This is a genomic window from Microcoleus sp. D3_18_C2 (assembly GCF_036702395.1).
Taxonomy (GTDB): Bacteria; Cyanobacteriota; Cyanobacteriia; order Cyanobacteriales; family Microcoleaceae; genus Microcoleus.
In genome coordinates this window covers 3,405-61,075 of sequence record NZ_JAUBTG010000025.1, presented here as the reverse complement: position 1 = coordinate 61,075, position 57,671 = coordinate 3,405, and the positions used below count along the sequence as shown (strand labels likewise).

Here is a 57,671-nt window from a genome sequence, read left to right as displayed (position 1 = left end):
GTGCGTCAGGTCGATCGGCATTATTTACCCAAGATCCCGACGGCAATATCATCGAACTCAGCGAGTAACAGATGAAAATCATCGCTTATTCTTACACCGAACCGCTACTGGAAGCAGCACCCGCACCGGAAATTTGGGGTCAAGAAGTCGATCGCACCTATCAAGACTTAGGAGGGCGACAACAACTGCAGCAACTCCTCAAAGACTGCCAAACAGAACCAGTCAAATACTTATTAATTCAGCGGTTTGAAGAACTAGGCGACACATTGCAGCAAGTGTGTTCGCACCTCGCCCAACTCGAAAACCTCGGCGTCGAAATCATTGTCCAAGAAGAAACAGAACCAAGAAACCGCAAAAACTTGCTGCAAATCCTCGCAGAAATCCAGCGCAGCCAACACAGCCGGAGTATTCGCAAAGGACACGCGCGCAACCGCATCAAATCCCGGATGCCACCGGGTAAGGCTCCCTACGGCTACCGGCGCGGCAAAGATTGTTATACGATCGATAAAACCACCGCCCCCACCGTCAAAGACTTTTTTGAACACTTTTTAATTTACGGTTCATTGCGAGGTTCCGTGCGGTATTTAGCCAAGAAATACAACAAAAAAATTTCTGTAAGTACCGGCCGCCGCTGGCTGACAAATCCCGCCTACCGAGGCGATTTAGAATATCAAAACGGCCAAGTAATTTCTAACACCCACGTCCCGATTATTTCCAGAGAAGAAGCCGCCCAAATAGACAGGTTGCTGCGCCGCAACCGCTGCCTTTCTCCTCGCAGCGCTAGCGCCCCACGTTCCCTCGCAGGTTTAGCAATTTGTGCCGAATGCAAATCGCCCATGACAGTTGCCAAAGTCACCTCCTACCGCAAAGAAAAAGAATACCTTTATTTGCGACCGATTAACTGTCCAAAACAGCCTAAATGTAGTGGCCTTTCCTACGATGAAGTATTGCAATTAACCATCGCCGGTATTTGTCGGGATTTACCCGATGCTGTTGCTGGGTTGCAAATGCCGAATATGAATGGAATGAAAGCAGGAATTGTCAGGGCGATCGCATCGAAACAAGAAATCATAGAGCAACTTTGGGCCCTGATTGAAAGCGGCATATTAGACACGGAAACGGCAGAGTTTAGAGCCTACAAAATCCGCACCGAAATTGCCGAACTGCAAAGCAAATTAGCGCAACTACCCCCAGTAAATTTGCGAGAAATTGCCCAAACAGTTTCCCTGTCGCAATTTTGGCTCGATTTATCAGAATCAGAACGCAGGTTTTACTTTCGAGAATTTATCGATCGCATTGAAATCGTCCGGGAAAATACAAATTGGCAACTGCAAATTGTTTTCATTTTTTAAGGATTAGCTCGACGTTCATCCATAGCTCCTAGGTTAGATACCCGACTTCTTAAAGAAGTGGGGTATGTGGGTACTCTCTTAGTTCCGTAGGAGTGGACTGCGTTAGACAAGCATCGCTTTCAACCGCTGAATTATTTTTTTTAGCTTTTAACCAATAGGCGATCATCTCTCCTTTTCCTTTAACCGCGATCGCACCTCTTTCCTCAAATAAATACCGATCTTTTAACAGTTCGTAAATAGCTGTAGTAACTTGAATATATCCCGGTAATCCTTGACATTCCATCCGAGAAGCAACATTAACAGTATCTCCCCACAAGTCATAGCTAAATTTTTTAGTGCCAATTACGCCCGCAACTACTGGCCCTGTATGAATGCCAATCCGAATTTGAAATGGTTCGCCTCTGTCAGTTTGAAAATCAGCGATCGCTTCCTGCATATCCAAGGCCATATTCGCGATCGCTTCTACATGATCTGCCCTCGGCACCGGCAACCCCCCCGCTACCATATAAGCATCTCCAATTGTTTTAATTTTTTCCAAACCGTGTTTTTCAGTTAGTTGGTCAAACCTTGAAAAAATCTGGTTTAGTACATTTACCAATTCTAGAGGTAACATTCTAGCAGCAATAGACGTAAAATCGACAATATCGGCAAAAAGAACTGTTGCTGAATCAAACCTCTGGGCCGGAGAACCCTCGCCCTTTTTCAAATTTTCAACAATCGCTGCTGGTAAAATATTCAGCAATAAATGATCCGACTTTGTTTGAGCAAGCCGTAAAGCTAGCTCCACCCCCTGCCGCTCTTTAATTTCGTTTTGCAAACGTTCGACAAGTTCTTGGAATTGCTTCGTTTGCTCTTGAAGTAACTGTTGTTGACTTTGAATTGTTAACTGATTCGCCACTCGTGCCAATACTTCTTTACCTTGAAAAGGTTTAGTAATATAGTCAACGGCTCCCACATCAAAAGCTTTCACCTTATCTAAAACGTCATCTAAGGCGCTTAAGAAAATCACGGGAATGGAACTGGTTTTTGGTGAAGCTTTCAACTTTGCACATACCTCATATCCATTCATTTCTGGCATCATCACGTCCAGCAAAATTAGAGTCGGCGGAAACTCTTGCACTGTAGCGATCGCCCTTTGCCCGTTCAGCGCTTTACGAACCTGATACCCTTGTTCGGTCAATATTGTAGATAAAAGCCGCACATTATCGGGCTTATCATCAACTACTAAAATGTTGGCTTGAATTGTAGGATATTGATAGCTGTCCATGCACTCGCTCACGGTAGTTTTTCAAAATAAAAGATATTAACACTTAAGAATTTTACCTCAACAAAAACGAAACCATATAAAAGGATATTGTCTCGCATAAAATAAGATAGCAACGAGACGCTATATGGGCTTAAACTTAGATTTTTTAAAATATAAATTTTTCCTCCAATTACATTGATTGAAAAGAGGTATTTTTACCTCGATGCAACTGCTGATTGTGCTATCTCTATAATATCGTCAAATAGGAAATCCTGCACCAAAGTAGTTAAATATTGTGCGGAAAAAGCCAACTGGCTAGGCATTTCCTCAATCAACTTGACAATTTTCTCATCGCAGCATTCATGAGCGGCATGAGATATCTGTTCTACCCACTCAAGAGGCATTTGACTGAGTTGTAACTCGACGGATTGATTGCTAGTCACTCCGCTAATTTCGCTGTCATTGTCTAGTGGTGCATCAACAGATTCCTCGTAAATGTAACGCAATCCTAAAAGTTCTTCCATTTTTGCAAATAATATCTTTGCCTCGAAAGGTTTACGCATGAAATCATCGCAGCCTGCTCCTAAAATAGTTTGTCGTTCTTCTTCAAAAGCGCTAGCAGTAAGAGCAACTATTGCAGTTTGTTTTCCAAGAGGATGAGCTTTAATTTGTCTTGTGGCTTCATAGCCATCCATGACAGGCATCTGCATATCCATCCAGATCAGGTGCGGTTGCCAATCCTCCCATACAGCAATAGCTTCTTGACCATCTCTAGCCGATCGCACGAGGATGCCTAGTGGTGACAATAATCTCTCTATGACTAGGCAATTATCCGCGCGATCGTCAACAACCAAAATCCGGTATTCTGGTTGATTCGGTGCTAAAGCAATTACTTTTTTCTGCGGTTTAAGGATTTTAATCTCGCTGAGAGGGGCAAGGCTGATTTGAATATCAAATACAAACTTACTTCCCAACTCAGGTGTACTGATGACAGTAATATCTCCTCCCATCATTTGTACAAATTTGCGGCTAATTGGTAAACCTAATCCAGTCCCCTGTTGAGAATTTTGACCTGTTTTTGTTTGCTCAAAGGGTTCAAATAACTTATTTATCTCTTCAGGGTAAATGCCAAGGCCAGTATCTTCAATTTCAAACTGAAGGCGTAACAATTCCGGGTGAAGGTAATTAGCATCTACACAATTAAAGTCTGCCAAGCTTTCGGAGTGATTAAAACCAGTGCACCATCCGGGTTTTCTTTGTATAGCTGTGGTTTCAACCGCTAAGCTTTCGGAATGTTCAGAAGCCGCGTCGGCAAGTTTTGTTTGTGTGTCCGAAAACTCTGCGTTTTCAGCGCCCAAACTTTCTTCTACCTTCTTTTTAACTCGCAAAGTAACGCTACCCATCTCTGTAAACTTGATCGCATTTCCTACAAGATTAATCAAAATTTGCCGCAGTTTACCTTCATCTCCACTAACAAAGTGCGGTACACCGTCACCCACTTCCAAATTTAGCTGCAATTTCTTAGATTTAGCTTTTAATCGAAACATTTCTTCTAAGGTTTTCAGCAAGCGCATTAAATTAAAACTGCTTTCATTAAGCTGACTTCGGCCCGCTTCAATTTTGGACATTTCCAAAATGTCATTAATTAGCGAAAGCAAGTGTTCGCCGGCGCGATTAATAATTTCTAGGTGCTGTTGGTGTTGATTGTTGAGAGATGAATCGCGCACCATCACCTGACTAAATCCGAGAATGGCATTCAGGGGAGTCCGCAGTTCGTGGCTCATAGAAGAAAGGAATTCGCTCTTGGCGCGGTTAGCTGTATCAGCAGCTACAACAGCTTTTTGTAATGCTGTTTCTGCTAATTTGCGATCGGCAATTTCTGTTTTGGCTTGTTCAAAAAGGGTGGATTGCTGGATGGCAATTGCTAGCTGCACGGAAATTTGCTTGAGAGATTCTATCTCAGAAGAGCTCCAATGCCTTTGACTGTGGCAGTGATGAGCAATGAGTAGCCCCCATAGTTTTTTACCTTGCAAAATGGGAACCACGAGGTTAGCTTTAATTTCCAACTCGCTCAGTAAATTAATGTGGCACTCTGAAATACCTGCTGTATAAATATTGTCGATCGCGCGCAGGTGTCCCTGCTCGTAAACAGAGACGTAGTGTTCTCGAAAACAAGGGTCATTAATGTCAATTCCCAAAATCGGCATCGTACCGACGGATACCGATTCGACGGCTATAAATCCACTCCAATCTGGATTAAAGCGGTAAATAACTGTTCTATCAGTTGACAAAAAATGGCGAATTTCTTCCACAGCCATTGTCATTACTTCTTCTAGGTTAAGAGAGGAGCGAATCCGCTCTTGAATGGAATTAACTAGCCGCTCCCTTTTTACTTGCTGCTGCAAGGCTAGTTCCGCCTGTTTGCGAGCAGTAATATCTACTCCATAACCCACGCACTCCACAGGTAGACCAGCAGCATCTTTGACTAACTTAACCTCATCGTATATCCAGCGATAACCACCGTCTTTGTGCCGTTCGCGGTATTCGTAGGAAATCGATTCTTTTTCCAATATCTGAGCGAATGAAGTATCAACAATCTCTCGATCGTCTGGATGAACCAGGCTATGCCAATCAAGGGAACCATCAAGAAATTCTCTGGCTTCGTAACCAATCATTGAAACAATATTATCGCTGACAAACGTTACGTCATAATTTCCCCCTAATTTGCAGCTAAAAATCACCGCCGGGGTAGTCGCCAGCAAATATTGCAAACGTTCGGTGACAGAACGCAAGTTTAACTCGGCTTGCTTGCGATCGCGAGCTTCCATTGCTAAAGCTGCGATCTGCGCCACATAGCTAGCGAAGCTTTGTTCGTCCAGCGTCCAATTCCTGGTCGTTCCCAGATGTTCTAAACAAATTACACCCGCAATTTGCCCTTTATGGGTAATAGGAACATCTAGCATCGACGAGATGTTTAATGGCCTCAAATAAGATTCGCTAAATTCTAGGGTTCGCGGATCGGTTTGGGCATCAACCGCTGCGAGTACCTGTTCTGTATTCAAAGCTTGGAAATAGCTAGGATACTCAGCAACTTTCAGTTCTGCACCGGCGCTGTGTCGATCGGGCGTCAGTTCGTAAAGATCCGCACAGCACATTGCGGATTTATCTTCCTGATAAAACCAAATACTTGCCCGATCGACATTCAGGGTACGAGTTGCCATTTGCGTAATCTCTCTCAACGCCTCGCTGATATTTCCCTCGTAGATACTAGAATTTTTGGCTAATTCTAGCAAGCCTGTTTGTTGTTCGGTTAACCTAGTTTCTCGTTCGCGTAAAGCAGATTCAGCGACAATTTTTTCTTTAATTTCTGCTTCTAAATAACCGTTAATTTCTCTCAACTCTGCAGTGCGTTCTTGAACTTTAATTTCTAAGTCATCATAAGCGTAGCGCAACGCTAATTCTGCCTCTTCACGCACAGCAATCTCACTTTGCAACTTGCGATTTATTGCCTCTAATTCTTGGGGGGTTTTTAAAGACAAAAACTGGGGCAATAGTGTTACCATTGAGGCGGCAGTGAAGCAGGAAACCAGTGCAGTAATTGCTTTTTCAATCCCCGACAGCCAATAAGCGGAATGCCACAACGTCCAAATGTCGAGCAAGTGACCCGTGCCGCACAGAATAATAAATGCACCAAATAAACCAAATATTCCTAAAAAAGGAACATCGCGCCGCTTGAAAATAAAATAAATCAGCATCGCCGGAATTGAATAGTAGGCGATCGCGATTAAAAAGTCCCCAGTTACGTGCAGCCACACTAAAGGCGTTTGCCAAAGATAGCAATGACCGTGAGGCATATACTGAGTCGGGGAAAATATGTTTTTGAGTGCTTCCCACATAATACTTGTTATTGGCAGATAATAGGGATTTGATGATGCCTAAGTTAAGCAAAAAATAAAAGTCACCGAAAATGGTAGCTGGCTTCAGCATTATTTATTAACGCCTAAACCCACCTTGTTCATAACAGCTTGCTTTGGCAGTCGGTGGCGCTCGCCAAATTGCGATCGCAACGGAATTTCAATGATAAACTCCGTACCTCTCCCCACCTCGGAAGTGCAGCGCAAATAACCTTCATGGGCTTTAATAATCTGATAAGAAATCGCCAAACCCAGCCCGGTACCAGCACCAATAGGTTTCGTTGTATAAAATGGATCGTAAATTTTAGCGATCGCATCATAATCTATGCCACTGCCATTATCAGCAATGTGAATCTGCACCCACTTGCCATCAACTAAAAGGGTGCGGATGCGAATTTTTAGTAGTGGGCAATGGGTGTTTTGTAAGTTGTCAGAGAAATTATTTTCCCAATAGCCGTGGGTCAAATATCCCTGCTGTACAATCTGTTCTAAAGCATCAATAGCATTAGAGCAAATATTCATAAATACTTGGTTAAGCTGCCCAGCGTAGCATTCCAATTCTGGCAAATCTCCATACTCTTTAATCACTTGGATAGGCGGCCGGTTTGGTTGTTCTTTCAAGCGGTGCTGCAAAATCATTAAAGTGCTATCGAGACCTTCATGGATATTTACTTTTTTCATGTCGGCTTCGTCTAACCGCGAGAAAGTTCGTAAAGACTTAACAATCTCCTTAATTCGCTCTGCTCCAATTTTGATCGAACCAAAAAGTTTTTGCAAGTCTTTTAAAATAAAATCGAGTTCTATAGTGTGAATCTTATCTGCAATTTCCGGCGCCGGAGTGGGGTAATAAACTTGATAAGCCTTAATCAATGCCACAATATCTTTAATGTATTCCTCAGCCGGAATCAGATTGCCATAAATGAAGTTCACAGGGTTATTTATTTCGTGAGCAACCCCAGCTACCATTTGCCCCAAAGAGGACATTTTTTCAGTTTGTACGAGTTGAGCTTGAGCGCCTTTAAGTTGTTGCAGAGCGTTCTCTAATTGCTGAGTCTGCTCTCGCAGTTTAGCTTCCGAGTGCCGCAATGAATTTTCCGCCAAAGAGCGATCGCGATTTTCCTGTTGCAAACGTTCATTAGCAACTTCTAAAGCGATCGTCCTCTCGATAACCCGTTTTTCCAATTCTAGCATTAATTCCGAGAGTGCTTCCTGAGCTTGTTTGCGATCGCCAATCTCATTTTGTAAAGCCAAATTTGCCGCCGCCAATTGATCGGGACTGGGAATAGCCAAGATTTTTGGGATTAGTTCCACCAGCACGGCTGCGGTACATAGCGAAATCAGCGCCGTAATCCCTTTAAGAAAACCCGAGAACCAATAATTAGGATGCCACAGCGTCCATATTTCCATAATATGAGTAATCCCGCAGCAGATAATAAAAGAGCCGAACAGCATGAAAACCCAGTCAAAAGGTACGTCTTGCCGTTTTTTGACAATATAAATCAGCGTAATCGGTATCAAAAAATAAGCGACGGCTATCAAACCATCGGACAAAACGTGTAGCCCCACTAATCCAGGCTTCCACAAGTAGCAATGACCGTGAGGAATAAAATAATTTGGGAACATTTTATGAACCATTTGCATTAAATCAACTCGGTTATTTGCTAATATTTTTCAGAGGTGATTACTGGAAAAACTTAAAAAATGGGGGTACAAAAATAAGAATTAGACTTTGGGACTTAACACTTGCGATCGGTAAATGCAGCGATCTGAAACTACTGTTAATTAAATTAACATCAATAGACTCAGCTTTAGCAAAGTCAACTGTCACATTTTTAATTCTGCCTTCACTATCAACTGTGACACCGGGATGACATTTTGGGCAACGATCGAGAAAAACTGAGCGCAGATTCCTTTCCAGTAAGAGCGCCAGCGCCCATTAAAATTGGGTTATAGCACTCAGCGATCGGTCAGGCAACGCAGGGCTGTTTCATTCTCACCAAAAACATGAATTTTGACTCTTGTAGTGCTACCCCTACTCCCCGTGCCTACCCCGCCACAGACGACTGCACAGGCGTTTGGGACATGGGGGCAGCAAAGAGTGGCTCCCCCTACAAGAGAATGAAACAGCCCTGAGTCAGGCAACGGGGAAATCACCAGATTTAACGGATGTCACGGATTCAACTTAACGAAGAGAACCATTCTCAAAAACCTGTAGAGGTTGGTTCACTCTTTTACCCTTGAAGAGTGCAGACAGGTTAAATACACCGGGAGCATCTCATATTTGTAAAAACACTTCTTCTGGCTCCTTCCTTCTTCCTCTTCCCTCTTCCCTCCTGCCTCCTGCCTCCTGCCTCCTGCCTCAAAACTCCAATTTCTAGCGGAGGCCTGCTTTCATTGAGATGCTCCCAAATACACCCGCCACTACCCCGCGAGGGAATTCTTGATTATTGACAGTGATACTCTTCGGGGATATTTAACCGATTTGACCAATTACCCCCTCAAAAATATCGCGACAGGAGCGTGTGGGAATCCAATAGGCGATCGCTCTGAGCTTTACACTCAATCATAAGTGATAATATCAACGATACACTTATATGGTTATTGCCAGTTATGACGATAGATGAGGTACTACAGCTAACTCGTGTGCGATTACAAAAAGATTTATATCCCGTACAAGAAATCATACTTCGCCAAGTTTGGGAAGGAAAAACTTATACAAGTATTGCATCTGCCTCTCATTACGGAGAGCATTACCTGAGAAACATAGCCTCATCCTTGTGGAAATCTCTCTCTCAAATCTTGCAGACATCTATTAGCAAATCAAATTTTCGCTCTTGTTTAGAATCACGTTCCCTAACCGCAGAGGAACGAGAATTAATTGAAGAATTCACCCGCAGCCAATCCCTCGCAACACCTTTAGAATTTCCCGGATCTCCCGTGCCCCTCGGTTCGCCATTTTATATCCATCACCCGCTAATTGAAGAACTCGCCTATCGAGAGATTACCAAACCAGGAAGTGTGCTGCGGATTAAGGCTCCCAGGAAGATGGGAAAAAGTTCCCTTCTGCTACGGATTTTAGAGCGCGCGACTTCTCTTGACTATCGAACTGTAAGTTTAGATTTTCAGCAAGCCGAGGAAGCTGTTTTAGTCAATATCGATAAATTTTTACGCTGGTTTTGTGCCAACATCAGCCGTCACCTAGAATTACCACCCCTATTAGATGATTATTGGGATGAAGACATGGGTAGCAAAGTAAGCTGCACCATCTATTTGCAACAATATATATTAGCAGAAATCAGTAACCCTCTTGTGTTAGCTTTAAATGAAGTAAATATAATTTTTGAGTATCCAAAAATTGCCAGAGAATTTTTGCCGCTGCTGCGAAGCTGGCATGAAGAAGCAAAGCGGATTGAAACCTTGGGAAAACTGCGGTTAATCGTTCTTCACTCCACAGAAATTTATATTCCTTTAAAGCTCACTGAATCGCCTTTTAATATCGGTTTACCGCTGCAATTGCCCTATTTTACAGAAGAGCAGATACTTGCTTTAGCCCAGCGTCACGGAGTGGATTGGACAGATGGCTCCAATGCCGATCGACTGATGGCAATGGTGGGGGGACATCCTTATCTAGTGCGGCTAGCTCTTTACCACCTCTGTCAAAACAGTGTAACGCTAGATCGGCTACTACAAGAAGCTCCCACAATAGCGGGAATTTATAAAGATTACTTGCGGAGTTTTTGGGCCACATTCCAAGAGTATCCCGAACTTATGGTTGCACTGAAACAAGTGGTAAAATCGGAACACGGAGTGGAATTAGATCCGATAGTGGCTTCTAAATTATTTAGTATGGGGCTGATTCATATCGATAACAACCGCTGTACGCTAAGCTGCGAGTTGTACCGCCTCTATTTTGGTTCGTACAACTTTATTTAGAGTCGGCTTTACAGTTTCTTTTCGTAATCCAATATCCGCCTTGAAAACTCCACTTTTCCTGGCGATTGGAAATTGCTGCTATACAAATAAAGTCCGCCTACGCGGACTAAAAAAAAGGGTAATTAACCAAAATTGGGCATTATTTATATTATAATGAAGCTCCATCACCACATCCTCACCTCTAAATAAATTCCCTACATACTCAGCTTTAAACCTACCCATAAACCCCATGACCCAGGTAACATACCAAATTGGTGGCAGTCTCGCGAGTGATGCGCCTACATACGTAGTGCGGCAAGCAGATTCCGAACTTTATGAAGCCTTAAAAGCTGGCGAATTTTGTTACGTGCTTAACTCCCGGCAAATGGGCAAATCTTCTCTTTTAGTCCGTACCCTACACCGACTGCAAGCCGAAGGATTTCAATGCAGCACGATCGACATGACTCGCATCGGTAGCGAAAACATTACTCCTTTACAGTGGTATAAAGGAATTGTTGGGGATTTGTGGCGCAGTTTCCATCTTGTAGGAAAAGTCAATTTAAAAACCTGGTGGAAAGAACAAGAAGAAGTTTCTCTCCTCCAAAGATTGAGTCAATTTATTGAAGATATTTTATTAGAAAAATTCCCGAAGGAGCGAATTTTTATATTTGTTGATGAGATTGATAGTATTTTAAGCTTAGATTTTCCCGTTGATGACTTTTTCGCCTTGATTCGTTATTGTTACAACCAACGAGCCATTAATCCAGAATACAACCGAATTACCTTCGTAATTTTCGGAGTAGCTACACCCAGCGATTTAATCGCCGATAAAAATCGGACACCTTTTAATATCGGACAAGCAATCGATTTGTCAGGATTTAGCTTAGAAGAAGCGCAACCATTAGCGAAAGGGTTAGAAAATGTCATAGCAAATCCGCAAGCAGTTCTCAAACAAATCTTAGCTTGGACTGGAGGACAGCCATTTTTAACGCAAAAAATATGTGAATTAGTAGTAAAAAGGGCGCGGGAAGCCCACACGGGTGATTTAAAAATACCACCGGGAACCGAAGGATTTTTTGTGGACTCATTGGTGAGAGAAAACATCATCAATAAATGGGAATCGCAAGATGAGCCGGAGCATTTAAAGACAATTCGCGATCGCATTATTGGCAACGAACAACTCACTGCACGTAGTTTAGGTATTTATCAAAACCTCTTACAATTTGGTGAAGTTGAAGCGGATGACAGTCGAGAGCAGATCGAACTGCTGCTATCAGGTTTGGTAGTAAAACACCAAGGTTTTTTAAAGGTAAGCAACCCGATTTATCAAGCAGTTTTTCACCTACAATGGGTAGAAAAACAGTTAGAGCAACTACGTCCTTATTCCCAAGCTTTCAACGCTTGGATCGCTTCAAAACAAACCGATGAATCGCGACTGTTGCGCGGACAATCGCTAAAAGACGCTTCCTACTGGGCCCAGGGAAAAAGTTTGAGCGATTTGGATTATCACTTTTTAGCAGCTTCTGTTGAATTAGACAGGCTGGAAGTGCAGCAAGCACTGGAAGCAGCGAGGCTCAGAGAAGTTGAAGCCAGACTCACAGAAGAACGCAAGCGGTTAGTTTTAGAGCGAGAGACAGCGAAGCGGCAGCGAAAGTTTATTGGGGCGTTGAGCGGGGTATTAATTGTTGCGATCGCCTCCAGCATTTTCGCCCTCTGGCAATACCATCGCGCCGTCACCAGCGAAATTCAAGCCCTCACCTCCTCATCCTCCGGGCAATTCGCATCCCAACAGCGATTAGATGCCCTCGTGAGCGCCATCAAAGCCAGACGCAGGATCGACAACCTAGCTAATTCCAGCCCCCAGTTGCCATCTCAAGTTCAACAAGTGCTGCAACAAGCCATCTATGGAACGGCAGAATTCAATCGCCTGTTGGGGCATTCCAGCCCGGTTCTGGCAGTTGATGTCAGCCCAGACGGTCAACTCATCGCCACCGGAGGCGGCGACCAAACAGCCAAGGTGTGGCAACGGGATGGCACCTTGCTGCACACTCTCCAACACACGATCAGCAGCGTCTACGCCCTTCGTTTTAGTCCCGACAGCCTGCGCCTGGTAACATCCAGCGTGGACGGCAACATTTATCTGTGGAGTCGAGAAGGCAAACTGCTCAAAACCTTTCAGGGACACAAGGCTGCGATCTGGGCGATCGCCGTGAGTCCAGACGGTGAGCGCATCGCCTCCGCCAGTGAAGACAGCACCATTCGCCTGTGGAGCGTTGATGGCAAACCGCTCAAAACCCTAAGCGGACATCAAGGTGCCGTTTGGGGTGTTGCCTTTAGCCCGGATGGAAAGCTGCTAGCCTCTAGCAGCACAGATAATACGGTCAAGGTTTGGACTCTAGAGGGCGAACTGGTGAGAACTCTGGAAGGTCACAGCGCCGCAGTTTGGGACGTTGAGTTTGCTTTACTTGCAGACAATAGCGGCACAAAACGCCCCACCATTGTCTCTGCCAGCGCTGACAACACTGTCAAACTCTGGCAACCCGACGGAGGGGCAGCCACGGGGGCACTGCCAGGGGCAGCCACGGGGGCACTGCCAGGGGCAGCCACGGGGGCACTGCCAGGGGCAGCCACGGGGGCACTGCCCCTACTTACTCTTAGCGGTCACAGTTCGGAAGTGTTTGAAGTCGCTGTCAGTACAGCAGGCGATGTGATTGCTTCCGCCAGCGCCGACCAAACCATCAACCTCTGGAAGCCGGACGGGACGCTGTTGAAAGTCCTTAAAGGCCATCAATCTGGAATTCGCGGGCTTGCTTTTATTCCCAACAGTCAAATAGTTGTCTCTGCTAGCGACGACAATACCGTTCGACTCTGGAATCCGACAAACCCCTTCTCGAAAGTCCTTTACGGACATGGCGGCACGATTTGGGATGTGGATTTCTCCCCCGAAGGTCAGATGCTAGCTTCCGCCTCTTCCGATGGCAGTTTCAAACTGTGGGCGCGAGACGGCACGTTGCTGAAGTCTTTTGCCGGAAACGATACTGCCGTTCACTCGGTTGCTTTCCTCTCTGGTGCTAGCTTTGCCAATCCTGCTAATACACCTTTCCTTGCTACCGCTAGTGAAGATAAAACAATTAAATTCTGGCAGTTCGACGGGACGCTACTGAAAACCATAACAGGTCATGAAGCTGGAGTTTGGGATATCTCCGTCAGTCCAGATGGGCTACTGGCTTCTGCTAGCAACGATAAAACTGTGAAACTGTGGAACAAGGACGGCAGGGCGGGCACGGGGGCACCGCCCCTACGAACTTTCACAGGGCATCGGGCTAGGGTTTACGATGTGGATTTTACCCCTGACGGACAGAGGCTGCTTTCAGCCAGTAGCGACAGCACTGCTCGGTTGTGGAGTCTTGACGGTAGGTTTTCCAAGACCCTAAAGGGTCATCGCAGCCCTGTTTGGGAAGTTGCCATCAGTCCAGACGGTCGCACTTTGGCAACTGCTAGCAGGGATGACACGATTAAACTCTGGACGAGTGATGGCACGTTGCTCAAAACCCTCAAGGGAAATAGTAGAGGCATGATGGCGGTTGATTTCAGTCCAGACGGTCAAATGCTGGTGGGGGGAGGCTCAACTGGCGCACTCAAACTTTGGAAAACCGACGGGACAGAAATCACGACGCTAACGGGACATGAAGGGAACGTTTGGGGGGTGGCGTTTAGTCCCGATGGTAAACAAATTGCCTCCGCCGGGGACGATCGCACTGTGATTTTATGGGATCTAGAGCGTATTCTCAAACTCGATGAACTGGGTTATGCGTGCGATCGTGTGGGGGATTATTTGCTAACTAATGCTGAAGTCAAGGAGGAGGACAGACATTTGTGCGATGCCGTGGGCGATCGTTAAAGTCTCATAAACCATGAACTCAAAATCATGAATAATTACCAATACCAAATCGGCGGCAGCCTTGCTAATAATGCACCTACCTACGTAGTAAGACAAGCAGATTCCGAACTCTATGAAGCCTTAAAAGCAGGCGAATTTTGCTACATTCTCAATTCGCGGCAAATGGGCAAATCTTCCCTATTAGTCCGCACTCTGCACCGACTGCAAGCTGAAGGATTTCAATGCAGCACGATCGACATGACCCGCATCGGCAGTGAAAATATCACTCCTTTACAGTGGTATAAAGGTATGATTGGGGAACTGTGGCGCGGCTTCAATCTTTTAGGGCAAGTTAACTTAAAAACCTGGTGGCGTGATGAAGAAGATGTATCATTTTTGCAAAGATTGAGTCATTTTATTGAAGATATTTTGTTGGCCAAGTTTCCTGAAAACAAAATCATTATATTTATTGATGAAATTGACAGTGTTCTCAGTCTAGAGTTCCCGGTAGATGATTTTTTCGCCCTAATTCGCTTTTGCTATAATCAACGCTCAATTAATCCAGAATATAATCGTATTACTTTTGCAATTTTTGGAGTAGCAACACCTAGGGATTTAATTGTCGATAAAAAACGAACTCCTTTTAATATTGGTCGAGCGATAAATTTACGAGGTTTTGAACTAGAAGAAGCCCAGCCATTAGCGGCGGGATTGGCAAATGTAGTCAATAATTATCAAGTTATTCTCAAACAGATATTGGCTTGGACTTCTGGGCAGCCATTTCTGACGCAGAAACTGTGCTATTTAGCATACATGGCAACTCAAACAACACCGCAAAAAGTAGTAACAATTCCCCCAGGAACAGAAGAGTTTTGGGTAGATCGTTTAGTGCGAGAAAATATCATTAATAAATGGGAATCTCAGGATGAGCCGGAACATTTAAAAACCATAAAGGAGCGGATTATTCGCAACGAACAACGCGCGGGTAGATTACTCGGCATCTACCAGCAAATTTTACAATCTAACCCCCCCTTAACCAGCGGTTCTGTTTCATTCTCGGACTTTGAAGAGGACTCTCTGGGAAGTACCCCCGTGCCTGACCCAAATCTTTATAGGGCAACTACAGGACAATTGCCCCTACAAGGAAATGAAATATTTCTACCTGATAGCAAAAAAGTGGGACGGGTATCAACTGATGACTCACCAGAACAAATTGAACTATTATTATCGGGATTAGTTGTCAAAAATAATGGTTATTTACAGGTAAGAAACAGGGTTTATGCTGAAGTTTTTAATCTGGAATGGGTAGAGAAGCAATTAGGGCAACTGCGCCCCTACTCGCAAACCTTCGATGCTTGGGTTGCTTCACAACAAACAGATTTTTCCAGACTTTTGCGGGGACAAGCCTTAAAAGATGGTCAAATCTGGGCGCAGGAAAAAAGCTTGAGTAACCTAGACTATCAGTTCTTAGCTGCTAGTGCCGAACTAGATAGGCGAGAAGTTCAACAAGCTCTAGAAGCAGAACGCACTAAAGAAGTGGAAGCGCGACTGGCCCAGGAACAAATGCGCTTAATTCAAGAAAAAAAAGCAGGGAAACGACAGAGGGCCTTACTATTTTCGGTGAGTATGGCACTCCTGCTTGCCTGTGCTTTAGGAGTAACAAGTTATTTTCAGTATCGCCGAGCCGTTATTAGTGAGCGGGAAGCTCGGATAAGTGAAATTGAAGCGCTGGTTTCTTCCTCTGAGGGATTGTTTGCCTCTAATCGCAGATTGGATGCACTAATAGAAGCAATTAAAGCTAAGCGCCGATTACAAAACTTAGGCAAGACGGATAAAAATATTGAGAATCAAGTTATCAATGTATTGGGTCAAGCGGTTTATGAAGGCGATGAATATAACCGTTTATCGGGACATCAAGCGGCTGTTATCGGAGTTGATATTAGTCCAGACAGTAAGTTTATTGCTTCAACAAGTGTGGATAAAACTATTAAACTGTGGCGGCGGGACGGAACGGAAATAGCAACACTCAAAGGTCATCAGGCGATCGTTCGATCGGTCAAATTTAGCCCGGACGGTCAGTTTCTTGCTTCTGGAAGTGATGATGGGACTGTAAAACTTTGGAAACTGGATAGGGCAGGCACGGGGGCACTGCCCCTAGGAACTTTTCAGGGTCATACTGCTGGTATCTGGACAGTGGCGTTTAGTCCCGATGGTCAAACAATTGCTTCTGCCAGCATGGACAAAACGGTGAAACTCTGGAACAAAAACGGGGCAGGCACGGGGGCACTGCCCCTACGAACTCTCCAGGGTCATACTGCTGGGGTATCCTCAGTGGCTTTCAGTCCAGATGGTCAGACTATTGTTACGGCAAGTGGAGACAAAACGGTGAAACTCTGGAACAAAGGCGGGGCAGGCACGGGGGCACTGCCCCTACGAACTCTCCGAGGCCATACTTCTGTGATAGCAGCAATGGCATTTAGTCGAGATGGTCAAATGATTGCTACGGCAAGTGCAGATAAAACGGTGAAACTCTGGACAGTGAAGGGGGCAGGCACGGGGACACTGCCCCTACGAACGCTTGAAGGTCATTCTGCTGTAGTATCTGGAGTTGTTTTTAGTCCTGACGGTCAGACTGTTGCTTCTGCAAGTCGAGAGAAAACTATAAAACTATGGAATGTTGATGGCACAGAATTAATGACATTTAGAGGTCACAGTGCCTCGATTTGGGGGATAGCTTGGAGCCCGGATGGCAGTTTTATTGCTTCGGCGGGTGCAGAAAATACGGTGCGGCTGTGGCAGAGTCAAAACCCATTGCGGACGATGATTACTGCACATAAAGCGGGGATTTGGGCTTTAGATGTCAGTTCGGATAGTTCTACAATTGCTACGGGCAGCGAGGATGGCACGACTAAGCTGTGGAGTCGGCAAGGCAAATTGTTGAGGACTTTCACTGTAGAAAACGCTGCGATTTATGCTGTTGCCCTGAGTGGCGATGGCAAGTTAATTGCTTCTGGCCGAAATGATAATAAGGTGAATATCTGGACTCGAAATGGAAAAGCGATCGCAACTTTGGTAGGTCATAACGCTACGGTTTTTACATTAGCTTTCAGTCCAAACGGTCAAATTATTGCTTCTGGAAGTCAAGATAATACTATCAAGCTTTGGCGGCCCGATGGTACTTTATTGCATACTATGACAGGACATCATGCTCCTATTTGGCAGGTCGTATTTAGCCCTGACGGTCAGCTAATTGCCTCGGCAGGGGGGGATGGTACTGTGAAATTGTGGAAGCTTGATGGGGCAGGCACGGGGGCACTGCCCCTACGAACTTTTCAAGGTCATACTGCTGCGGTGTGGAGAGTGGCGTTTAGCCCTGACGGTAAATTTCTGGCTTCTGGCAGTGGGGACAATACGATTAAGCTTTGGACTGTGGATGGTAAGTTACTAAGAACTCTGGAAGGCCATCTGGCTGCGGTATGGGGGGTCGCGTTTAGCCCGGATGGTAATATTATTGCTTCTGGTGGTGTAGACAATACGCTGAAATTGTGGAAGCTTGACGGTACGGAATTAACAACGCTAAGAGGTAACTCTGCGGCGATTCGGGGGGTAGCGTATAGTGGGGATGGGTCATTTGTGGCTTCTGTGAGTGAGGATAATACGCTGATTTTGTGGGATGTGGATCGAGTTATGAAAGTGGATTTGTTGGCTGATGGTTGCGATCGCGTGCGGGATTATTTGCGAACAAATGCTGATGTGAAGGAGGAAGATAGACGTTTGTGCGAGGGTATTGGAAGGAAATAATCTCAAGTCCGCTTTATTATAGCAATCCTAAATGATTCGTAAATGTTTTACCTCACCCCAACCCTCCCCTTGCTAAGGCTCGCGAATTAAATAACTTACAATTTTAATTGTTATTGTGGGATGGGCGTCCCGCCCGTCCTTTTTGGATGGGCGGGACGCCCATCCCACAATCTTGTGGAAGTTATTTAATTCTCATTCCTAATGGGATGGAGTAAGAAATTCACAAAGGATTTAGGATTGCTATAAGAACTACAGAGTAATGAAATCGCTAGCGGTGAGAATACCGGGGGTAATATTGTTAAGCTTCGCCAACAATTGATTGGTGTCCGTCACAGTAATCAAAGTTTGATTGTTGCTGGAAGTAATACTGAGTTGATTAAAACTCAATTCAGAATTCAACCCAATTAAATCCTCTCCCTTGCGGAAATCATTAATGATGTCGCTACCCAAACTTTGATTGAGGAAAAACACATCATTTCCCGAACCTCCCGTCAATGTATCGTCCCCAACATCCCCGGAAAGGAAATCGGCACCGCTGCCACCGCTGAGAATATCATTACCTTTGCCTCCGTACAGGCTATCGTTACCGATGTCGCCACAGATCACATCGTTTTCATTGCCGCCCAACACCAAGTCGTTGCCCTCACCGCCATCGAGACTGTCGTTTTCTTTGCCGCCGTACAGGGTATCGTTACCGATGTCGCCAAAAATCAGGTCTGCACCTTCATTGCCAAAGGCAATATCGTTGTCGTTTCCGGCATTAATTGTGTCATTTCCTAAGTTGCCTAAAATGTAGTCGTCGCCATCTTCACCCAGCAAGATATCGTCATCTTTACCGCCGAAAATGCTGTCGTTGCCAAGGCCGCCGGCAACTGTATCATTGCCTAAATCTCCCCTCAACAAGTCCTCGCCCTCACCACCAACCACAGTGTCATTATCTTTGCCAGCGTAGATGGTATCGTTGCCAGCGCTGCCAGAGATGAAATCGCTGCCTTCATTGCCGAAGATTGAGTCGTTATCTGCGCCGCCGTCAATGTTGTCATTGCCGCCCATGCCGTAGAGAGTATCGTTGCCGACTTGTCCGTTAATTGAATCGTTGATGACACCGCCCATGATGAAATCGGTAGTGTCGCCGCCGTTGATTGTTTGTTGGACGGGGTTGGGGGTGATGGTAGCAGGATCTAGTTGCGGGGCGTTGAGGCTATCGAGTAGGCAATCATCCGAAGCTGGAGTTGGAGTGGGCGTGGGAGTCGGTTCCGGTGTGGGCGTGGGAGTCGGTTCCGGTGTGGGCGTGGGAGTCGGTTCCGGTGTCGGAGTGGGAGTCGGTTCCGGTGTGGGCGTGGGAGTCGGTTCCGGTGTCGGAGTGGGAGTCGGTTCCGGTGTCGGAGTCGGAGTCGGTTCCGGTGTGGGAGTCGGAGTCGGTTCCGGTGTGGGAGTCGGTTCCGGTGTGGGCGTGGGAGTCGGTTCCGGTGTCGGAGTCGGAGTCTCAGTTGGAGTGGGCGTCGGAGTTGGAGTCGGCGTGACTGTAGGGTTCAATTCATAAGCGCCAATATCAACGATCGCACTTCCGTTATTATCACCATCAGCCGGGCGACTCACACCGCGCTGATCTGTCGCTGGCGCGCCCACACCAGTACCAGTATCAATTGCCGGACTTCCTGTTAGCAGTGGTCGCACGAAAGCGCCGTTAATATTTTCCAAAGGGCCCAGTAAGGGGTCGGCGATCGTCACATTTGCCGTAACATTACTATCATTAGGATCTCCCACCGTCAGTTTAGCGGGAAATTGAATATTGTTTCCCCCATCGATTAGCTGCCGTCCAGTGTGCTGCCTCGTTTTAAAAGGATTACTTGCCGTATTCCTATCAAAAATAGAATTCTTGACAGTAATTGGCGATTTCACAGGGTCGTTGAAAGTAGCAATACCTCCCGAAAATTCAGCGGTATTTTGAGCAAAAGTCGAATTGACGATGTTAGTCGAAAAGGAATCTCTGTTAGCGACAAGCATTCCTCCGCCCTGCTTATCCGCGCTGTTGCCGGAAAATGTACTGTTGACAATGCTGATATTTCCATTCTCTCCTGACCACAAACCGCCCCCATTATCTTCAGCTTGGTTATTAGCAAAAGTGGAATTTGTTACCGTAAGTTCGGTATTTCCGTGACGAATTGCGCCTCCCGAACCTCCAACTCCTGCTAGATCCTTGACAGCTTTATTGTTAATAAAAGTGCTATTTTCCAAGACCACTTTATCTTGCAAATAACCAAACAAAAAGGCTGCGCCTCCTTCTCTCGCTCCGATATTGCCATCAAAAAGGCTGTTGCGGATAGCAATAGTTCCGGCAACTGGGCCGGGGGTTGCATTCGGTCCCGAAGCATTAGCGCCATCGACGTAAACTGCCCCGCCAACGCCTTTATCTGTGCGGTTCCCTGTGAATTTAGAGTTTTCGATCGTCATGCTGCCCAACAGGTTATTAACCGCACCGCCGTAGCTGCCTTTGTTGTTGGTAAATTCGCTATCTCTGATAGTCAGAACACCGCCGCTTTTAGTGGCGATCGCGCCGCCACCACGTTCGGTATTGTTAGCTAGTGAACCATCATTGTCGCTAAACTTGCTGTTAATGACAGTCGTCGTGCTGCGAAAACCCGTGTAAATGCCGCCACCAAAACCCGCCACATTATTATTGACTTGGCAATTTTCTAAAGTTAAAGTGCTGCTACCTCCTGTTTGAATGCCACCACCGGCGCTAGTTGTCTGATTATTTGGGTCAGTACCAGAAACTCGGCCGTTGGCAATAATCAGGTTTTTTAGAGTAACATTTGTTGCACCTTCTGTGAGAATGACCCGCGAAGCATTGTTGCCACTGATGGTTAAATTGGCTGCACCAACGGCGTCAATTGTCAAGTTTTTGTTGATAACAAGTTGACCATTCGTTAGGGTAATTGTTTGGCCCGCAAGAGTGGAGGCAAATTGAATGGTATCGCCGGCTGCTGCGGAGGCGATCGCATCTCTCAATGAACCCGGCCCGCTATCATTATTGTTGGTAACGGTAATAGTTGCTAAAGTCCCTTGATAATCCGCCATTGCCTCTGGAGTCAAGGCTAGCGGTGCTTCAATGTCACCCTTGGCAAACTCCAAATTCCAGTTACCACCGCGGCCAGTGCGATCGCTAGATGCAGCAATATCAGCCCCGGTTAACTCGCCCAGGCGATCGACAAAATCGCTTCCCGAACCCGCAGCAACATCGCAACCGTAAAGCACAATATCTGCTTTCTCGCTTAGCGCATTTCGCCACCCTTGCAACTGGCTTTCATATTGTGATAAATTATCCGAATTCAGCGTTGCAGAACCTAGCTGCAAGCTACCAGAATTGCCGTGAGAAATAATGTGAACTTGGTCTACAGTTTCCCCCGCAGCCGAAATTGTTTGCAGTTTCGCAGTAATTTGCTCGACTCCGTTACCATTTTTATCTAAAATGATAATCTCTGCACCGGGAAGCACGCCACCGGCAAGAGTTTGATAGTCATCTAAGTCGGAATCAATGAAGACAATAGATTTAGAACCAGCATTGTGGAGAACAGATTGTGAATCCATGTTGGTGGCAAAAGTTGAACTCATTTGGCATACCCATGAGAATGTTTACTATTTGCTGGTAGATTCACCTTGAAAGCAGAAGGCTAGAGATGCAGAAGGCAGTAGGCAGAATTAAAACCTCGGTAATCCATCGGGGATATTAAAATTCAGGGAAAAACTTGAATCTTATCCTTAAGTGAAACCCGATACTTTTCTACCTAATCAGCTTTTGCTGTGTAAAAATTGCGGTTTTTTTTAGCAATTAAATGCAGAGGATGTAATGTAAATAGTCCGGCACTGGAACCTCTATAGGTAGATTTGCTATGCACACCATTAGCCAGATACGTAGTGCATCAAACCATTGGGAAGCATTAGTCAGGTAAAACTCAGAAAATATTTTATGTGGTTCTGAGTTCCTGAGAATTGCTCTAGCTAGTACCTGATACATTCACATTAGATAAAACCAGGAAAATTCCCTAAAATTTTGATTAATTTAACTTTTTTCCTATCTGTAAAAAAGTTCCCACAAATCTAAAAATTATTGGTTGAGAAAGCAGGCTTTATTCGGCCGCTACTTATGGTTAGCCAGCTCAGGATTGCAATAGACGGGTGTGTCTCATTCTAGGTGTGGGCGATCGGCAATAAACAAGATTTATTACCGATCGCACTTGAAAAGAATCAGATCGATCGCTCCTCTTCGTTGGCGTAGCCCCCGTAGGGGCGCAGGGCTGTTTCATTCTCAAGAAAACGATGATTTTGACTCTTGTAGTGCTACCCCTACTCCCCGTGCCTACCCTCCCCATCCACGATTTGCTCATGTTTCAGAGATTGGGGCAGCCACGGGGGGCTGCCCCTACAAGAGAATGAAACAGCCCTGCGTAGGGGCGGGCTGCTGATGGCGCACCCTACCCCAGCCAGTTAGATTGTTACCTGAGTGAAATCGCTAGCGGTGAGAATACCGGGGGTAATATTGTTAAGCTTCGCCAACAATTGATTGGTGTCCGTCACAGTAATCAAAGTTTGATTGTTGCTGGAAGTAATACTGAGTTGATTAAAACTCAAACCAGAACTCAACCCAATTAAATCCTCTCCCTTGCGGAAATCAGTAATGATGTCGCTACCCAAACTTTGATTGAGGAAAAACACATCATTTCCCGAACCACCAGTCAATGTATCGTCCCCAACATCGCCGCTGAGGAAATCCTCCCCAGCACCGCCGCTGAGAATATCATTAGCTTTGCCGCCGTACAGGCTATCGTTACCGATGTCGCCGAACAGCACATCGTTTTCATTGCCGCCCAACAGCAAGTCGTTGCCCTCACCGCCATTGAGACTGTCGTTTTCTTTGCCGCCGTAAAGCGTGTCATTTCCCAATAAGCCAAAAATCAGGTCTGCACCTTCATTGCCAAAGGCAATATCGTTGCCATTTCCAGCATTAAGTGTGTCATTTCCCAAGTTGCCTAAAATGTAGTCGTCTCCATCTTCACCGAGTAAGATATCGTCATCTTTACCGCCGAAAATGCTGTCGTTGCCAAAGCCCCCGGCAACTGTATCATTGCCTAAATCTCCCCTCAACAAGTCGTCGCCCTCACCACCAACCACAGTGTCATTATCTTTGCCAGCGTAGATGGTATCGTTGCCAGCGTCGCCAGAGATGAAATCGCTGCCTCCATTGCCGAAGATTGAGTCGTTATCTGCACCGCCGTCAATGTTGTCATTGCCGCCCATACCGTAAAGAATATCGTTGCCGACTTGTCCGTTAATCGACTCGTTGATGCCACCGCCCATGATGAAATCGGCATCGTTACCGCCGTTGATTGTTTGTTGGACGGGGTTGGGGGTGATGGTGGCAGAGTCGAGTTGCGGGGCGTTGAGGCTATCGAGCAGGGAACCATCCGAGGCCGGAGTTGGTGTCGGTGCGGGAGTTGGTGTCGGCGGCGGAGTCGGCACAGGTGTGGGAGTTGGTGCCGGTTCCGGTGTGGGAGTTGGTGCCGGTTCCGGTGTGGGAGTCGGAGTCGGTTCCGGTGTGGGAGTTGGAGTCGGTTCGGGCGTCGGAGTAGGCGCCGGAGTCGGTGTGGGCGCCGGAGTCGGTGTGGGTGTCGGAGTCTCAGTCGGAGTCGGCGCGGGCGTCGGAGTTGGCGCCGGAGTCGGTGTGGGAGTTGGAGTCGGTTCCGGTGTGGGAGTTGGCGCCGGAGTCGGTGTGGGAGTTGGAGTCGGTTCCGGTGTGGGAGTTGGCGCCGGAGTCGGTGTGGGCACTGGGACGACACTACCTCCCAATTCAAAAGAGCCGCTGTCCACGATCGCACCTGGAATGCTGTCGCCATCTTGAGGGCGAGTCAGGCCTCGCTGATCTGTAGCGGGTGCGTCGGTGGCAATCCCTTTATCAATTGCCGGACTTCCTGTCAGCAGGGGCCTGACTAAAGCGCCGTTGATGTTTTGCAAAGGGCCAAGTAAGGGGTCTGCGATCGTCACACTTGCCGTCGCATTGACATCGCTTCCGTCATTGGGGTTTTTGGCCGGCCACTGAAAATTCCCTCCTCGATCGCTATATTGGGCGGTGACGTGTTGCTGAATGCCCCAAGGGTTTCCTCCGTTAGCCGCTGTATTGTTGGAAAGAATAGTGTTTTTGAGGGTGACATTATTGGCATTGGCGAAGATACCTCCACCAACCCAGCCTGCAGAATTATCGGCGATCGTCGTGTTGAGAATGGTTGTGGGTGCACCAAGAGTCATTGCACCGCCGAGTTTGTTGAAATCACCAGCAGCAAAGGCCGTGGAGTTGCCAGAAAACGTACTGTTAGTAATCGTAGTAGGGACATTTCGCATCCACAGCCCGCCACCTTGATTATTGGCTTTGTTGCCCGCAAAGGTGGTGTTGGCAATGGTCAATCCCTGGTTGGTGCTGTCGCTCAAAATCGTTACCCCACCACCGTTTCCATCATTTCCACCGTTGGGTAGCGCCAGAATTTCGTTATTTTGGAAGGTGCTGTCTGCAATACTTACGCTATCTTGGGTGCCGGTAAACAGATAAGCTGCTCCGCCTTCGCCTCGCCCTTTGTTGTCTTGGAATACGCTTTTGCTGATTTTAATTGTGCCGGAAGGCTCGTCAGTAGAACTGGCGCGGTCTGTGTAAATTGCCCCGCCGAAACCCCTTAAAAAAGAATTGCCGTTGGGATCGTTTGGGGCGAACTGGCCGGAGGTGGTATCGTTGCCGATGAATCGCGAGTTTTCAACTGTTAACTTGCCGTTTAGGCTGTTAATTGCCCCACCATTAATTCCTAAGTTGTTGGTGAAGTCGCTGTTAACAACGGTGAGGTTTTTATTACTTGCAAAAGCAATACCGCCAGCGCCACGTTCATCGTTGGTTGCAGTGGCTTTATTTCCGGTGAATTTACTGTCGGTAACGGTCAGGGTGTTGTTCCAGCCGCTGAAGATTGCACCGCCGCCTTTATCAGCCACGTTGTTGGTAAACTGAACGTTTTCTACGGTCATCGTTACTTCGTCTTGTGTACCGATCGCCCCACCATTATCCACCGTTTTACCGTTGATAATAGCGAGGTTTTTGACTGTAAAATTCGTAGCAGTCGCAACGTTGGCATTGACAAAAAAGGCGCGGGATGCGTTGTTGCCACTGATGGTTAAACCGGGTGCGGCGGCGCCGTCAATGGTGATGTTTTTGCCAACGGGAATATCGAGTTGACCGCTGGTGAGGGTAATGGTTTGGTTGGCTAAACCTGGAGCGAAGGTAATGATATCGCCGGCAACAGCGGTGGCGATCGCAGCCCTTAATGAACCCGGCCCGCTATCGCTATTGTTGGCTACTACGATCGTAGCTAAATCACCTTGGTAACTTGCCATAGCCTCTGGCCCCAAGGCTAAGGGAGATTCAATCTGACCCTTAGCAAATTCTAAATTCCAGTCGCCGTTGCTGCCAGTTATGTTGGTAGAGGCCGCAACGTCAGCTCCGGTTAATTGACTGAATCGATCGACGAAATTAACACCTGTACCGCCTGCTACATCGCAGCCGTACAGCATGATGTCTGCTTCTGGGGCTAGTGAAGTTTGCCACTTTTCCAACTGGCTTTTGTATTGCTCTATGTTATCTGAACCCAGAGCGGTATTGCCTAATTGTAGGCTGCCTGAACTGCCGTGAGAAATAATGTGAACCGAGTCTATCGCCCCCTTAGTAGAGGCGTATTTTTCCATCTCGGATGTGATTTGTTCGATGCCGTTTTTGGTGCGATCGAGTATTACTACCTGCTGTCCGGGCAGCACTCCTGCTGTAATTGACTCGTAATCTTTCACGCCGGCGTCAATGAAGACTAAGGAGCGCACTGGCCGTTCTTCAAAAGCAGATTGTGAGTTAACTTGAGCGAATGTAGAACTCATATTGGAGACTCCATTAAGGGCATTATTAGTAGATACACCCCGGAGTTATCTCATCAGGCTTATTTCATTATATCTTAACACCCAATTGATAGATGATGCCTTTTTAAAAATATTTTTGTTGATTTATTTTGCTCGGCATTTGCATTTTTACTTTTAACCAAAATGGAAATATGAGCCTCTATCTATGGGAATAGATCGCAATATTAATCGGGAATATTGAAATAAATCTAGGTTCTATTATCCAATTTTTTTTTGACCACGAATTTCAAAGGTGGTATCAAGCCCCCGAATTTATCCGTGGAATCAATCCAAAATCGAAAATCGAAAATCCTCAAGAAAGAGCATTTATCTCGCGCAAGTCAATCTAAAATCTAAAATCTAAAATCTAAAATCGATTGACCTTATTTTGCTAATAGTAGGCTGAGTTGAGGGATGCGGAAATAGTGGAGGTAATTCACCCCCGAATAACTCCTCTTATATTTAGTAGTTTTTATTTGAGTGTGAGATTTTACGTAGAGGCACAATGCACTAGAGTTTCCCTAGCTGTATTTCATCCAATGGAAAACTGAATTATGTAGATTTTGAACAATTCTATATGCTTTGACTTTGCTAGGTTTGCGGTACACCTAAATACTGATTCCCAGGACGTTTGGTCGCATTTACTAACAGTCAAAACAATCTAAGATTAAGTGGAACCCCTCACGGTAAATCAATTGGCTTATCGCGCCCACCGCCGTTGCTGAATGTATCACTATCTCGATCGGCATAACACGAACCAAGTCCGCTGTTTTGAGTCAGAGAATTATGCGATTTTGGCAATTGACTTTTGTATGGTTCGAGGTAATCTGAACTGAGGATAACAAAGCCTAATTGCAGTTGGTTCGAGGGACAGTCATAAGTCGAGCCAACTTTGTCAATCTCTCTAAGGATAGAGGCAGATTTTTGAAGTTTCCAGGTAAATTTATCGATGCAGTAAGATTCCCCAGCCAATATTCTGGCAACAAAATATCCACCTTCATTGATGCTGGACTCCTTGACTACAAAGCTTTTGGATGGGGGATTTGCGTCTTCCGAGGCGGGAGTCGTTTCCCTTAAAGAAGTCAACATATTCCGTCCTCCAAAAGTGAGTTTAGCGGTAGATACAGCCTTGGAGTCAGAGCTTCTGAAACTGCCAGCGACCTTGTTTATTTCGCCCATTCTTATGTAACCTATCTATCAGTTTGCCCTATTTCTGCTGCACTGCCATCCGCGATCGCACGGAATTTATATTCTGCGTGTTTTCCCTTAGTTCCGGCAAACGCGCCATTACCGATCGATCCGGTATCCTATCCGCGATCCCACTTTCACAAAAGAATCCAACTGTAATATCATCTCCGAGCAATTAACCATAATATCCTGGTCGGGGCGGGTTTTTGAGATTGTCAATTATTGGCAGGTATTGTTCGTGAACCCGCCCCTACAATCGCGGTCCCACGACCGGATATGATATAAGCCCGTGCTTCAAAGCTCGATAGTCTTCAGTCATTCGGCCATCTAAAATCTAAAATTTAAAAGGGTATGACACTTAGTAGATTGGCCTCGCAACAGCACCCCTCAAGATTCTGTGGAAGATGGCGGTTTTTTCCCTGCATTGCGAATATTAATAATCTTGTTGAGCGCCTCAAACCAAAAACCAGCCCCCATAGAAATAGCTACCCCACTCAATATCCAACCAAACAATTTTGTAATCAAAGCCGGCCACAATAAATTCTTCTGCTTATCACGTTCTAAACTGTTCTGTTCGCTCCATCCAAAAGGCAGAGCTACCTCATCCAAAGCTATATCTACATCCTTTTGAACTTTTCTCAGACTTGTTAAATTATCTAATTTAGTCTCAGCATTGTTTCCCACCAACTGCTCAGCGTACAAATTAACAGTCGATCGCAACATCGAATCCTTCGACAACCGATTAATAATATGAATGGTATCAGCATTAGCAGCAACCGCGATCGCAGTTCCGAGCAAAATCGCCACCCCTCTAGCATTCCGCTTGTAAACACCAGAAGCACGCTCCATCGATTGGTCAAACCAAATTTCAATTTCTTTCTGAAACCGCTGCAACTGCTCTTGAGTATTTCCGCCACTTTTTTCAGCGCGCTGCGCTAAAATATAAAGGCTGCGTTTCAAAGATTCTGGCATACTGTCCAAGGTTTCTTGAATTTGTTGATAAATCGGACTCTCCTCTTTTAGCTCCATAATTTCTGCTACCGACTCTTGACTTTTTTTAACACTATTTAACAGATTGCTGAAACTAGGTTGCAGTTGCCCCAGCAGCGCCACCCGCTCAATTCTGCTGTCAAAACGAGCCTTGACAAATGCCATCTGCCTCTGAAAGTCTCTCCCTCCCTGCTCGGTTTCTGGTAGATAAACCTGAGAATCCTTAATATAAAATCCTAGCTTTTCCGACATTCGATCTAAGCTGTTGTTCAAACTTGCTAAATTGTTTTGATAATCTTCAACAACTCGATTGAACTCCGCAGTCAGCCACCTAAATTCTTGCTCAATAATCGGTTTAGTAGCATCCGGCAAACTCAGATTTTCTCCAATCTGTTGAATTTGTGCCAACTGTAAATCTTTAAATCTTTCCAATCTGGTTTTAGAGATAGAGCTGAGCAAACTAGAAACCTTTAAAGTCTCCAAAAGGCTAGCCGAAAAACACTCGGCTGGAATATAAGAAGGCCCACTGGATTTATTGCCGAAAACATTTTTAGTACCCGTAATTCCGTGGTACAAATCCCCCAGGCGGTGCGTAACAGAGCGGAATCCCTCTGATAACAGCCCTTTCGCTCCCTGATTCAAATCTTTGATAATCGGATTGGCGTAAATCGCATGGGCTAACTGTCCGACTCGCTTAAATTGCAGGGGATCTTTCGCACCTTCGCTGCCGCCAGAAATCAGCACTTCGATCGACTTCTTTAAATGTTCCGCCCGCCACTGCCAAACAGTAGCAATCAGTTCCTGAATTTCCGAAGCTAGCAAGCTTAAAGTCAGGTAGATAAATACTAAGCCAATGATAATATCTATAATTACAGGCAAGTTCATGGTATTTTCCTAGTCGCAAATAACTGCTGTCTAAGTTTACCCTCAGTTTGGGACGCTCAAAACTCTCTTAACTTATGTCAGAAATCTTTCCATTCCTTGGCCGCAAACCGAAAAATCGCTGGAATGACAGCTTTACAGACAAAGTGTGGATGCTGGCTTTTCTGTTGGCTGCAGTGCTGATTTTCGGGCTGAATCTGGGCGGCGTGGCTTTGCGGGATTGGGATGAAGGCATTGCAGCGCAGGTAAGTCGCGAAATTTGGCGCGGCAACTTAAATTGGCTGTATCCGACGATCGACTCTATGCCTTATTTCAACAAACCGCCGCTGGTACACTGGCTAATCGGGCTCTGTTTTGCCGTCGGCGGTGTCAGCGAATTGACGGCGAGGTTGGTACCGGCGATGCTGACGGCGGCTTCAGTGCCCTTGCTTTACGCCATTGGCAGGGAGTTGTTTCCTAGACGCTCGATCGCCATTTTTTCTGCCCTCGTGTATCTGACGCTGTTACCGGTGGTGCGGCATGGACGTTTGGCGATGTTGGATGGAGCAGTTTTGTGTTTTTTGCTGGGGGCGATGTGGTGTTTGCTACGATCGCGCCGCGACTTGCGCTACGCTTTGGGCGCAGGGATTGGGTTCGGACTCATTTGCCTCACTAAAGGCGTGATGTTGGGGCTGCTGCTGGCTGGGATGGGCTGTATTTTTTTGGTTTGGGATACCCCGCGACTCCTCACTTCTGGGTATCTTTGGGGCGGATTTGCGATCGGAACATTGCCAGTAGCTGCTTGGTATTTTGCCCAATGGCTGCACTACGGCCAATATTTCATCCACGCTAATTTAGTTAACGAATCTTTCCGGCGCATTTCGGAACCTGTAAGCAGTCACAGAGGCCCGCCTTGGTATTATCTTTTAGAAATTTTAAAATTAGCTTGGCCCTGGCAGTTATTTTGGCTGCAAGGGCTGCGTCTGAGTTGGGAAAATCGCAGTTTTCCCGGGCCAAAATTAGTATTGGTTTGGACTGGAGTATATCTGCTGGCTATTTCTGTGATGACTACTAAATTGCCGTGGTATGTTTTGCCAATTTATCCAGCTTTTGCTCTTGCTGTTGGCAGTTATCTCGCTGAAGTTTGGGAGCAACTATGGCTGCCGCCTGAGCCGATCAAAGAGGAAGCAGAAGAACGTTTTGATGCTATTTCTTTGTTGCCTCATCCCGCGATTTTGGCAGTGCTGGCTATAGTTGCTGTCGTCGGTTGCGTGTACTTCAGTGGCTGGGTATGGATCGGGGGACAAATTGCGCCTCCAGAGCGAGATTTGCAGTTAATGCTGATGTTTGTAGCTTTGACAATGACAATGGCGGCCGTGTTGCTGCACCGCAAAGACCGACAGTTTATATTAGTTTTAATTTGGGGAACTTACCTGACGCTGTTGGTATTGGTGGCTTCAGATAACTGGGTTTGGGAATTGGCGGAGGATTATCCGGTTAAGCCGATCGCCGAAATTGTCCGCACAGGAACTCCGGCGGGTCAACAAGTGTTTACTTCTCACCGCTTGGGCCGTCCATCGCTGAATTTTTACAGTCAACGCCAAGTTATTGTTGCCGACGCACCTACGCTCAAACAGAAATGGCAAACTCTTCCTCAACCTTATTTTCTGTTAGAAAAACCTGTTTTAAAACATTTAGGTTTGCAGAATGCTGAGGTTGTCAAAACAGCGGACGATTGGGTTGTGGTAACTCGAAAGTAAGCGTGTTTCCCCAAATTACCGTAGGGGCGGGTTCACCAACCATAATCGCCTCAGACCAAAAATCTCGAAAACCCGCCCCCACTTGGGCGGCAAATCCAAATCTACATTAGACCTCTTGCAAAAATAATTAGGACGGGCTCTGGGGCCCATCCCACAAGAGTTATTTTTTCTTGTGGGATGAGCCCCAGAGCCCGTCCCATCAATTGATGAAAAGCATTTTTGCAAGAGGTCTATTTTTGGGATGCAATCGCATATCAGATCAATCTAGGCGATCGGCTGTGTGCGGACGAGTTTACCAACAATTCATACCACAAACCAACAATCTCAAAAACCCCTACACAAACTCAACCTTAAAAAGCTTACCCAAAAATGTTACACTAAACAAAAGCCTCAGTTAAATGCTCTCTAATAGAACTATGCAACTTACTGAACAACGATACTACTCGATCGAGGAATATCTAGCACTAGAAGAAGCTGCGGACTACAAAAGCGAATACATTGACGGTGAAATATTTCCTATGGCCGGTGGCTCTACAAATCACAATCAAATAGCGCTCAACTTCAGTACCGAACTAAATTTTGCATTCAAAAAACTAGACTATCGAGTTTTCATGAGCGATGTCCGCTTGTGGATACCCAAGAAGCGCATCTATACTTATCCCGATGTGATGGTAGTATGTGGGAAGCCGGAGTATTATAATAACCGCACCGATACGATTACCAATTCCAGAGTAATTATTGAGGTTTTGTCAGCTTCAACTAAAGGATACGATCGCAGCAAAAAGTTTGAGGGATACCGCACAATTCCCACTCTTGAAGAATACTTATTGCTCGACCAAAATCGGAGATATATCGAACATTTTTCTAAGACGGATGATAAGCGATGGTCGTTTGCTGAGTACAATGAATTGGATGAGACGATCGCGCTTGCTTCACTATCCTTTGAAATTGCTGTGGCAGATATCTATAATAAAGTGAATTTTGAACAAGTAGATCGAGAAATTGCACCTGAAAAATGATTGTAGGGGCGGGTTTCACCAACCATCTGTGCCACTAATTAAGAAAATAAATAAACCCGCCCTGCCCGACAAAAAATCTCGATCGCCCGCAATTATTGTAGGGGCGGGTTCGCCAACCATTTTTGCCACTAATTGAGAAAATAAATAAACCCGCCCTGCCCAACGACTAATCCGAATCAATATTCTTTGCATTCGATCGCACATCAGGTTAATCTAGGTTATTGGTTGGGTGGGGGCGGGTTTATCTAGATTGTCTGCTGCTATTAAATATTATTCGTAAAACCCGCCCCTACCGCCTGTGTTTTTGGGAAAAAGATTATGAAATACGATCGCAACAAACACCACCGCCACTCAATTCGCCTACCTGGATATGATTATACGACTCCCGGTGCGTATTTTATCACTATTTGCAGTTGGCAGCGTGAATGTTTATTCGGCGAAGTCATTGATAATACAATGCAATTGAGTCCCTATGGTAAAACAGTTTTATTCAATTGGAGCATTCTTCCCAAACGTTATCAAAATGTGGCATTAGATAATTTTATTGTGATGCCAAATCACGTCCACGGGATTATTTTTTTGAAAGACAGCCCAGAAATAAATTATACAGAATCGGATAAATTGGCGCTGAGAAAATCAAAAATCCATCCTTTATCGGAAATTGTGCGGGGTATGAAAACATCTTCAGCGCGGCGAATTAACCAAATGCGATATTTGACTGGCGTATCAGTTTGGCAACGAGGTTATTACGAACATATCATCCGCAATGAAGAATCATTAGTTGCTATTCGGGAATACATCATTAATAATCCTTTGTCGTGGGCAAAAGATGAATTATATCCTCATAATTCAGTCAAAATTAATGAATCTAGCCCGCTGTCGATCGAATGTAATGGCAAATCTTATCTACAGTCGATCGTACTGTAACATTGCGTCGATGGCCCTCCGGGGCGGGTTTTACCAATAATCTATGTGAAAAACTAACAATCTCAAAAACCCGCCTCCACCCAGCCACAAATCCGCATCTACATTTGTGAAATACGATCGCACATCAGGTTAATCTAGGTTATTGGTTGGGTGGGGGCGGGTTTATCTAGATTGTCTGCTGGTATTAAATATTATTCGTAAAACCCGCCCCTACGATAGCGTGTAGGGGCGGGTTTCACCAACAATCTATGTGAAAAACTAACAATCTCAAAAACCCGCCCCCACCCAACTTGAGGATGTCGAGCGTTTCCATTCAATTAGTTTCCCCAGCGAGTGGGGAGTTACTGTTAAACAGTTACGCAAACAGGAGATCACATCAGGTTTCCATTCAATTAGTTTCCCCAACGAGTGGGGAGGGAAAAGCTAGGAATAAAGGCAAAAAGGCAGAATGTAAAGGCATATTTAGAGTTTCCATTCAATTAGTTTCCCCAACGAGTGGGGAGGTTATTACGAACAATTCAAAGCCGATAATATCGTATAACACGCTATCGTGTTTCCATTCAATTAGTTTCCCCAACGAGTGGGGAGTTAGGGGAGCTAAACGTCTACATTGCATTGAAAAAGTTTCCATTCAATTAGTTTCCCCAACGAGTGGGGAGTTAACGTGCCCCGATTTTGTTACACAAGATCGGCCAAGGGGAAATAGGCAACAGAGTTTCCATTCAATTAGTTTCCCCAACGAGTGGGGAGATTCAATCAGGGCAAATGCGATGCGCTGTTTCTGATTGAGTTTCCATTCAATTAGTTTCCCCAGCGAGTGGGGATTACAAATACTTCCTTGAAGTATATTGCCACATAGCGGAGTTTCCATTCAATTAGTTTCCCCAACGAGTGGGGAGCAGTTGGTCTACTAATTACCGGGGCCCGATCGCAATTCAGTTTCCATTCAATTAGTTTCCCCAACGAGTGGGGAGAATCAGCCGTGGGATGTCAGCACCGAATATATTCAAGAAATTGAGTTTCCATTCAATTAGTTTCCCCAACGAGTGGGGAGCGGAACCAACCTTAGACATCTTGGATCGTCTCAAGAAGTGTTTCCATTCAATTAGTTTCCCCAACGAGTGGGGAGTAAGAGAAATGCTTGTCGAGGATTGTTACGAGTTCGATCAGCACATTAAGTTTCCATTCAATTAGTTTCCCCAACGAGTGGGGAGTGTAAACCGAGTATGGAGTATTTTTTCTACTTTTTCGGGTTTCCATTCAATTAGTTTCCCCAACGAGTGGGGAGATCACCAATCAAGGCGGTGTCGCAGCCGGACACAAGTTTCCATTCAATTAGTTTCCCCAACGAGTGGGGAGTCTTCTCTTTGACTTTTTATATATTCACCAGTTTCATCAAGTTTCCATTCAATTAGTTTCCCCAACGAGTGGTGAGTTGGCAAGATGTTTCTAATAACTGGTTAGGTAATCCCCAGTTTCCATTCAATTAGTTTCCCCAACGAGTGGGGAGAAAATTTAGACAGCTTACAAAGTTGGGTGCGAGTAGAACTCGGTTTCCATTCAATTAGTTTCCCCAACGAGTGGGGAGGCGATCGCAAATTCAACGATTTAGCCTATCTGTCCCAGTTGGAAATGTTTCCATTCAATTAGTTTCCCCAACGAGTGGGGAGTGAACGACTCCGAATTATCTGAACTCAAGAAAGAAATTCAGTTTCCATTCAATTAGTTTCCCCAACGAGTGGGGAGTCCTCTATGATACACCCAAGACAGCGCAAGGTGTCTAGAGGCCCTTTGCGAGGCTCAGATATTTTTTGTGGAACTCACACCTGTGTTCGCTCATAATAATCCTTGAAACCCTTGCCCAGTAAAGCTGCGAGGCTCACGACGGAAAAAGGTCGTTTGAGCTAATTTACCACCAGCCTCGCAACCTGAGCTAAATAATCACTGACCCAGGTGCTTTTGTCACCGGCGCTCCCACACCCAAAACCTCCACCTGTCCCAAAGTATGGCGCGACACCGGATAAAACCGGATGCTGCGTCTAGGTTGATTAACTTTCGCAGCCGTCGCTGGAGTCCTGTAAATCTGGCAGTTGGCAAAACATACTCAAAGGTAGAATATTGTACCCATTTGCCATAACCTTTCAGGAAGTCATGCACTTTTTGCCTGGGCTTGTCAACTCGGATATCGTAGACAACGATATAAAGCGGCATACTTTATCGAATTCTATTTTGTGTTGAATAGGGATGGTAAAGTTTAGCTTTAGATGCAAGTTCAAGAGAAAAATTTTAGTTAAGTTTGTTAGTCCGCCAGGGGTTGAAACCCCGGCGAATCGGTAAATTCGTCGCGGATTTATTGGCTTATGTTTGCAGTTCGTAATGGGCGAGCGCAGCTACCAATTCATCATGCACTTTCGCCATCAAACTTGCTGACTTTAACGAAACAAACTTTTGCTGTGAAACAAAATTTAAACAGCCTAAAACCCTAGCTTCCCATTGTTCTCGACTATCAGTATTCCAAGCCTTGAACACATCTTTTTCCTGCAAGCCACGCAAGGAATGAAAAATAATATTTCTCTCATCTATAGTATTAGCAGCAACTACTTTAATGTGAGAATCTTGATTCCATTTATTTTGATCAGAATTTTCAAGTAAAGTAAATAGTGATTTACCAAACAAACCCACACTATTGTACTGCTCATTTTTATTGGCATTAAACCAATGCCGTAAATTTTGAGGCAGATTTACGTCATGGATATATGCTGTACTTGGTTGATTGGGATTAGAGTATTTAATTTGTAGCTTATACTTGTCTAATGCCCATTCTTTTATCGTTCCTTCCACAGCGCGAAAACTGTGAAATAGAGCCTCAACCGTATTACCCTGTCTAAGACGGATAACTCCTAAATAAGCAGCCTCATAGCCAGTCCACCACCACTGATTCAAACGCTCCTTTGCAACATCTCCCCTAGCCTTGCCAAAATCTTCAAACTTAGCAAAATTCCACTGTACAGCCATTGCTAATAAATCACGGATTTCCAGCAATAGCGGATCGGAAGAATCTTTCCAGTAAGGTTTTAAAATCCGCTCTACCCCCAAATAGTCATAACGACTTAATAGCGCTTTTGCTTCTTGAACTTGCATCCCCTGTAAATAAGTAGAGCTTTCTATAAAATCACCCTTTTTGGCTAAATCTGGTTCATACTCATTGCTAACCAAAAACTGGACTTTTTTACCAAACTTTGCTAGAGTTTCAAATTGAACCGCCGAAGAAATTGCCGGAGTTCCAGCTTGATGACTGACATAAAAGTTTGCACTTTTATCTAAATCCAAACTAGACAAAGCTTGTTGAACCAGAAACAGTGCTTTATTCCAACTATCTAATCCCTCATCTTTGGATTGAGGTTTCAATTCTAAGTAATCAATGGATTCAATTTTAGGAAACTTTTTCTGAAAATATCGTTCAAATATTGGTTTGAGCGTGCAAGTATCCTGCCAATAAGGACTTTTCTCTACTCTCCTATCTTCCTCATCAAAAACCGCTTCCTGATCGGTCATAATCAAGATTATTTGGTCAGGATTTGTTCTCCCTTTCTCTAACAGCTTTGCCGAAAAAGCATCCAGAAGCGGAAAGTGCAAATCCTCATAATATTCATCTGTTAACTGGCTGCCATAGACCATCCCCATCGTTCTAGCTGGTACAATGAAAGGTTCCTCATCATCAGTATTCGGCGGTCGTGTAGGTACAAAACGGCGATCGTATAATTGACTTCTGACCTTTTTGAACAAACTACCCCAATTGTCATCAGTTTTGAGCTTGACATCGCTGCTGCCAGTTGTCACAATCCAGATATTCATAATTATTCCTCAGTTGGCCAAAGTTTGATAAAGTCGCTCTGATTCTGTAAAAACTCAAGAAAATCTTGAGTTTTCTCCGATTTATCTGGAAAAATAGTCAAAAGCTCTACATACTCTTGCCTTTTTTGTCTTAATTCTCCGTTTTTAGTTGTGAGATAGCGGGGACACATCCGGTGCCAAATGCGACCGATGTTATTTAGTTTTCCCGTTAAATCGCTTTGCTTATTAATAGACTGATTTTTTGAGTACGGTTCGTGAAACCATTTAATTGCTTCGCTGCTATGCTGATCCTCAGCGATTCTTCCCCAAACTTCCACTTTTTCGGGATGCCAGACTTCACGCCAAGCCATAACCTGATGACTAGGTTCTAAATGATTAACTGTTAACCATTCTATTGCTCTCTGCTGACCCTCTGCCAGAAATTTAGTAATATTGCTGAGATTAGGATTAGCAGCCGTGACGTACAAATTTTTTGAACTTTCATTAAACTTCCAGTGGCAGCCGATCGCAGGTTTGTCATTTCTCTTAAAATACTCAGGGAAAAACAGGCTGTGATCGACCCGCCGCCACGACTTGCCAAAACCGCCAAGCAAGAGAGAAAATTTAATTAAATAAGTGACAAACTTTTTTAATTCCTTCTGCGGATACCTATTATTTAGATTCACAATGTCCAGTTTTCCTGCCTGTAAATCGTAGGTAGGCATGACTACCGGATTCCTCGTCGGATAATATCTGTGTTCACCAAAATCGAGTTCCTCAGCAGTAAAGTTAATCCCCAACTGCCCGATAATGGCCCCTGTATCATCGCGTGTTTCAACAATTCCTCCCCAAAGTTTTTTGGTTAACAGTTGTGCTGTATTGGCATCTGTGACCCCTGCCAACAACCGCAAAGTATGACCCCGCAGCGCAGCTTTAAACATATTGGGTCGAAATTCTGGGGTTCTATTCAGTAGTTGCGACGTTAATCCGCAGCCACTCAAATTGACAGAAAGTAAGATGCGATCGGCGCTTTCTACCTCTGCCATGCGACCATAACCTGCACTTACCCTAGAACCAATTCCGTGTCCTAAAGCTTTTTCCCAAATTTGCCAAATTTCCTCCCATTCTTGTTTTCCAAGTTGCTTGTTGCTGGAAATGCCAAATTGTAATTTACACTGATAAAGCGAGATTTGTACGTTAGCACTGGTGACGGCATTTTCCATCACTTGGCGCTTTTGCTGAGAGTGAACGACATCGACTAAACGCTCTTTTTCTCCCCAAGACATATCAGCGGGGAAGCCGCCGTGAAAGCGCAAAATTCCTGGTTTTGCACTACGCTGTCCGTCCTCTACAACCTCTCCCCCGCAGTATCCTTCTCGTTTTTGAGGAGGACACGATCGCCAGAAAGCCCCTTTCATGCTAGAACCAGGATAAAATGGCAAGCCTTTCGCGCCAATTATGGGTCGAATGACGCCTTCATCTTGTCCACTGTTTGTAACTAAACGCCAGCTAATGGTGTATTGTTTTGTTTCCACTCCTTGCCCGAATTCAGGCATTTTTACGGGTGATTTAGTTCGACCTCGTTTGTAGAGGGGAACGCTTTTATCGGCGCTTTCGGGGACGGGAGGACAGCATTCTAACCATTGTTCCACCCACTCAGAAGCGGGACCAGCATCGCCGGCGTACTGAATTTTGCCCCTTCCTTCCAATTGAGAGCGAAACATCAAAGGAACGCGATCGCTATCACTCATCTTCTTCACCTCCATTATTGCCATTATTCTTAGTAGGCTTATAACGTTGAGTCCACCACACCATACTGTCACAAAGTTGAGTCAGCACAGCTATAGCTACTTTACGCTGTTCGATAGGAAAATCCCACAATTTATTGGCCATAATTTTAATGGCTGCTGTATCGTCCGAACTGACATTATCATTGGGAATTTTAACGCCAGCATTTCCCATGATTTTTACTAGCGCCTTCCAAGTATCCCGCCAATAATCAGCCTTATCTTGATCTTTGACTAACCGAAACTGTTCTCCCCAAAATCGCTCTAAACCATAAGCAACTGCAACGCGCATTTTGTAGGCTTGATTGAGAGCGTCTTTTTTGTCACGATATTTGACAACTAAATCGTGAGCCTCTTGGTCTAATTTGTAAGATTCCCAAGCCATAAATTATACCTCCTTTAAGGTTAGATAGCAGTGACCGAAACCAATTGACTCTAAACCGCCGAGATAAATGTCTGTGCCAGTAGACGCGCCAAAAGGTTGCCATGTCTCTTGGTTTTCTTTGAGGGCGACCGGAAATACTAAAATTGTGCCTTCTGGCAAAGCTTCAGTATTAAAAAAAGCTCCTTTCTTCGCCTTTTTTTCCTCTTTGTCTAAGGCAACTCGACTCTGACGATATAAGGCCATATCGTGAATCATGGCAATTTCATCGTCAGCCACAACAACGGCTGGCAATTCCTCTCCTAAAGGAAACCAAGCAGACAAATCCTGAGTTTTCTCAACAGTTAAAAAGCCAAAGTTAAAAAATAGCTTTGGTTTGCCATTTACGTCGAGAGGTTTTAAGGTTTGAGAACCTGTATAACTAGCTGGAGGTTTAGCGGATTTGAGAGATGTACCATCTTTTAGCTTGACATAATCTCCAGCAATTCGCTGATAGCGTTTCAGCAAACGAGGACAAGTTACCCACACAATTGGTTGACCGGGACAAAATACTGGCAACCACAGCAGCGAAGCATATTCAAACTTAACTACAGACTCAGTGGTACTGTCTGGTTTCCCGGATTCTGCTTCCTGACCGTACCATTTATTAGCTTCAGCTTCTCCCAGACTACGGCGGATTTCCGATCGCAATCTGCCCCGAATCGAACTACCGGGAATAATGCCAGTTTGAGTAAACTGGTCGCGGAAAATTAAGTTTAAGTTGCCGCTTTCTTCACCAGCCGTTGCTCCCACATGAACAGGAGCAAGCGTTTCAATAATACCGTAAGCTTTTTTGTACATTATTCAACTCCTTGAATTTCAATTGGCAAACACAAACCGCATCCAACTTGTTTCAGGCTAAAACCTTCTTTGGGAAACCAATTTTCGGGGAATTCCCACCAAGTTTTATCTAAAGGCTCTCTGAGAAGATAGACAGTTCCGGGAGGAACTGCATAGCGTCCCCGTCCCATTTGTCCTTTCACGCGGTAGCGATAGGAAATGGGTTTATCGGTGAGCATATCCGGTCGTTTTTGGGAGAAATCTTCATTTTTGGGATAGCGGTATGAAAACTTGTTAGAACCCCAGACTCCCGGTGTTATCAAAGCAAATGAGCGCTGAATTGGTTGGCGTAAAAGTTTGACAATGGGACTGTCATCATCGAGTAAAACACTCTTGATTTCTACTAAATGATTTTCGCCACCAAAGCGATACCAACCATCTGCTAAAGGATGAGTTGAGAGATAAACTAGACAACATTCATCATCCATCTGTACGGAATTTTCCAAAAACAAACCATCTTCTGCTAAAGTACAGCGTTCGTCATCTTTTGTTTTGGGGTGCAAGATAGGGACGTATTTCCAAGGAATATCGGCAACATAGCCATTTTTCTTAATAGCAGCCGTCTTATCTACCCAAGAATTAACGGTTTGCCAGCTATACTCAGGATCTAAATCTTCGGATTCGCGATGCCATTTTCCCGATTTCATTTTCCATTCATCCACGCCTTTTTTAGAAATAATTTTGTGCCAAGGAATGGGGACGTAAAAGTATTCAGGATCGTCTGATTTTGCCCAGAATGGGCCAGCGACAAACAAATTATCACTAAGTTCCTTTGGAGAAATATAGGACTTAACTTTGTTGCTGCTGAAAAATAGACCAGAGAGGGTAGCTGCTTCTGGAGGAAATTTTGCCCCAGAACGTCCGACTAGATTTTCTGGCGATAAAAATCCGCCAGAACTCCCGTACATAAATCCTAAAGGACTTATAGTGATGAGATATTTGAACATAGCTGCCATCCCACATTTATTAGGTCACTAATCCAGTAAATAATTTGTTTGGATTGTTCTGGATTTGGGTAATCGCCGACGATGTGCTTCCAGTTTTTTTCTAAGTTCTTCTCGTCTTGAAAGTAAAGTTTAAAAAGAGCTAAAGCTAATTCATCGTTTGGGCTGTTTTCCTGGGAATTAAAACTAATAGCATGACGATTTTTGAGATGAGCTAAATCTTTGTAAACATGACTCCAGTTCGGCTTTTGCTCCCAGCTTTTGCCGTCCCGGTCTTTGTATCGTTTGAGAATATGCAAATAATCCCAAGGACAAGTCCACTGCACGTATTGACCGCTGTTAAAAACTACTCGAATTGTAACGCGATCACGCCCCAAACTTTTCGCCCGTTTTTCGGCTTCTCGACAGTGTTGAAGAATATCTCGCTGCGGCACTCTATGACCAGCCCAAACAAAACCAACACTTAGGTTAATATCCTGTCCGTGCTTTTTCCATTCATCGGACAATCCCATTAACCATTCTAATGCCTCTATAGGTTCTGGGGGTTTTTCGCGTTGGCTGCTGTAAATTACACCAAGGAAGTCGTCACCGCCGGCATAAACAATGCGCCCTTGGTCTTTGGGGAAATTCTTGATAAAATTTCTCCCCCACTCCCGCATGGCTTCGCTGAACTTTTTTAAACCTTCATCTCCTTCTTTTTGAGCAATTTCCTGAAGTTTTTTTCCAACTTTATCGCCATCTCCCATAAACCAGCCAGTCCAGTGTTCTGGTTCACGAATAATGTCGCTAAATCCTGCTTCAAGCGGAGATATCCCAATGTTTCTGGCAATATCTTCGTCGCGAGTAACTAACCGCTTGACTAACTCAGGAATGCTCAATCTTTCATTAGGTGCAAGAAATTTTCCTTCGGGTTCGCCATCTGGGAGAAGATTTTCTAAGACACAGGAAAGACGTTGATAGAAATCCTTAAGTTCAGCTTTTTCTGTATCGGATAGCTGCCGCCCTGGTTCTCGATGTTCTAAACCTAAACGTGGCCAGGCGATCGCATCCGTGCCAGTCAAACTCGAACTGTCGCCAATCCAGTTAATTGCCGTCCAATCGCGACGCAATTTGCGAGTTTCTAAATTCTTCATCGCAGATTCTATCGAATCTCCGTGTCCCCAAAATATCTCCCAAGTGTACAAACCCCATCGCATCCACTCTAGCTGCCAAAAGTATTCTTCTTTAGGAGGTACTTCTCGTTCTATCCAAACTCGACATTCATTTAATATTTCTTGCCATGAACTCTGAAGGGTATTTGTCACGTCATTCCTGGAAAATTCCCCTTCCCCTTTCAGAAGTATCCGATTGGGCATTCCTTTCTGGATGTTAGGGGAACCGGGAGAAATGACGTTGAAACCTGATTCTTTGGCTTGCTGTACTAGCTTAAAACTCAAAAAAGACAGAATCAGTGAAGCCCCAAATAAATCTCGGAGTTTGCGGGATTTCTCGATAAAGCCTTGAACGGGCGCAAAGGCGATCGCAGTGTATGCAGGCATAAATTCAATTTTAAGGCGGGCAATGCCCACCTGAAGGCTGCTGGTAGTGTCCCAAGTCGCTAACTGCTTAAGTTCTACTCAACTCAATATATCAGCCGAGCCAGCTTCATGTCTTCAAATTCACAATATTTATCAAACTTTTTTCAAAACCTAAAGCTATCCCAATAAGGGCTTTCAGACATTTATATATTTTTATGTCAATATTGTCTTTTCCTTGACTTTTACCCACCTTACCCCCATCCACCCATCATGGCCAAAAAACCAACCCCTCACCCCTACGCCGACAAACTAACGTTCGATCGCATCATGCTCCTCATCGCCACATTAGTAAACCATCCGGGCATCGGACACTCCGACACAGAAACATCCGATAGTAAATATCATGATGCTTTGCTAGAAGTCCAATCTCAATTGCAGAAAATTGCCGCCGAATTCAACATCGAATTTCCCGAAAACTATCCCGCAACTCCCACAATCCGTAAAGACTTAGAAACTTTGCGCCACTACGGAATCCTCGACAAACGAATGTATCGCTTCGGATATTATCTCGGTACCGGCGCAATGAATCGCGAAGAACTACTATTCGCATTTCAAGCAATAGCATCTCAAGCCAAATATCAGGGAAATCCCCAAGCCCGCAAAATTTGTGAAAAACTCACTAAACTGTTGCGCGGACTAGATATCGAACTCAAAGGTAAATTGTTTTATCCCGTTCGCGAACACCTAAATCGTGCGATTATTTACACCGATCCTGTAGAAATGCTCGATCGCCAAGAATATCGGAATACCCTATTTCACAAACTAGACATCGTAGAAACAGCAATTGTTCGAGGTCAGGCGATCGAACTTTACCGTCAAGACGATTATTATGGTAAAGGCAATGTCGGTTTCCGGCGAATCTGGCCTCTGCAACTGATTTATCACGACATCGCCTGGTACATGATTTGCGAATCTTGCGACAACGGGCATTTGAGCGTAGAACGGGTGAATCGCTTTACTGACTACTGCGAAATTATCGATGTAGAAGGGCGCGGTTTAGCCGTACAGGAACAACGTTTGAAAATAGCTCAAAAGTTGTTAAAAAACGGCTGGGGGCTGTTCTTGGGCAAGCCAGAGCAACAGCAGGCTGAATTGGAAGGTACGCTGAAGTTGGAAAAAGTGAAGGTGCGGTTTTTTGAGAAAGTAGTGGGATTTATTTTAGAGGGCGATCGGCGGCATCCGCGACAAAAAAAGATTAAGGAAGGCCCAAGGGATAGTTTTGGCAATCTGCTTTATGTGGATTATCAGATCGATTTGCCCGATCGCTCTCTGAACGAATTCAGCCTCTGGGTGAACAAACATATGGATAGCGCCCAAGTGCTTTCCCCGCCGAGTTTGGTAGAAAAACACCGACAAGCAGCGAGAGATTTGGGCGCGAGATATAGCTTGTAATATCAATTGCGGTGGCACCGGAATGATTTAACCGCAGAGGACACAGAGAACGCAGAGGAAGAATAGTTAATTATCACTTGTCATTGTTTCGCTGTACTGCATTTCTATTTTCAACGCCGTTTCAACTCTTTGATACTCCGCTTCAACCTCTTCTAAAAGCGCGCAGGCCGGATCGGGTAAAGACTGGTTAGCATTTGTTCCCATGCGGCCCATGATTTCGAGTTCCTCGCACAGCTCAAACAAGCGAAAAGCACCGAGAGTACCGCTAATCGACTTTAAAGAGTGAGCCGATCGCCGCAAAGCCAGCGGATCGGCGTTGCACAGAGCCATAGAGATGCCTCGCAGCAGTTCGGGAGCTGTTTCGAGGTAAATCTCGATCGCCTCGTCTAAAGCTTCCACTTCTCGCAATCCCTCTATAATCTTGGCACTCAGGGACTCGTGCCCCTCTGACAAAGCCCGATCGAGATTTGATGCACCCCACTCGACGACTGCCGGCGAATTGGGAATTGTCTGTTGTGGATTTCCCGCAACAGCCACATTCGATCGCACTTCTAATTCACTCGTTCCTTCGATCTGTTCCGCCGGGGCATCCAAACAAACGATCGGCTGCAGACGATCGAATGCGGAGTTCGATCGAGATTTACACGCCATCAAAGCTCGCACCAACTGATCGATGGCGATCGGCTTGCTCAAATAGTCGTCCATCCCCGCAGCCATACACTCTTCGCGATCGCCCTGCATCGCATTTGCCGTCATCGCCACAATCCAAGGCCTTGTCGATTTTCGATTTTCGATTTTCGATTTTCGATTGTTAGATTCATCAGTCGATTTTCTATTTTCTATTTGCGATTTTCGATTGTTAGATTCATCAGTCGATTTTCTATTTTCTATTTGCGATTCTCGATTGTTAGATTCCTTAGTCGATTTTCTATTTTCTATTTGCGATTCTCGATTGTTAGATTCCTTAGTCGATTTTTGATTTTCTATTTGCGATTCTCGATTGTTAGATTCATCAGTCGATTTTCTATTTTCTATTTGCGATTCTCGATTGTTAGATTCATCAGTCGATTTTTGATTTTCGATTTGCGATTCTCGATTGTTAGATTCCTCGTCAGTCAATGGGGGATTTTCGATTTTCGATTTTCGATTATTAGATTGCTCATCAGTTGCGGAAAGTTCTGATTCTCCCGTGAGATTTTCTAAAGTTAAATCTGCTGAAAATTGCTCGCGGATGCGGCGGGTAGTTTCCAGTCCGTCCATTTCCGGCATTTGCACATCCATCAGCACCACATCATAAGGCTGGCGGCGCAAAGCTTCGAGCACTTCGATACCGTTTCCCGCCACATCCGCGCGATACCCCATCCGCTGTAAAATTTGCAAAGCCACCTTCTGATTCACCAAATGATCGTCAGCCAACAGAATCCGCAGCGGTAAGTTCTCGGCCAGCACGGGTATGGTTTGCAAGAAAGGCCCGCTAGTGCGCTGCCCTTTAAATTCCGGTGTCTGTTCTCCAAAAATATTGATTAAAACATTGTAAAGCTGAGATTGTTTGATGGGTTTATTTAAAAAAGCAGCAAAATCCATCTCCATAGAAGGGGAATTAATTTCTTGCCTGCCGATCGAAGTTAGCATCACTAACGGCAACTTTTCGCAATCAGGATACCGGCGAATTTGCGCCGCTAAAGCCAACCCGTCCATTTCCGGCATTTGCATATCCAAAACTGCCAAGTCAAACATTTCTTTAGCAGCCAGCCAATCTAAAGCCAAACGAGCCGAAGCTGAAGCCCTAGCCACCATTCCCCAAGACTGAGCTTGGAGAGTCAAAATTCTGCGGTTGGTAGCATTGTCATCGACAATTAAGACTCGCTTGCCAGCTAATTCAGGTTGAGAATTGCTCAAGTTAAGTGGTAAGGAATTCTTGCAGCCAGAAACGATCGTACTAAAATAAAAAGTAGAGCCAACAGATTTCGTATTTTGGGCGATCGGCTGGTTGCTGAGTACAGATTTGCCATAGCCATATTTTTCGGCAATTTCGCAAGATTCTGCCCATCCCAAATCAAAAACTGCCGACGATCTAAAATGAGCCGGAGGATTGCCCGCCACACTACCCATACTTTCCACCCACATCCTGCCGCCCATCATTTCGGCCAAACGCTTGCTAATTGCCAAACCCAATCCGGTACCGCCGTACTGCCGGCTCGTTGAAGAATCCACCTGGCTGAAAGATTTAAATAGCCGATCCATGCGATCGCTCGGAATGCCGATACCGGTATCTTTGACCGCAAAATGTATTTCGTATGCTGGGTTAATTGCTACCGGTTCGCCAGCAATTAATGGCGGTTCTTTAGCGTTAGCCGCCGGCACTGAAATCTTTTTGGCAGTCACCGAAACCACCACTTCTCCAGCGTCGGTAAATTTAACCGCATTACTGAGCAAGTTGATTAAAATTTGCCTCAAGCGGGTGCTATCGCCAATCGCCGTTACCGGTACTGTACGATCGATCAAGTAACCCACTTCCAGTTTTTTTTCTGCCGCCTTAGCAGCTACCAAGTCTAGAGATTCCTCAATGCAAGTGCGGAGGTCAAACGGATGTTCCTCCAAGTCCAATTTGCCCGACTCAATTTTCGAGAAATCTAGAATATCGTTGATCAGCGTCAGCAAGGCATCGCCGCTGCTGCGGATAGTTTCTACAAAATCGCGCTGTTCGCGAGTTAAGGGGGTATCCAGCAGCAAACCAGTCATGCCGATGACTCCATTCATCGGAGTGCGAATTTCGTGGCTCATGGTGGCTAAAAATTCGCTTTTGGCTCTAGTAGCCGCCAGTGCTTGATCGCGAGCTTTTGCCAAATCTACGTCGGTTTGCTGGCGTTCGAGTTCGCTTCCCACCCACTGAGCCATCAGTTTCATCAACTCTCTGTCTACAGCTCGAAACGGTTCTGTCACAGGAGTCGGAGAAAAGAAGCACAGAGTGCCGTAAACTTTGCCTCCCACCGTGACGGGAATGCCCATGTAAGCTTCAATGGGGAAGGCTCGATCGTGCGTGTTAAAGGAAAAACCCGAAAATCTCACCGACTCAAAGTAGATCGGTTCTTTTGCCATTGACGTAGCGACGCAGAAAGTTTTTTCCAGATCGTAGATTTGGTCTTTGACGATCGACCCGTCGGGACACTCAACAGCCATTATTTGATAGTTGTCGCCTTGAATGCAGGACAAAATTCCCACAGACAGGCCTAAATGCCGACATCCCATTGCCAGCAGTTCTTGGAGGCGCAAATCAAAGGTAGAGAGGTGGTTGAGCGGGTCTGTACGGGGAGCCGAAGTCACTTGGTACAAAGCTTTGATTGCAGCTTCGCTTTCTCGAAGTTCTTGTTCAGTTTGCTTCCGCACGCTGATGTCGCGGGAAATGCCGATAATTTCTTGGACTTCGCCTGTTTGGGGATCGCTGATCGTGCGGCCGGTGGTTTCAAACCAAATGTATTTGCCGTCTTTGCGGCGGATGCGGTAGCTGACGGTGTAAGTAACTGGGAGGGCCAGGACTTTCCAGTGGGCTTTGGCAATGGTTTCTAAATCGTCGGGGTGAAAATAATCCTTGGGGACGCGGCCGATGAGTTCCGAAGGTTCGTATCCCAGCAAAGCCCTGCTGGCGGGCGAGACGTAAACAAACACGCCTTTGGGGTCGTGTCTGGTGATCATGTCGGTTGAGTTTTCGGCCATCAACCGATAGCGGTCTTCGCTTTCATTACGTTCGACTTGAGAATTGCCCAATGCTTCTAGCATTCGGTTGATGGCGTCGGCCAAGCTTGCGAGTTCATCTTCTCCGGCAATATCAACGCGCAAGCTTGGGTCGCCGTTGGCTGCGATGTTGCTGACGCTGGTGCTCAAGGAAGCCAATCTCGCCAAAACTAATTTTTCTAGCAACAGCAGGGTGATGGCGCTAAATATTAAACCTACTGCCAGTATTGATAAGGTAAACAGCTCCAAGGTAGCCTGACCTTGGCCGTAGATGATGCGATCTGTCTCTACTCGCAGCAGCAGCGCTAGGTTGCCGTGGATGTCGCGAATCAGGGCGTATCCTGCGACTAAGGTGTCGCTGAGTGGCTCGACTAAAATTTCTGCTGATTTGAGGTTGGAAATTTTGAGTTTGACATTTTCCAACTCCTGCCTCGATCGAGCCATCGCCTTGGCGCTGTGCCCGGAGTAGTTCGCGGCTCCCACTTTAAAATCTAAACTCGGCAATCTAAAATCCACTGACAGGTGAGTCAGTTCTGAAAGCAAACCGATTTCGCTGCTGTCTAGGTAGCGTCCCAAGATCAGCGTCCCCCGCGACGGGCCTTGGGAGTTGCTGTTCAAGATGGGCTTGGCGGCAATCAGCAGTCTGGCTTCTGGCAGGGTGAGGACGCCTGTTTTGGCGACGGGGCGATCGCCCTCGACTGTCGATGAGTCTATTAGTGCCTCGGTCAAGTGCTGTTTGAAGCTTTCGGGAATCGGGATTTCGGTTTGGGATTTAAGGTCGAAACCTTTGCTGAAGATTGTCTTACCGTTGGAGTCAAGCAGCACCAATAAGTTTAGTCTCAAGTAAATAAATGTCGAATCGACGAAATTTGACTTGACAAAATTTTCGTTCCGTGTTTCGACGAAAGAGTAAGTATCGTCCCAATCGGCGTAATCTTGGGCGCTGGTGTCTAAATTCGACAAGTCATCATCTAATGCGTCCAAAGCCCGTGCGACATCCTGGCGGACGTACTGTGCCTCCAGGTTGTGAAAATCATGCAGCAAAATAGTTGATGCAGTGGCATAGAGAACCAGAATCAGGCTGATCAGCGCTGCACCGATGATTAATAGTGTTTTTTTTCGGAGTTGCATGGCGTCGCCCTCCTCACGGTGCTAATAGGCAACTAGCCAGGAGAGGTTTGAGACGTAGGTTGTTTAACATTGGCGATCGCAGGGCCTGCGTGTTTGGACTTTTCTGGGCTGACGAAAGCAAAGCCCTTGGTATTCCCAAGGTATCCGGTATGTTGCCCCCCACAGCCAGTGTAGTATTTTCAGAGCTTTAGTTCCATATTATTCACCAAAAAACGAGCGAGAAGCCCCTGGCTTTAGACATGGGGAGGAAAGCGGCTGCGACTTCAGTCGCCTCTCTTCAAAATCCATACGAATAACCATCTTTTTTGTGAATGGGTTTGCAATATTTATGGCTAATCCCTGCCACTCTTCCCATCGTGGTGGCGATATCAAACGAGCCGGATGCACGGCACAGAGCTCGTCCCACATAGGAGCCGACTTTCTTTCCTGCGGTGACTGTCGCGCTGATAATATCACCAGTTTGAAAACCGAAATGGATTTGCTTTCTTGATTTATGGCGAATTGGAAAGCCAAACTTATCCGTGCCACACATCTGTCTGCTGCCATGTCCCGTCGCCTTGATTAGCAGTGGTTGAGAAGTCAGCACCTTTAATTCTTCGACTTTGCCGACACTTGCAGCATCTAACCAGTGACATTTAGGTAGTTGCAAACGAGTTCGATTGAACTTCGTTTGACCGCCAGAACCCGTAGTTACCGGAAGTTCAGTTTTGTTGAGCTGATTGAACAACGCCCAACGTGTCGAGTTGACGGCAGCAGCATCTTTTAAGGGTCGTTTTCTTTGTGCTTGAATTCTTTTAAGAACATCAGGTTTTTTGGCCAGGAATTGCTCAATTTTTTGAGTATCTTTCTTTTTATTGCAAGAATCGCAAGCCAGACATAGATTTGAGATACGATTCGTGCCGCCTTTAGCTTTAGGGTGAATATGTTCGACTTGTAAAGGTATATTTTCACTACCACAATAAGCGCATTTTCTGTCCCACGCATCAAGAATATATTCGCGAACCTCGTAGCCCAAAAGTGTGCCTTGCTGATATTCAATACCTGAGATTTCAGGGTTTTCAAGTTGTTGTAAATCAAATCGCACAAGTTCTTGAGCTATTGACCCGATAGGCGCAAGTTTGATGAGTTTGTTCACCCAAGTGAGTGTAGTCAAAACTCGGTGTTCAAGACTGGGTGCCAACCAACCTCTAGGACCTGTGCGATTCAAGAACCTTGGTTGACGATAACGAGTATGTCGATTTCGTCGTCCCCTCCGCAGTTGACGGCGTGAGAGCAGAGCATCTTTGATTGCCTGACCTCTGTGAGTCAATTCTGCTGCCCAAATGACTTGTGCGCCGTTCAATATGGCAAAACCAGTTACCCTAGAACCAGGATCGATTTTAATCTTTAAATGGGGTCTGATTAAATCGGGTCGGGACTCTTCAAGAATCAAAGTGAACGGAAACTTACGGTAAATAGCCGCTTGTTTCTGCTTCAGAAGCCTCCTTGCAAAACCGGGATGAATTGGTGTTAGCGGTCTTTTTTGGGCATCAATTACAAAAACAAAATTAGACATAAAGTCCTCCATTGCTGGGTAAAGTTCGCTCCCTTGAATGTTTATTGAGCTTGTTATGCCAAAAGCACTGGTTTAACCCCGTTAAGCCTGTTTAACTTTTGGCGATAGATCGGAAAACTAGCGTCGCATTCTCCGGTATCGTGACTCAAAAAACGTAGGTCTAATCCTGTCTCTGGTAAGGTTCGGGCTTTCTTCTTGAACCGCTGGCGATCGAGCCGGACTTCCTGAAAGCCCCTAGCTTTAGCTATGGGGTTCCTTACAACCTATGACCTACAAGTCAAAACCTGACGATCGGCATCTTCAAAATTAACCGCCGATCGAACTCAAAACAGTTCGCGTTTGATACTGACGCAGCCAGGGCGGCGGGCGGTTGGGAGAACAGGCGTGCTGGGTGGAGAACCCTCTCTATTATTGTACCTAAAAAATATTGAGGAGAGAGGGAACTGGCCCGCGAAGTTTGCTTTGCCAAAAGGTTTTCACTCCAATAAATGTTTTGATTTTTGTCATTCTTCAGTAATCCTTGCAACAGTTGTAGAATCTGCCTCAAAGCAAATCCAGCCTGCAAGCCTGAACCCCGTTCAAAAATTGTGATAGCAGAGGCAATGAAGATCCGGCTACTTTTTATTTATTACATCTGCAAATAAAATATACAACAATCAATAAAATCGGCTTTTCACTTTTCTATTTTAAATTCATCAAAACTGCTAATTAAAATGTATAGATTCACCGTTGGCACTAGCCTCAAAAAACGGGTAGGAACTGGTTTACCATAACATTATTCAACCGTACTAACAAATTAATACAAACTCGTTCCCAATCCCCGATCAAATCCTTTACTAACATTAGTGCCTGATGTCAGTAGAAACTCACATCAGGCACTATATGCAATCCGATCGCAACTTGAGTCTTTTTTATCGGATGACGGCTAAAGCACCGGCGCCGGCTGCTGCTGCGGCCGAAGTAAGAGCGGTGAAAAATAGCCACCAAGAGGCAACTTCTGCTGCTTTCCGGGTTTCTTCGGCTTGTTTTTCGGCTTGCACTTTGATGCTTTCGAGGCGAAGCTGCGCCTCTTGCTGCAAGCGTTCTGCTCTTTGCAAGACGGTGTTGCGGCTTCTTTCAATTTGGTCGATCAAGCGGTTGGCATCTGCTTCGGAAATGTCCTCGCGAGAACTCATTAGTGCTACTAAAGTATCGCGATTGAAATGACCCAGCCGATCGCGCAAAGCATCAAATCCGGCTTGCGGATCGTCAAATAACTTCCGCACGTCCCGCGTAATGCCTTCGTAATTTAGTTCAGGGCGATCGAGCGAATTGAGGTAATCCCGAATTTTTCCGAGAACCCCGTCAATTACCGACTGAATACCCTCCTGTATTTTCTGAATTTGCAGTGCGAACTCATCGCGCACCGACAAAATGCCATCGACAATGCGATTGGCTTCTGCTTCAGAAATATCCGGCCGCTGAGACAGCAGAGAAACAATTGTAGCTCGATCGATGTGTGACAAGCGCTCGCCCAAACTGTATGCACCGACTTTCGGGTCATGCAGCAGCAGTTGCAAGTCGCGCTTGATGGATTCGGGATTTAATTCATCCTTGCCCGTATTACGCAAATAATCTTCTAAAACACTCTGAAAATCGTGCACTTGGCTTTGCACCCGTTTTGCCAAACGGCGGGGCGCTTTCACAATCGAGCCAAGGGTTTCCTGCACTTGGTCGATAATTTGATTGACTTGTTCCTCGCTCAAATCTTGTCTCTGAGAAAGCAGTTTTACCAAAGTATCGCGATCGACTTGAGACAGGCGGCCACGCAGCGCTAAAGCTCCTTCTTTTGGATTTTCCAGCAGTTTTGTCAAATCCCGCTGAATCCCTTCAGGATTGAGTTCTGATTTGCCAGTCTTACGAAGGTAATCTGCAAGGGCGGTGGTGGTTTGGTCGTACTGATCCTTAGCTTTTTCTGCCAACTTTTGCGGCGTATGTACCGCGCTGTGCCAATTTTCTTCGGCGCTGTCGAGAAGCTGATTTACTTGGTCTTCGCTGAGGTCTTTCCGCTGAGATAGCAATTTTACCAAAGTTTGGCGATCGAACTTAGAAGCTCTAGCTCTGAGCGCCCACATTCCCGCTTCCGGGTTGTCCAGCAGCGTTTTCAAATCGCGCTTGATGCCTTCGGGATTGAGTTCTTCTTTGCCCGTAGACTTCAAGTATTCTTGTACTCTTTGCCACTGGTTATCTAGTCGGGCTTGCGCTGCTTCTTGCAGACCTTTAGCATCTGCTAAAACTACATCTCGCGTCCTTTCTAACTCTTGAACAATCTGTTCTACTTCCTGGAATCCGAAATTTTCGCGACCTCGGAGAATTTGCACAAAACTGTCGCGGGTGTAAGGAGAAAGTCGATCGCGCAACTGTTCGTAACTAGCGTCGGAATCCTCTAAGATTTTTTTGAAATCGCTCCCGATACCTGCTGCTGTCAGTTCCTCTTTCGGCGTCAGCTTCAAATAAGTTTCCAACCGCCACTGCAAATCGCGAGCTTTTTCTTGCTCCTCGGCAAAGATCACGGTTTGTAAAACGCGCTGTCTAATTGCTTCTAATTCCTGGGAAATTTCTTTAATTTTGTCTTGGGTAAAAACGCCTCGACTAGCCAAGATTTCGGCAAAATTAGACTGTTTTAGTTTTTCTAATTCGCGGCGCACTGTTCCGGGGTCGGCTGTAGGATCGTAGAGAACGTCCCGAAATTCGCGCTCGATGGCTTGGGGGTTCATCTGCCACGAATAAGTGTTGAGTAGGTAGTTTTCTACGTCGGCACGAATTGGGCTGTAAGTTACGGGTTCGCCTTTGACTTGAGCGGTAATTTTATCAGTTTGCTGGGTAACTTTGTCTTTAGCTTCTTTGAGCTGACCAACTACTTTTTCAACATCGAAGTCAGAAATATCCGTGCGACCCAATACTATTCCCATTAAAGCATTGACTGCCATTGTCGTTGCTTGGGACATCATGGTCGGGCTTTCTCCGGAATTTTGACCGCCCAGATTGCTGAGGGCTTTTTCTACCCTACTTGCCAATTTATCTGAGACCAAATCTCCCGATTTAGCAGATTTGAGATAGTCTACTAATTGAGCGATGCCGTCTGATGGCTGCCCTTGTTTTCCTACTTGTTTCCAAGCATCTTGAAGTTGGTCTACAATCCGGTTTACGTCGCGTTTTGATAAGTCCGATCGCGAACTTACTAAATCTACGAGGGTTTGCCGATCGAGATTTGGCAAATTTTCGGCTGCAATAGTTTTTAGTTGCGGATCGTTGAGCAATTTTTCAAACTCGCTACGCATCCCTTTGATGTCTAATTCTGGCGGTTTGAGGCTTTGGATGTAGTCTTCGACGTTTTCGCGCAAGCTTGTGGGGTCGATCGCGCTACCGAGTTCATGGCCCACTGCTGCTGCTGCTGCTTTGGCTGTGGCGACTACTTGGTTGCTGGCTGCTTTGGCGCCGATAGCCGAGGCTGCGGTGCCGACAATGGCTTGAAAGCCTGCTGTGGCGCTGTTGACGACGGAACCGATCAAGGAACCGACGGTGGTGGAGCTCACCCAAACAAGCATTGAGAAATAGGTAGCCCACACGACTAAACCGACGATCGCACCTAAACCGGGACTGCTAATCAAGCTGAGCTTAACTGCTAGCAAGCAAGCAAAGAATAGGGCGATGGTGACGGTAATCAGCGTCCAAGTGCCTACTTTTCTGCCGATATGGCGGACTGGGGGGCTGCCGCTATCCGAGTGGTGGTCGTCGTCGTGGGATTGTCCAATGTACGAAAGGCCGGCTGCTACTGATAAATTTGTTAGCAAGAGTTGGAAAGCGCAGGCGAGTACCACTCCAGCTATCAAGGCGATAAAAAATTGTGGCCCGGAATAGAGGAGTGCTGCGTCTTCTACTCTGTTTGTTGTTGTAGTCTGGTCTACTGGCACTTGGGCCAGCCAGAACCCGATGTTATACAGTTGTGGATTTATTGGCAAATTTTGATACATAGTATATTCCTCGTTAAGGAGTGGGTGCGCGCGCTCATTGGCGCAAGTTAACTAATGTATAGTTTTAGACTCATGCCCCCAATGGCAAGCATCGCCTTATTGTCGAGCTAAAGCATCCCCCTACAGTTGGAAGTGTAGAAATATGTCTGCGGCCGGCTGTCACTTTAGGGCAATTTGTGGTATGTAAGTCTGATTAAAATAATCGCACAGGAGAATCTGTGGTCGATCGATATTCAGAGTCGGCACAGAAGCCCAGACAAATTGTTCAAAATTCATCAACCAATTCCATAGCAAATTAGCTTTGAAGGAATTCGATAGTGCAGCGAGAAAGTCATGCAATTATTATTGGCGGCAGTTTAGCAGGACTGTTTGCCTCTAGAGTATTAGCAAAACACTTCGACAGAGTAAGTATTGTTGAACGAGATTTTTTTCCAGAAAAACCCGCACCTCGCCCTGGGATTCCTCAATCTCGTCACCTTCACATCCTTTTAAATCGCGGGAGAATCATCCTAGAAGAGTTTTTTCCCGGCTTGGAAAACGAACTGGTAGCTGCTGGTGCTCGTAGTTTAGATCCGAGGTCGATCGGGTGGTTTAGTCCGGCGGGTTGGGCCCCGCACTTTAGCCCGGATCTAAATGATTTAATTTTGTTCAGTCGGGATTTACTTGATTGGCAAATTCGCCGCCGCTTGGCTGAAAATACGAACGTGCATTTCCTCCAAGGAGGCACAGTAACGGGGTTGCTGGCTAATGCCTCGCGTGCGGAGGTTGCTGGCGTGTCGGTGCGTTTTCGCGATCGTCACAACCCTAGTAACATCCATACAGAGAATTTGTATGCAGATTTAGTAGTCGATGCTGGTGGCAAAGTTTCCAAAACACCTAAATGGTTGAAAAGTTTGGGCTATGAACCTCCGCAAGAAACCGTTATCAATGCTTTTGTCGGCTATGCCACCCGCATCTATAAATGCAGCGGTAAATTGTCAGAAACAGCGCCAGTATTTGTGTCACTAGCCCCGCCAGTTCGCACTCGTGGCGGTGCAATTTTTCCGATCGAAGGCAATCGCTGGCTGGTGACTCTCGACGGGGGCGATCGCGATTATCCCCCCACAGACGAAGCAGGCTTTCTAGAATTTGCCCGCACTTTGCCAACCCCGACAATTTATCATGCGATTAAAGACGCAGAAGCCATCACACCAGTTTATAGCTATCGAGGTACAGAAAATCGTTGGCGCCACTACGAGCGCCTCCGTCGTTATCCTGAAAACTTAATAATTATCGGTCATGCAGTTTGCGCTTTTAACCCGATATACGGACACGGAATAACGGTTGCTGCACTGGATGCTCAGATGTTAGATGAATGCCTCCAAAAGCAGCGGCAGCGCTATCTGCAGGGCAATTTAAAAGGTTTCTCTCGACAATTTCAAAAAAAATTAGCAAAATTACATACAATTCCTTGGACATTTGCCATCAGTCAGGACTCTCGCTATCGGGGAAGTACAGGTGCAAAACTAAACCTCGCTACGAGGCTGACAATTGATTACATGGATTTGGTGTTAAAAGTGCTCGTCGGAGATGCTAAAGTTTGTCAAGCATTTGTGGAAGTTGTGCACATGATTGAGTCGCCGGCTGTACTTTTTTCTCCCAGTATTGCGCTGAAGGCGATCGGGCAATTAGTCACCGTTCGGCAGAAGGCATAAGGCAGAGCGCAGAATTAATAGAAAGAGTTTACACGGAATCAGCTTATTTTTTCCAATTCTATAGTCCTGGACGCATGGGGGCCAAGAAACCGGGTTTTTTTACGAACAGACGCATCGCAGGCCGCACACGGGCGTAAAAAACCCGGTTTCGAGGAGTCGGAGTGCGCCAAAACGGCTGATAGTATGTCCGCTACAACCTGCACGATCGAATTGGTTTGTAGTGAGGAATGAAGTCCTCACTACTTGCCTTGTAACGGTTATTTTAGCAGACAGGATATCAGACAATTCGGAAATCGTCAACACCAATTAAGCTGGCATTGACTCCAGTTAACGAAGCAATTACTTCTCCACTTCCCTTTAATTTAATCAGCGCGCTGTTATTGTTCAGACTTATTTCTAACTGGTTAAAACTCAGGCCTCCCGACAATCCGATGAAATCCTGACCTTTGACAAAATCAGAGATAATATCGAATCCGCGATCGACTCCTAAGACAAAAGTGTCGTTGCCCAAACCTCCGATGAGGCTGTCATTCCCTAAATCTCCCGACAAGAAATCATCGCCAACGCAGCCGAGTAAGGTATCATTATCTTCACCGCCGTAAATTGTATCGTTTCCTTCGCAGCCGTCAATTAAGTCCTTATTCTCGTTGCCGCTTAGGAAGTCATCTCCTGCACCGCCGCACAAAGTATCGTCTTCGAGTTGTCCGAAGAGAGTATCATTGCCTTCGCTGCCTAGAATTAAATCCTGAGCTTTTCCGCCGAATAGGATATCGTTTCCTTTGCCACCGTCGAGAAAATCATTACCTCGATTGCCAAAGATTAAGTCATCATCTTCTTTGCCGTTAATTGAATCGTTGCCCTCATTCCCAAAGATAATATCTTCACCAAAACCACCAATAAGGATGTCGTTTCCTTTGCCACCCAACAGGATATCGTCTCCCTTGTTGCCGTCAATGAAGTCATTGTCTTCATTGCCGTTGAAGATATCCTTAAATTCGCCACCAAATAGGTTGTCGTTGCCAGTTAAAGCATCGAAGATATTGGGACTGTTGCTGCCCAAATAGGCGTCATTTCTGGGAGTGCCAACTAGAAGACCGGGACGACCATTGATAATATTATCAATTTGTTCGTTGGGTTTGTTGAGATTGGGATACTCAATTCGATCGCAAATGCACTCTGTATCGGGAATGTTAACAGGCGTCGGCGTGGGTACGGGTTCCGGTGTTGGTGTGGTTACGGGTTCCGGTGTTGGTGTGGGTACGGGTTCCGGTGTTGGTGTGGGTACGGGTTCCGGTGTTGGTGTGGTTACGGGTTCCGGTGTTGGTGTGGTTACGGGTTCCGGTGTTGGTGTGGTTACGGGTTCCGGTGTCGGCGTGGGTACGGGTTCCGGTGTTGGTGTGGTTACGGGTTCCGGTGTTGGTGTGGTTACGGGTTCCGGTGTTGGTGTCGTTACGGGTTCCGGTGTCGGTGTCGTTACGGGTTCCGGTGTCGGCGTTGGAGTTAGAGTTGGAGTTGGTGCGGTTGTTACTGTAGCCGCTATGGGGAAATCAAAGGGATTTTCATCGCTATCATCATTGACAAATTGCAGCGTACCTGATTTATTTCCTGCTGCTGTGGTATCTACTTGAACTTGCAGGTTAGTTGTACCGCCAGCGGCGACAGTTGCAGGTAAGGTTCCGACAATGCTAAATCCAGTTGGTAGGGTAAGGTTGCTGAGGTTTAAAACTGCTGTACCGAGATTTTTGACGGTAAAGGTTTTGTTGAGAGTGGTGCCAACTATGACGCTGCCAAAGTCGATCGTACTTGTAGTACCATCAACTATATCTGTTGTCCCGTCTAATACTTGAATTTCTGGTAAGGGTGTAGCAGTGACTGTGGCCGCTATGGGGAAATCAAAGGGATTTTCATCGCTATCATCATTGAC

Annotated in this window: 29 protein-coding genes and 1 CRISPR repeat array (1 of these 30 only partly in view); of the genes, 10 read left to right on the top strand and 19 right to left on the bottom strand. The window is 45.7% G+C overall.

The genetic code is table 11. The features are described from left to right. Together QUA88_RS16580 and QUA88_RS16575 are read left to right on the top strand one after the other, a co-directional pair. Positions 1 to 68 carry the 3' portion of a VOC family protein gene (locus QUA88_RS16580; RefSeq protein ID WP_333211044.1) on the top strand. 292 nt of this gene lie to the left of the window's left edge, so 68 of the gene's 360 nt are visible here — the last part of the coding sequence; its start codon lies beyond the left edge, outside the window; it ends in the stop codon at positions 66 to 68. 3 nt (positions 69 to 71) lie between these two features. Next, positions 72 to 1,352, top strand: a complete 1,281-nt coding sequence (locus QUA88_RS16575) for a recombinase family protein (protein ID WP_333211046.1) — start codon at positions 72 to 74, stop codon at positions 1,350 to 1,352. Between the two features lie 49 nt (positions 1,353 to 1,401). Here the strand turns inward: QUA88_RS16575 and QUA88_RS16570 are convergent, their stop codons facing one another. The 3 genes from QUA88_RS16570 to QUA88_RS16560 all read right to left on the bottom strand — a co-directional run bounded on the left by QUA88_RS16570 (position 1,402) and on the right by QUA88_RS16560 (position 8,153). Beyond that, a complete protein-coding gene (locus QUA88_RS16570) occupies positions 1,402 to 2,619 on the bottom strand; it encodes an adenylate/guanylate cyclase domain-containing protein (protein ID WP_333053144.1) in 1,218 nt (405 codons plus the stop codon). A 194-nt stretch (positions 2,620 to 2,813) separates the two neighbouring features. Then, positions 2,814 to 6,494: a GAF domain-containing protein gene (locus QUA88_RS16565; protein ID WP_333052967.1), complete on the bottom strand. Its 3,681-nt coding sequence runs from the start codon at positions 6,492 to 6,494 to the stop codon at positions 2,814 to 2,816. Between the two features lie 90 nt (positions 6,495 to 6,584). Beyond that, positions 6,585 to 8,153: an ATP-binding protein gene (locus QUA88_RS16560; RefSeq protein ID WP_333052968.1), complete on the bottom strand. Its 1,569-nt coding sequence runs from the start codon at positions 8,151 to 8,153 to the stop codon at positions 6,585 to 6,587. 969 nt (positions 8,154 to 9,122) lie between these two features. Here QUA88_RS16560 and QUA88_RS16555 point away from each other — a divergent pair. The 3 genes from QUA88_RS16555 (at position 9,123) to QUA88_RS16545 (ending at position 18,105) form a co-directional block, all read left to right on the top strand. Beyond that, entirely contained in the window at positions 9,123 to 10,445 is a 1,323-nt protein-coding gene (locus QUA88_RS16555) for an AAA-like domain-containing protein (RefSeq protein WP_333052970.1), read from the top strand. Positions 10,446 to 10,674: 229 nt separating this feature from the next. Continuing rightward, positions 10,675 to 14,325 (top strand): AAA-like domain-containing protein, encoded by a 3,651-nt coding sequence (locus tag QUA88_RS16550; RefSeq protein WP_333272692.1) that lies wholly within the window; start codon positions 10,675 to 10,677, stop codon positions 14,323 to 14,325. 27 nt (positions 14,326 to 14,352) lie between these two features. Next, entirely contained in the window at positions 14,353 to 18,105 is a 3,753-nt protein-coding gene (locus tag QUA88_RS16545) for a WD40 domain-containing protein (RefSeq protein ID WP_333272689.1), read from the top strand. A gap of 249 nt (positions 18,106 to 18,354) precedes the next feature. Here QUA88_RS16545 and QUA88_RS16540 read toward each other — a convergent pair whose 3' ends face one another. The 4 genes from QUA88_RS16540 to QUA88_RS16525 form a co-directional block, all read right to left on the bottom strand. After that, entirely contained in the window at positions 18,355 to 21,720 is a 3,366-nt protein-coding gene (locus QUA88_RS16540; protein ID WP_333232057.1) for a DUF4347 domain-containing protein, read from the bottom strand. Between the two features lie 873 nt (positions 21,721 to 22,593). After that, entirely contained in the window at positions 22,594 to 26,064 is a 3,471-nt protein-coding gene (locus QUA88_RS16535) for a DUF4347 domain-containing protein (protein WP_333272686.1), read from the bottom strand. A 699-nt stretch (positions 26,065 to 26,763) separates the two neighbouring features. Further along, complete coding sequence (locus tag QUA88_RS16530) at positions 26,764 to 27,171, bottom strand: hypothetical protein (RefSeq protein WP_333272684.1); 408 nt, start codon at positions 27,169 to 27,171, stop codon at positions 26,764 to 26,766. 486 nt (positions 27,172 to 27,657) lie between these two features. Then, positions 27,658 to 29,145, bottom strand: a complete 1,488-nt coding sequence (locus tag QUA88_RS16525) for a hypothetical protein (protein WP_333052979.1) — start codon at positions 29,143 to 29,145, stop codon at positions 27,658 to 27,660. A gap of 74 nt (positions 29,146 to 29,219) precedes the next feature. Here QUA88_RS16525 and QUA88_RS16520 point away from each other — a divergent pair, with 74 nt between their 5' ends. Both QUA88_RS16520 and QUA88_RS16515 read left to right on the top strand, forming a co-directional pair. Then, positions 29,220 to 30,881, top strand: a complete 1,662-nt coding sequence (locus tag QUA88_RS16520; protein WP_333272681.1) for a glycosyltransferase family 39 protein — start codon at positions 29,220 to 29,222, stop codon at positions 30,879 to 30,881. 416 nt (positions 30,882 to 31,297) lie between these two features. Continuing rightward, positions 31,298 to 31,900: a Uma2 family endonuclease gene (locus tag QUA88_RS16515; protein ID WP_333211064.1), complete on the top strand. Its 603-nt coding sequence runs from the start codon at positions 31,298 to 31,300 to the stop codon at positions 31,898 to 31,900. A 15-nt stretch (positions 31,901 to 31,915) separates the two neighbouring features. Here QUA88_RS16515 and QUA88_RS16510 read toward each other — a convergent pair whose 3' ends face one another. Next, positions 31,916 to 32,092 carry a hypothetical protein gene (locus QUA88_RS16510; protein WP_333211066.1) on the bottom strand — a complete coding sequence of 59 codons (177 nt, stop codon included), beginning with the start codon at positions 32,090 to 32,092 and terminating at the stop codon, positions 31,916 to 31,918. A 126-nt stretch (positions 32,093 to 32,218) separates the two neighbouring features. Between QUA88_RS16510 and QUA88_RS16505 the strand changes: the two genes are divergently transcribed. Continuing rightward, positions 32,219 to 32,827 (top strand): transposase, encoded by a 609-nt coding sequence (locus tag QUA88_RS16505; protein WP_333211068.1) that lies wholly within the window; start codon positions 32,219 to 32,221, stop codon positions 32,825 to 32,827. Positions 32,828 to 33,132: 305 nt separating this feature from the next. Continuing rightward, a CRISPR array of direct repeats spans positions 33,133 to 34,573; the repeat unit is 36 nt; unit sequence GTTTCCATTCAATTAGTTTCCCCAACGAGTGGGGAG. Positions 34,574 to 34,789: 216 nt separating this feature from the next. Here QUA88_RS16505 and cas2 read toward each other — a convergent pair. From cas2 to QUA88_RS16470, 7 genes are all read right to left on the bottom strand, one after another. After that, positions 34,790 to 35,038, bottom strand: coding sequence for a CRISPR-associated endonuclease Cas2 (cas2, locus tag QUA88_RS16500; RefSeq protein WP_333272676.1), 249 nt, complete (start codon positions 35,036 to 35,038; stop codon positions 34,790 to 34,792). Positions 35,039 to 35,185: 147 nt separating this feature from the next. After that, on the bottom strand, positions 35,186 to 36,682 hold the full coding sequence (locus QUA88_RS16495; RefSeq protein ID WP_333272673.1) for a hypothetical protein: 1,497 nt from the start codon (positions 36,680 to 36,682) through the stop codon (positions 35,186 to 35,188). 2 nt (positions 36,683 to 36,684) lie between these two features. Next, complete coding sequence (locus tag QUA88_RS16490) at positions 36,685 to 38,412, bottom strand: hypothetical protein (protein WP_333272670.1); 1,728 nt, start codon at positions 38,410 to 38,412, stop codon at positions 36,685 to 36,687. After that, a complete protein-coding gene (locus QUA88_RS16485; RefSeq protein ID WP_333272667.1) occupies positions 38,405 to 38,833 on the bottom strand; it encodes a hypothetical protein in 429 nt (142 codons plus the stop codon). Before QUA88_RS16485 ends, QUA88_RS16490 begins: the two co-directional genes overlap by 8 nt. A gap of 3 nt (positions 38,834 to 38,836) precedes the next feature. Next, entirely contained in the window at positions 38,837 to 39,670 is an 834-nt protein-coding gene (cmr4, locus tag QUA88_RS16480) for a type III-B CRISPR module RAMP protein Cmr4 (protein WP_333272664.1), read from the bottom strand. After that, on the bottom strand, positions 39,670 to 40,656 hold the full coding sequence (locus QUA88_RS16475) for a CRISPR-associated protein (protein WP_333272661.1): 987 nt from the start codon (positions 40,654 to 40,656) through the stop codon (positions 39,670 to 39,672). The genes cmr4 and QUA88_RS16475 overlap by 1 nt, the downstream gene beginning before the upstream one ends. After that, positions 40,632 to 42,191, bottom strand: a complete 1,560-nt coding sequence (locus tag QUA88_RS16470) for a Cas10/Cmr2 second palm domain-containing protein (RefSeq protein ID WP_333272659.1) — start codon at positions 42,189 to 42,191, stop codon at positions 40,632 to 40,634. Before QUA88_RS16470 ends, QUA88_RS16475 begins: the two co-directional genes overlap by 25 nt. Positions 42,192 to 42,440: 249 nt before the next feature. On the opposite strand from QUA88_RS16470, the gene QUA88_RS16465 reads away from it, so the two are divergent. Continuing rightward, complete coding sequence (locus QUA88_RS16465; RefSeq protein ID WP_333272657.1) at positions 42,441 to 43,622, top strand: WYL domain-containing protein; 1,182 nt, start codon at positions 42,441 to 42,443, stop codon at positions 43,620 to 43,622. 66 nt (positions 43,623 to 43,688) lie between these two features. Here the strand turns inward: QUA88_RS16465 and QUA88_RS16460 are convergent, their stop codons facing one another. The 3 genes from QUA88_RS16460 to QUA88_RS16450 form a co-directional block, all read right to left on the bottom strand. Continuing rightward, positions 43,689 to 48,485 (bottom strand): response regulator, encoded by a 4,797-nt coding sequence (locus tag QUA88_RS16460; RefSeq protein WP_333272653.1) that lies wholly within the window; start codon positions 48,483 to 48,485, stop codon positions 43,689 to 43,691. Positions 48,486 to 48,762: 277 nt separating this feature from the next. Next, positions 48,763 to 50,040 carry an RNA-guided endonuclease IscB gene (iscB, locus tag QUA88_RS16455; RefSeq protein WP_333052989.1) on the bottom strand — a complete coding sequence of 426 codons (1,278 nt, stop codon included), beginning with the start codon at positions 50,038 to 50,040 and terminating at the stop codon, positions 48,763 to 48,765. 911 nt (positions 50,041 to 50,951) lie between these two features. Then, positions 50,952 to 54,053: an MFS transporter gene (locus QUA88_RS16450; RefSeq protein ID WP_333272650.1), complete on the bottom strand. Its 3,102-nt coding sequence runs from the start codon at positions 54,051 to 54,053 to the stop codon at positions 50,952 to 50,954. A 317-nt stretch (positions 54,054 to 54,370) separates the two neighbouring features. Here QUA88_RS16450 and QUA88_RS16445 point away from each other — a divergent pair, with 317 nt between their 5' ends. Further along, entirely contained in the window at positions 54,371 to 55,747 is a 1,377-nt protein-coding gene (locus QUA88_RS16445; RefSeq protein ID WP_333052993.1) for a 2-polyprenyl-6-methoxyphenol hydroxylase-like oxidoreductase, read from the top strand. 277 nt (positions 55,748 to 56,024) lie between these two features. On the opposite strand, the gene QUA88_RS16440 is transcribed toward QUA88_RS16445, so the two are convergent. After that, positions 56,025 to 57,671: choice-of-anchor D domain-containing protein (locus QUA88_RS16440; RefSeq protein ID WP_333272647.1), on the bottom strand; the 1,647-nt coding region annotated here is incomplete at its 5' end.

Excerpts from the sequence above, each read along its gene's own strand:
- iscB (WP_333052989.1), bottom strand. The coding sequence starts at position 50,040 with ATGTCTAATTTTGTTTTTGTAATTGATGCCCAAAAAAGACCGCTAACA.
- QUA88_RS16465 (WP_333272657.1), top strand. The coding sequence starts at position 42,441 with ATGGCCAAAAAACCAACCCCTCACCCCTACGCCGACAAACTAACGTTC.
- QUA88_RS16575 (WP_333211046.1), top strand. The coding sequence starts at position 72 with ATGAAAATCATCGCTTATTCTTACACCGAACCGCTACTGGAAGCAGCA.
- QUA88_RS16510 (WP_333211066.1), bottom strand. The coding sequence starts at position 32,092 with ATGCAAAGAATATTGATTCGGATTAGTCGTTGGGCAGGGCGGGTTTAT.
- QUA88_RS16495 (WP_333272673.1), bottom strand. The coding sequence starts at position 36,682 with ATGAATATCTGGATTGTGACAACTGGCAGCAGCGATGTCAAGCTCAAA.
- cmr4 (WP_333272664.1), bottom strand. The coding sequence starts at position 39,670 with ATGTACAAAAAAGCTTACGGTATTATTGAAACGCTTGCTCCTGTTCAT.
- QUA88_RS16485 (WP_333272667.1), bottom strand. The coding sequence starts at position 38,833 with ATGGCTTGGGAATCTTACAAATTAGACCAAGAGGCTCACGATTTAGTT.
- QUA88_RS16560 (WP_333052968.1), bottom strand. The coding sequence starts at position 8,153 with ATGCAAATGGTTCATAAAATGTTCCCAAATTATTTTATTCCTCACGGT.
- QUA88_RS16570 (WP_333053144.1), bottom strand. The coding sequence starts at position 2,619 with ATGGACAGCTATCAATATCCTACAATTCAAGCCAACATTTTAGTAGTT.
- cas2 (WP_333272676.1), bottom strand. The coding sequence starts at position 35,038 with ATGCCGCTTTATATCGTTGTCTACGATATCCGAGTTGACAAGCCCAGG.
- QUA88_RS16535 (WP_333272686.1), bottom strand. The coding sequence starts at position 26,064 with ATGAGTTCTACATTCGCTCAAGTTAACTCACAATCTGCTTTTGAAGAA.
- QUA88_RS16515 (WP_333211064.1), top strand. The coding sequence starts at position 31,298 with ATGCAACTTACTGAACAACGATACTACTCGATCGAGGAATATCTAGCA.
- QUA88_RS16475 (WP_333272661.1), bottom strand. The coding sequence starts at position 40,656 with ATGTTCAAATATCTCATCACTATAAGTCCTTTAGGATTTATGTACGGG.
- QUA88_RS16540 (WP_333232057.1), bottom strand. The coding sequence starts at position 21,720 with ATGAGTTCAACTTTTGCCACCAACATGGATTCACAATCTGTTCTCCAC.
- QUA88_RS16555 (WP_333052970.1), top strand. The coding sequence starts at position 9,123 with ATGACGATAGATGAGGTACTACAGCTAACTCGTGTGCGATTACAAAAA.
- QUA88_RS16550 (WP_333272692.1), top strand. The coding sequence starts at position 10,675 with ATGACCCAGGTAACATACCAAATTGGTGGCAGTCTCGCGAGTGATGCG.
- QUA88_RS16470 (WP_333272659.1), bottom strand. The coding sequence starts at position 42,191 with ATGCCTGCATACACTGCGATCGCCTTTGCGCCCGTTCAAGGCTTTATC.
- QUA88_RS16525 (WP_333052979.1), bottom strand. The coding sequence starts at position 29,145 with ATGAACTTGCCTGTAATTATAGATATTATCATTGGCTTAGTATTTATC.
- QUA88_RS16450 (WP_333272650.1), bottom strand. The coding sequence starts at position 54,053 with ATGTATCAAAATTTGCCAATAAATCCACAACTGTATAACATCGGGTTC.
- QUA88_RS16530 (WP_333272684.1), bottom strand. The coding sequence starts at position 27,171 with ATGTTGACTTCTTTAAGGGAAACGACTCCCGCCTCGGAAGACGCAAAT.
- QUA88_RS16545 (WP_333272689.1), top strand. The coding sequence starts at position 14,353 with ATGAATAATTACCAATACCAAATCGGCGGCAGCCTTGCTAATAATGCA.
- QUA88_RS16490 (WP_333272670.1), bottom strand. The coding sequence starts at position 38,412 with ATGAGTGATAGCGATCGCGTTCCTTTGATGTTTCGCTCTCAATTGGAA.
- QUA88_RS16460 (WP_333272653.1), bottom strand. The coding sequence starts at position 48,485 with ATGCAACTCCGAAAAAAAACACTATTAATCATCGGTGCAGCGCTGATC.
- QUA88_RS16505 (WP_333211068.1), top strand. The coding sequence starts at position 32,219 with ATGAAATACGATCGCAACAAACACCACCGCCACTCAATTCGCCTACCT.
- QUA88_RS16520 (WP_333272681.1), top strand. The coding sequence starts at position 29,220 with ATGTCAGAAATCTTTCCATTCCTTGGCCGCAAACCGAAAAATCGCTGG.
- QUA88_RS16565 (WP_333052967.1), bottom strand. The coding sequence starts at position 6,494 with ATGTGGGAAGCACTCAAAAACATATTTTCCCCGACTCAGTATATGCCT.